Source organism: Limnothrix sp. PR1529 (assembly GCF_002742025.1).
GTDB lineage: Bacteria > Cyanobacteriota > Cyanobacteriia > CACIAM-69d > CACIAM-69d > CACIAM-69d.
This window is the reverse complement of sequence record NZ_LIRO01000053.1, coordinates 1-57,671: the sequence shown is the minus strand read 5'-3', so window position 1 is coordinate 57,671 and position 57,671 is coordinate 1. Positions and strand designations below refer to the sequence as shown.

The window sequence follows — 57,671 nt, the reverse complement described above, 5'->3', positions numbered from 1 at the left end:
ATGGGCTTCATCGAGGTTAGGGGCTGGCTGGCGCAGGCGAGATCCACCGCTGCCAAGCGCTAATTTGGGTTTGGGCAGCCTCGTAGGTGGTGGCTGCCCGGGGAATGCGGCGAGCCAAGGCCACCGCACCGGGTAAGTCGCCGTTGGCCGCCTGCTGTTGGGCCAAAGCTAAAAGCTGCTGGCTCCAGCGGGCAATGTTACCGTCAGCCTGACTCCGCCAAGGGCTGTTGCGTTTGACCCGATCGGCCAGCAGGATGGCGCTCACGAGGCCGTCCGGACTGTTGGCGGTGGCGAGCTGTTGGGCCTCCGTGAGTTGTTGTTGATCTTGGCGCTGGGTTTGCCAACGGGCGATCGCCTGTTGGGCCTGGCGATAGAGCGATCGGCCACTGGCAATTTGGTTCGCCATGTCGATCGCCCCCGCGAGGTCGCCCCCCCGAGCCAGCTCCTCCGCCTGTTGCAAAATCGGCTCGTCCTGTCGCTGTTCCAACTCCGCTCGCCAGGCGGCCACCCGGCGACGGGCATCGGCGGCCAAAGGGCTTTCCGGTTCAATGCGCTGGGCCTGGGCGATCGCCTCGGCCCAACGCCCCTGACCGGCCAGAGTTTCCGCTTGATCCAACAGGGGGCGATCGCGCAGTTCTTGAATTTGACGGCTCCAGTTGGTAATTTCCCGCCGCGCCAGGGCCGCCAAACCGCTGGTGTCCGGAATTTCCTGGGCCTGGGAAATGGCGTTGGTCAAGTCTACTAACGTGCCCGATTGGGCTAACTCTTTTGCTCGCTCCAACCGCGCTGCATCTTCGCTGTCCCGTCGCCATTGGGCAATTTTGGCTTGGGCTCGTTCATAGAGGGGTCGCCCTTCCGGAATTTTGCTGGCCTCCTCGATCGCCACTTCCAGATCCTTAGGTGTGCCCCCTTTGGCCGCCGTTTCCGCCGTTGCCAGGTTGCGTAAATCTTCCGCTTGGGCCCGCAACGATTCCCGATCGGGCAGCAAGTCTGCCCACCGCAGCGCCGCCTCTCCATTACCGCGATCGATACTTGCCTGGGCTAAGGTCAGCACCTGTTCCGTTAAATCCGCGATTGTCTGTTGCGCCAGGGGATAAAGTCGCCGCCGCGCTTCAATGCCCCGCAGCAGTTCAAAGGCCTGCTCAAAGCGATCGGGATTGCCGCCTTTTGCCAGCGCCAGGGCCCGGCGAATTCGTCCATCATCCTGGCGCGTTTCCGCAATCAGCACCCGCAGCTCATCGTGTTTGACCGTTGCCCAATAGCGCAGGGGGCCACGCACCAGCCGGTTAGCATTCCCGATCGCCGCATCCCACTTGCGTTGGTCGATCGCCCCAATCACCGCGTTATAAATGCCTTCTGCCTCCCGCCAGTCCCGCTCCCAGTCGGCCATCTGTGCTTTCACTTGGCCGTGATTGGGAACCGTTGTTGGGATCTGACGAGCAATTTTCAGCGCCTCTTCCAAGTTGCCCGCTTGCACGGCCCCATCCGCCAACCGCAAAATTTCCTCCACCCAAGCGACTAAGTAGCGATTCGCTTGGGGGCGCAATTCGTGATCTGCCGGGAGCACCTCCACCAGGGCGATCGCCTCCAGCAAATCCCGCACCGTCCGCTTGTTGGCCGCCACTTCCGCGCAGTAAAGGCGCATGGAAGCCGAAGCCAGCGGCCAAAAGATGGCGGGGCAGTTGGGCAAGGCCGGAACCCGCAACAACAGGGCGATCGCCAGGGCCGTCACAACCAGCAACGCGCCACCAATAGCAGCCGACAGCACCAACCAAGAACGATGAGCAGGTTTGGGCGAAATCACAGTGACGCACTCAGCAAGGTTTGGATCGAACGAGTCGATCGCGTCCCGAATTTTAACCTTAGTGGAGAGACGACGGGGATCGCAATCATGCAATCAACTTCGTTATCACTATTGGGAATCAGAGATTGAGAGTTTGGATCAAGCTAGCTTGATCAGTCAGCTATATGCATGATTGAGACCCTAAACCTAGAAAGTTGAAACTCAGCATCTAAGTGTGGTGGTTTATTTTAAAGGATTCAAATGAATTATGTGCAATTGTAGCTTTCATTCGAATTAAAGCAATGTTCCAGTGCTTGAACAAGAGTTGGTGGTGAGAGAGTTAGATTATGATAAAAGCTAATTTGACTAAGAGAAGGATGAGAATTATTGAGAACAGTGTTACCTGGCAAGTAATAATATTGAAAACCTAATTGGTGACTCATGCGCCAGTAGCATTGATTGACATAACTTGGAGCAAAAAATTCTAATATCTTCACGGATTTTTGACACCAAATCATGTTCGTGAAAGCCGCTCCATGAGGGCCGACGATAACTTCTGCTTGCGAAAAAAGGTCAACTTGTTCAGTAAATGATAAGCCCTCAGAAACATACTCAAAGTTGAATTTCTCTAAGATTGGATGCAACTCGTTTTCATTTAAAACTCGTCGAGCACGAGAACGGGATAAGTATAAACGTTTCGATGGATATGAATTCAAATTGTTTCTAGGTAACAGCCAATCACGTAGTTTGTGAAGACTCCGGCTATGGCACTCAATGATGCCCAGAAAATTAAATGTCAAAATTGTGTCGGCTGCTAAATGATTAATGAATTGGCTGGAAATACAATTCTTCTCACTGATTCCCAGCGCTTCTAAGCTTTGAATCTGAAAAGGCAAAGACTCTCCATGAAAGTACCAGTAATCGATTGTTTGACCTATGGATTTTGAGAATTCTAGAAGATCAATCACTTGAGGTAGGAACTCAGTAACCCAGTGAAAGTAATTATTGGTATTTTGCTTGGCAATGACAGCTACTGTTCCTGCAATGTATTGGGGATGCGAGAGTTGATTGGAAGTAGTAATCAGGCGCTCTGCTCCAATTGACAGACCATCAATTACTGCTCCATCTCGATTCCAGAATACTCGATTGCAAGAATCTACCCAAACACGCCCCTGCTCAATGGCCCAGCAGTGGCGAGGAAATTGGCCAAGCGGGCCGAGCGGGGCAAAGGTGGTAACATTATGATCTGCAAGAATCGGCCGCGGCTCGGGTATCTCTGAGGAATCAGAAATTGGCCATTCTACTAACTGTTCTATTCCGTTTTCTGTATTGTCAATTAATGGTAAACGTTCAATCGAGCATAGTAGATCAGGAATAAATTCATCTAATAACGCATCTGGGATACTTCGATAGAGACAACTGCGAGCCTCTTCATGTCGATCAAGGGCTGTAAATGCCTCAAAAAGGAGATTGTGAGGTGCATGAGAGTCTGGGGCAATACGTAACACCCGCAAACACCAGCGGGCTGCGAGGGTTGCATTGCCCTGGTGGATTAATTGGCGAACTTCGGGAATGAGCCGTTTCAAGGCCGCTTGCTCGAAGGCGGCGGCTTCGGTGGGTCGATCGCGCCGTCGCAGCCAACGACTCAGATCATCGAGGGTTTGCAGGGAAATGAGGGTGGGGTTCAGCGCGATCGCATTGAGGAACTGCTCGATCGCCCCATTGTGTTCCCCCAGCTCCCATTGGAGTTTGCCGAGTTCCCAATGGGCATTTGCCGTTTGGGAGGGCTGGGGCAATCCTTGGGCGATCGCCCGGTTCCAGGCTTGGACGGCCGCTGGCCAGCGATCGGCTCCCCGCAGCGACTGGGCTAAGGAACCGTAGGCCAGGGCGGAATCAGGAGCCAACTGGATTGCCTGTCGATCGAGCGCGATCGCCTCGGGCCAATTGCCCTGCTCACGACAAGCGGCCGCTCGATCGAGCAGCCGCTGCAGGTCTGGGGTGAGGTCTGATGCCGCCACAGGAACTAGCCGTTGATTAACCCTTAAAAAAACCAGCCGTAGGAATGCAGGCCCTTGCCCAGCAGGTTCACGCCCAAATAGCAAACCCAAACCACCACAAAGCCCAAGGCGGCCAGGATCGCCGGTTTGCGGCCTTGCCAGCCTTTGGTTAAGCGGGCGTGGAGATAGGCAGCGAACACCAACCAGGTGATGAAAGCCCAGGTTTCTTTAGGATCCCAGCTCCAGTAGGATCCCCAAGCTTCGTTGGCCCACACGCCACCGGCAATGATGCCAATGGTGAGCAGGGGAAAGCCCAGCCCGATCGTCCGGTAGCTGATGTTATCCAGGGTGTCCGCCAGGGTCAACCGTTGGGGCGACAGGTTCAGGGCGGTGGTGCTGTCAGTGGCGGGGCGATCGAGCAGGGCAACCCCGCTGGCTTCCCCCCCGATCGACAGGGCGGCCGGCGCTTCAACGGCCGCCGTGCTGACCGCCAGCCGCGCCACCTTATCCCGAAAACTGCCCGTGCCCACGGAGCTACCGCGCAGGGTCACATTCTGCCCCTTCGTCACAATCAAAAAGGCGATCGCCAGCAACGACCCCACCATCAGGGCCGAATAGCTGAGCATCATCACGCTCACATGCATCATCAGCCAGTTGGACTTCAGGGCCGGAACCAACGGCTCGGCGGCCTGCATACTGTCCGGGAGGGACAGGGCCGCAAAGGCCGTAATCCCCATAGCCACGGGAGCCGTGACAATTCCAACCCAGCGGCTGCGGCTGTTGCGTTCGGTCAACAAATGGACAGCCGTGATTCCCCAAGCGAGGAAAAACAGCGATTCATATAAATTGCTGAGGGGGAAATAGCCCGCCTCAATCCATCGTGCGCCCAATAATGCCGCCATGCAGAGGTTGGCGATCGCCATGCCAGCCGTGCCCAAGGATCCCAACAGGATCCATTGGGGAAACGCCGCCCCCACCCAATACAGCAGCATCGTCACCAGCAGGATGCCAAACGATGCGTTATCTAACCAGGTTTGCAGTACAACCAAATCCATAGCTTACGGCGGGTTTAAAAGCCCCTAGTAATCCCAATCATCCACCCTATCAACTCCCGATCGATTCCGTGCAAGTTTCGGCAGCGACGGCGGTTGACCGTGGCGGGATGTTGGGTTGGGGAAACGATTCGATCGCGGTGTTTTCTTCTCTATCGATTTTAGAGAACTAGGGAGCCAGAAAGTCTGGTCTTGGGGGGCAATCACCGTTTGCGCCGCCGAACTGGATCTTGGGGCCCGGCCGATCGGGGCCGGTAAACTAACAAACAAGCCCCTGATTGCTGTTCCCAATCGCCCAACCAGTCAGGCCATTCCGACCCATGAACCCCTTTTTTCCCGATCGCCCCGAGCCGTCTAACATGTCCGAACCGGAACCACCCCAGCCCCCCCAAGCGCAACAGACCGCCCAAAAGCGGGCGATCGCGTTTTTAACCCTGGATATTCAGCGGGTGAAAGCAGCGGCGACAGAATTGCTCGAAAAGCTAGAAGCGGTGCGAACGGGGGAACTAGACGGTTGGGAGCGGTTGGGTAATGCCTATTGTTTGAATCTGTCGGGCGATCGCGCCACGATTGAAGACACGGTGGATGACGAATCGCCAAGTTGCACCCTGTCGATCGAGGAATTTGCCCAACTCGTTCAGGATTGGATTATTGATCTGGAGGCGGACGAAACGGATGAGAATTTCTGATGGCCGCCAGGGACTAATTCAGTAAAACTTCGTAACTAGAATGTCCTTTCCGCCTTCTCTGCCCTGGCTCTCGCTTCGGCAATTCTGGTTCTGTTTTCTGGGCTATTTACTCTTGAGCACTGTCCTGTTCATGGGTAGCTCGTTTACCATGCTGGCTTGGATTGTTTATCTATTTTTTCTCTTGCCATTCTATGGATTTTTAATTCTGTGGCTGGCAACCCTAACCAGTCGATATCGTGGATATCGGTTGCAAGTCAAGCCGTTATTTTTAGTCTTGGTTCTGGTTAGCCAAATTTTGGCAATTATCGTGAGTCCGGGGAATTGCTATGGTTTCAAGCAAGGCAATCAATGCTATAGCCTGGCTCAGGTTTGGTGGGGAAATTTAGGCGAAATCAGTTCTCAAAATCAACCGCCCCATTGGAGTGCGATCGAGCAATCCTTTTTGCCCCTTCTGGTAATTTACGGTTTTCTGTTAGTGCTATCAATTAGTACGCTCAGGCGATCTAGTCGATAAACAAGGGGCTTAAGATCTTGGTTTTAAACCCCTTGTTCTGAAAATTGGGTGGAAATTTTTGCGTGATGCTAACGTGCGGTTTTAAAGCCGAAGTTGAGCAGCTAAACCCTACAGCAAACCAGCGTTAGCCAAACCCAAAATCATCCCTGCTCCCAACAGGTGACCAAAGCTCGCGGTTGCCAACAATTCCGGAATCCCAAACCCGGTGAAAATGGCAGGCAAAGGCAAGGGCAAAGTGGGGCCAACGCCGCGTTTTTGAATTGCGTAGTAACCAATCACGATCGCAAACACATTGCAAGTAATCATGATGATCCCCACATTGGGTGACCATTCCGTGGTGGTGGCGGTGGCCAAAAGATTTTGAATCGTGAATAGATTAAACAAGGGTCGTTCCTCCAAGGATTCAGAATGCTAAAGCCATCAATTGCTAAAGCCATCAATTGTTGAGGATAATTAACAGAAATTGCCCAAGAGCAAAGCGTTAAAAATCCAATGGAAATTGATATTGTAAACAAGTTGTGAAGGAATCGGGCTGCTGGGAACTGCTGGTTGGATCGAAAATGGGGCCAATAATTGGTGCAAATTCATGACCCAAATTTATGACTCAAATTTATGACCCATTGATCGGTCATTTTGATCGGTCATTGACGGCTCATGGATAGCTTATGACTAACTCAAATTGCCATGACTGAACCATTGCAGCCTGCTGACTCCCCGCAGCGGAAACCGGCCAAATTATAGAAACCCGATCTCAGGGGTAGACAGCCCTGTTATTAAGACTTAACAGAAGTTTCGGTAGACTTTAACAGTACTCAACATTGCCAACCTTAGGGTTTTTGGACAACAAAGCCCGATTACAACGCTCAGGCTTGGAATTTTTCGGAATTTTTGCTGATGCTCGTCAAAATTTGCGGACTGAAGGATCCTGACCAAGCGGTGGCGATCGCCCGTTTAGGCGCTTGGGCGATCGGGTTGATTGCTGTGCCCGCTTCGCCGCGCTATGTCAGTCCGGCGCAAATGCGCTTGGTAAGCGATCGGCTGGCGGCGGCGGGCTGTGCAGTGGAGCGGGTGGGCATCTTCGCGAACACGGATTTGGACACGATTGCCGAAACCGTGACCACAGGCAACCTGACGATCGTGCAACTGCATGGGGATGAGTCCCCTGAGTTTTGCGCAGCGGTGCGATCGCGCTTGCCCCATCAAACCCTTTGGAAAGCGCTGCGGGTGCGATCGGCGGAAACCCTTGATTTAGCAGAAGCCTACACAACGGCGGTGGATGCTCTGTTGTTGGATGCTTACCGGCCTGAGGCCTTGGGCGGCACGGGCCACACCCTCGATTGGCAGCGGTTACAAGCTTGGCGATCGCCCCGGCCTTGGTTTTTGGCGGGTGGCATTACCCCCGATAACGTACTCCAAGCGATCGACACCCTGGCCATGGCTGCCCCGATCGGGATTGATCTGTCGAGCGGGGTGGAGCGGGGGCCCGCTGATAAAGACCTGGAGCAGGTGGCTCGGTTGTTTCGGGTGTTGCGCCAACGGTTGCCCTTGGCCGCGCCGGTCACTGATCGCCCCTTGGAGTCTTAAGGGCTGGGCTAATCGCTACCGTCGTCACTGGCTGGGCCAACGGGATGATAGCCGGTGAACTCGGCCACGATCGCCCGCAAGGCTTGATGATCCAGCGGCTTGCTGAGATAGCCCTGCATCCCGGCGGCTAAACAGCGCTGACGATCGTGCTCCATGGCCAGGGCCGTGGCCGCCACCACGGGTAAATCCTGCCAACGTTCATCACTACGGATTTGCTGCAAGACCGCCAGCCCGTCCATGTCCGGCAGTTGAATATCCAGCAACACCAAATCCACCGGGTGACTGTCTAGCCAATCGATCGCCCGCCAACCGTCTGGGGCGATCGCCACGCCACAACCCCAACTGCTCAACAGGTCTTGCAGCAACTTGGCATTGGTTGAATCGTCTTCAACAACCAAAATTTGCGGTGGCCGGGCCTGTTCCGCCGCCATCACGCGCGCCGCCGATGCGCCGGGTTGAATGGCCGGCGCGGGCGATCGACCAGGAGGCACAAAGGTTAAGGGCAACCGAATCGTGAAGGTGCTGCCTTGGCCCAGCTTGGATTCAAAGTCCACGGAGCCGCCGTGTAATTCCGCTAACTGTCGGGTGAGGGACAGGCCCAACCCCGTACCCTGGTGCCGACGGGAGAGGGAATTATCCAGTTGATGAAAGGGCTGGAACATGACGGCGCGGGCTTCTTCGGGAATTCCGATCCCGTGATCCCACACGCAAAAATGCACGTAGCCGCCTCGCTCGATCGCCTCAAGGCCAATTTCGCCTCCCTCATGGGAAAACTTGACCGCATTACTAAGCAGGTTCAACAGCATTTGGCGCACACGCACCTCGTCGGCCATCAGAGGTTGCAAGCGTTTGGGAATTCGCTTGCGGATCCGAATATCCCGATCGGCCGCCTGTTGACTGACCAGGGCCAACGCCGAATCGCAGAGGGTGGGCACATCGATCGCCTCGATCGCCAGCTCAATTTGGCCCGCCTCAATTTTGGACAGATCCAACACGTCATTAATCAAACTGAGCAGGTGATCACCACTCTTGCGAATTTGCTCGATATAAACCATCTGTTTTTCGTTCAGGGGCCCATAGAGCTGCTGCTTCAGCAGGGAAGAAAAGCCCAAAATAGCCGTCAGCGGTGTGCGCAACTCATGGGACATGTTGGCCAAAAAGGCGGATTTCAATTGGCTGGCCCGCTCCAACTCCAAGTTTTTGGCCGCCAACTCCGCTTGGGTTTGCTTTTGATCACTGATGTCGCGGGTAACGATCGAAAAGGCCACGGGACGGCCCTGCTCGTCGGGCACGGGCCCCACCGAGACCAACGCAGGGAACCGATCGCCCCCTTGGCGCTGGCAAATGACTTCCCCGCTCCAACCGCCGTCGATCGCCTGCTGCACCAGCCAATGCACTTGTTTTGTGCCCGCTTCTGGATAAAAAGCTGCTGCATTTTGGGGGCGGTTGGGCCCCGTGATCCAACCAAAAACCCGATCAGTCGCCGGGTTCGCATAGATTAAGCCCCCCTGCAAGTCCGCGATCGCGGTGCTGTCGTGGGTTGATTCCAGGGCCCGCACAAACATCTGCACCTGCTGTTCTGCCTGCTTGCGATCGGTGATGTCCCGCGCAATGCCCAAGCCACCAATCAACTCTCCCCCCGCATAGAGCAAACGCCCATTCACCTGCATGTGAATTTCTCGACCGGCGCGATCGAGCAGCGCAAACTCAAAATCCATCAGCTCGCCCGTGTGCAACAGGTTGGCAAAGGCCTGGCCCGTGGGTTCCTGAAAAGCCGGAGCCACAAAGTCCATGTAGGGGCGGCCGCGCCATTCGCCCGGTTCAATCCCCAACAGCCGCTCTCCGTAGGGATTAATAAACACCAGTCGCCCCAGCAGATCCACCGCATACACCATGTCATTGGCGGTTTCCACATAGGCCCGAAACAGCCCCTCGGAGTTAAAGGGATCCACTTCTGTGGGTTCCCGCGTCCGATCCAAGTTGATGCCGTAGGGCTTGGGCGGCGGCCCGGCGGTTGGGCGATCGCGCCATTGGGCCAGTTGTTGTTCCAGCTCATGCACGCGCTGCTGGAGGCGGGCGTTTTCGGCTTCGAGGGTCATGGAGAGACGGGGAAGAAACAAACAACGGGGCAATCATCGATCAGAGTCGCTACGATCTAAGCTAATACAGGCTTCGATCGACCCCTAATCGGCTACTGAATCGCTTCACGATCGCCCGCCGTTGATCCGCCCAATTTCCAAACCCCCACGCCCGATCGCCCGCTTGGCCAGTGGCGACGGCGCATGGGAGTTTGTTCGGCCCTTTGTCCTGAGACTTGACCATGGCTCCCGCCCCGATCGCCCTGAACACCGCCGCCCAAACCGATTCGCAGATTTTGCAGTCCCGCCCCGATCGCCAGCCCCTACCCCCGCTGTTGGGCGGCTCCCTCGCCGAGCTGACCCAATGGGTCAAAGACCAAGGCCAGCCCGCCTACCGCGCCAAGCAACTGCACCAATGGATCTATGAGCGAGGGGCGCGATCGCTGATGGATATCACCGTCTTCCCCAAAAACTGGCGAGAAGCGGCCGCCGACATCCCGATCGGGCGATCGGAGCTGCACCACCGCTCCGAAAGCCATGACGGAACCGTGAAATTCCTGCTGAAAATGACCGACGGGCAAATCGTGGAAACCGTGGGCATTCCCACGCGCGATCGGCTGACGGTTTGCGTCTCGTCCCAAGTGGGCTGCGCCATGGCTTGCGATTTTTGCGCCACGGGCAAGGGCGGCTTTGTGCGGAACCTGTCGCGATCGGAAATTCTGGATCAGGTGCTGACCGTCCAAGAAGACTTCGATCGCCGGGTCAGCAATGTGGTGTTCATGGGCATGGGTGAACCGCTGCATAACCCCGCCGCTGTGCTGAGTGCAACGCGATCGCTCAACCAAGACATTGGCATCGGCAAGCGCTACATCACCATTTCCACCGTGGGCATTCCCGGCCGGATTCGGCAGCTCGCCAACGAACGGTTGCAAGCCACCCTGGCCGTCAGCCTCCACGCACCCAACCAAGAAATTCGTGAATCGATCGTCCCCAGCGCCGCCCAATACCCGATCGAAGAGTTGATCGAAGACTGCCGCGACTACGCCGCCGAAACCGGCCGCCGCGTCACTTTTGAATACATCCTGTTAGCGGGGGTCAATGACAGCCGCGACTGTGCCGCCGAGTTAGCGGAGTTGTTGCGCGGGTTCCAAGCCCACGTCAACCTAATTCCCTACAACCCGATCGCGGAGGTGGACTACCAGCGCCCCGACCCGATGCGCGTGCGGGACTTCATGCAAACCCTGGACGATCGCCGCGTCGCCGTCAGTGTTCGCCGCACCCGGGGCCTGGAATCGGACGCAGCCTGTGGCCAACTCCGTGCCAACCTGGGCAAAACCACCGGCAAAATCGGCCGCTTTGGGGGCGATCGTCGCCGCTAGGTTCCCACGAAATGTGAATTGCTGACTACCATGAAACTAGTCATTGTGAATTCACATCATGTCAAACCAAAACTGGGGAAAGGAAACGATCACCCGTGGTCTAGAACTTCTGCGCCAGGGATTGTTTCCTTTCATTCAAGAGGCCATGCAGGCAGGGTATGGTGATGATTGGGCCAAAAATTCTCTACAGTCTTTGCCTAAGCAGCGAACAGCCCAACCAATTCTAAAAAACTATTCTCCTATCAAAATCATCAGTGAAGATGTAGCTAATTTACTAACAATTCTAGATAAAAATTACACCAAGGTCTTTAAAGACCGATTAAGCAAAAGCGACAAAGTTCTAGTGAATGAACTTCAGGAAATTCGTAACCAGTGGGCCCATGAATCGGAATTTCCCACCGCAGATGTTTATCGATCGCTCGATAGCATTCGTCGGTTACTACAGGCTATCGGCTCGCCTCTATTGGAAGAGGTAGTAACCCAGCAAAATGAAGCATTGCTAGCCTTGAGTCATCAAAACCAAGCGCAGCAATGGGGACGCAACTCTAACACGCAAGCAGACCGACAGTTTCAAGAGCAGTGCGATCGCCTCATTTCTCAAATTCCGTTCCAGAATCTCAGCCTCCTGAAACAGGCTTTAACCCATAGGTCTTATAAGAATGAACACCCAAGCAGTGGTGATGACAATGAACGGCTGGAGTTTTTAGGCGATTCCGTTTTGGGGTTGGTGGTGGCTGAGTATATCCACAATAAACACCCATACCTCACTGAAGGGGAACTAACTCAGATCAAGTCTCGAATTGTAGAGAATACACAACTTGAGTTCTTTGCCAGTCAGCTTAATTTGAGTGATTGTCTGAGGCTAGGAAATGGGCTTAAGCGTGATCAGAAGATCAGTCAAAAGAACTCAGTTCTTGCTAATGCCTTTGAAGCATTGATTGGAGCCTACTATCTTGATTCTGGTTTGGCAGCAGTTCAGGCATTCTTCTGGCCAAAGCTTGATCAAGTGATCGATAAACTGGGTTACGAAGGCGCAACAGCCCGACATCCTAAAAATGCTCTTCAGGAATTTCTACAACAGCCAGGAAATTCAGCAATATTTGGTTCGGTTGATGAGTTAGTCTATTGTCGATCTCCACAAGGCCCACCCTGGACAGTGCTCGTCCAGATTGCTCATTTCCCCTACGGTCAAGGCATTGGTGACACGATCAAAGCGGCAGAAACCCAAGCGGCAATCGCAACTTTAGCTATGCTGAAAGCGGAAGGGTTTGAGGTCGATCGCCCGTGATTGCCATCGTTCCAAATACTGAGCCGATCGCCCATTGGCAACCGACAAGCTGGGAAACTTACCTGGCCACGATCGCCCTGGCCGAGCAAGAATCCAGTCGATCGCCCAAAGGCTATTACTACCAAGGCAGGATGTTATTGGAGATGGCGGCGATCGGGAATCCCCACGCTCGGGATCACTACATTCTGTTGGCGGCGATCGCCCTCTACAGCAGTTTGCTGGGTCTGGATTTGGATGGCCACGACAATTGCACCTATCGCCGATCGGGCGAATTGGAAGTGCAGCCCGATGCCTCGTTTCATGTGGGCGATCGGGCTAATTTGATTCCTTGGGATGAAACAATTGTCGATTTAGATCGCTATCCCGCTCCAGATTTGGCGATCGAAGTGGCCTACAGCTCCTTGGGGGATGATTTGGGCGAAAAACGGCTGATTTATGAAGAAATCGGCGTTCAAGAATATTGGGTGGTGGACGTGCAAAACGTGCGGCTGTTGGCCTTCAGCATGATCGGAAAGGGAAGTGAACGCATTACTCGATCGCGCGTGTTGCCCGGTTTGGATTTGACGCTGTTGCAAGAGGCTTTTCATCGCAGCCGCACCACCAATCACGGGCAAGTCACCCGCTGGTTACTGCAAGAATTTCAACAGGCGATCGCGGCAAATTCCACCAACCCCACCAGCCTCGATCCCCAGTAGGGGCAATGTACCAGACCGGGCAAGGTGCTAAGGTATTTCGGCAGCTTGGTGGGAAATGGCGGTGAAATTCCGCGACTGTGCCGCAGCCGTGATTGGTGGGGCTGTGCCAACAAATATGCTTAGCCAGCCCTGAGCAAACCATGAGTCGGAATGCCTCCAATCTGCTGGGGCGATCGCGCTGCTTCCCTGTCCTGTTCGAGTGGCATTCGATCGGCTGTGAGCCATTAAAAACGCGGAAACTGATCGCCCCGTCAGTTCAAATCACCCATTCCCTTAGACCCTCGGCGATGCACCGGGGCGCGAACTGAAATCCATGCTGAATGTGTCTGTTAAGTCCGCTGAGTCCGTTGAAGCGATCGCCCCGTCTACCCCTGACAAGTTTCCGCTGCTGTTGATTGGTCACGGCACGCGCGACGACGATGGCCGCCGCACCTTCATGGAGTTTGTGGAAGCCTTTGCGGCCTATGACACCTCGCGGCCCGTCGTTCCTTGTTTTTTGGAGTTGACGGAACCGTCGATTCAAGAAGGGGTCGATCGAATGGTGGCCATGGGCTACCAAGAAATGACCGCTCTGCCGGTGTTGCTGTTTGCGGCGCGGCACAACAAGTTTGATGTGACCAATGAACTCGATCGCGCCCGGGCCCGCCATCCGGGGCTGAAGTTCCACTATGGTCGCCATTTTGGCGTGGCCGATCGCCTGGTGGAATTGTGGCGATCACGCTTGGAGGAACTCGATCAGCAAAGTGAAATCCCCCGTGATGAATCAGTGTTGCTGTTCGTGGGTCGTGGCGCTTCGGATCCCGATGCCAATGGCGATGCTTATAAGTTGGCGCGGGTGCTCTGGGAAGGCAGCGGCTTCAAGGGATTGGAGCTGTGTTTTAGTGGCATCACGCATCCGCGTTTGGATGCGGGTTGGGAACGGGCTTGGACTTGGAACCCCAAACGGGTGGTGGTGTTGCCGCACTTCCTGTTCACGGGGGCACTGATGAAGCGGATTCATGGCTATTCTGACCAAGCGCGACTCGATCGCCCCGATGTGCAAATCCAATCCCTGCCGGAAATTGGCTTAGATCCCGTCTTGTTTGAGCTGGTGAAGGAGCGGGAACAGGAGGCGATCGCCGGTCAGGTGGCCATGAACTGCGAGCTATGCAAGTTCCGCCGGGCCGTCAGCCGCAATCTGTTGGGCTTGGGTCAGGATGATGGCGAGGCGATCGCCCCGGACGCGATGGCGAGCGGCCATCATCACCACGATCACGGCCACGGCCATAGTCACGATCACGGGCATCATGCTCACAGCCATGGGCATAGTCATGATCACGGCCACAGCCATGGGCATAGTCACGGTCATAGTCATGATCACGGCCATGGGCACAGTCACGATGCACCCGACCCCTACGCCACCCAGAACGACTACCACGAAAAGGCTTGGCGTGTGCCCTAGGGTTGGGTTCACGGATTTTGGATACGGCAAAGGGGCGATCGAACTAGTCGATCGCCCCTTTTAAACACCTTAAATACAGCGTTTCTAGGCAAAAGGTTTAGAAAAACCCAAAGGCTTAAAAACCAAATGCCAAACGGAGATCTAGGCTTCTTTGTTGATGAATGGCAGTAGGGCCAGGATGCGGGCGCGCTTGATGGCCACAGCCAAATCGCGTTGTTGCTTGGCCGTCAGACCAGTTACACGACGGGGCAGGATTTTGCCGCGCTCGGTGATGAAGCGACGCAGCAGATCAACGTCTTTGTAGTCGATCGGCTCTTCGGGTTTGAGGGGAGAAACGCGACGACGATAGTAAGCCATGGTGATTCGCTAAGGATTCAGGGGTGATTCAGGAAAAGCGGGCGGCTCGGCTTGGAAACAGCCGATCGCACCGAGTTCGTATAACGAGACTGCACAATCCGCAACCGGGGCGATCGAGCGCTCCGGGCAAGGACTGGGTTATGGGCGAAAAATTACTTAATTTCGCGGTGCACCGTGTGCTTGTTGCAGTGGGGGCAGAACTTTTTCAGTTCCAAGCGCGCGGTGGTGTTGCGGCGGTTCTTTTGGGTGGTGTAGCGCGACACGCCGGGCGAGCGCTTGTCGGTGTTGGTGCGGCACTCGGTGCACTCCAGGGTGATCACGAGCCGTACGTCTTTACCTTTAGCCACGGTGGGAAACTCCTAATGGTTCGATCGGTGCAAAGGGTTTGCGATTGGACGATCGTGCGCCGCCGCATTGGCACTGGGCAAAACAGGCGGGGGGCGATCGCCGATCGAGCAGAACTGCTGATTTTGTCCGCAAACGGATTCGGGCAGTTTTGCAGCACTCTATCTTCGCATAAAACGCTCAGTTCGATCGCGCAGGAGACGATACCACCGTTGCACCTTCAAATCTAGGGAAAACCCCCGAGAAGTTTGCACCACAATCGACCCAATCAGGCGATCGTGAAAGGACTGTTGTTGGCGGCTTTCATCCGTAGCCGTCACAATGCCATCGACAATTGCCGGAGCCAAGCAAAGCAGCGCCACCGGGTTTACCTGTGACAACAGGGACAATCCCTGCAAGGCCAACCAAGCTTCAATGCCCACAATGCCCTCCCGTTGGGTCAGCTCCACCATCGTTGGCAGGCGGCGGGTGCGGGGGTTCACCAGTTTGATATCCATGGCCAATCGCCCAATGCTTTGGCCGCGATTATTGGCTACCATCACCACCCGCACCAGGAGCCACAGGATCACAAAAACCGGCAGTTCAAACCCGGCCCCCAACAGGCTGCTGAACAGTCCCGCAATGACCGCATCGATCGCCGTGGCCACACCACGCCGCCACAGGGGCACACGGGGAAGGTAAGGAGCAGGTTCAAGGCGATCGCGCATGGCAGGTGAGCCTAAACGATGAGGAGGAGGGGGAGATCTAATCAGAATCAGCACATCAGAATCAGCACAGTGGTCTGCTGCGATTCTCCCCAAATAATGCCATTAATGCCATGGCTCGAAATGCCATAGCTGGGATTGTCATGGCTGGGATTGTCATGGCTCAAAATCTTGGGGTTAGGGGTTGCCCGATCGCGTCGCGATCGCCAATTGCAGGTTGGGGATTTGGCGCAACCGATCCATCACTTCCACCACTCGCCCGTGGCTCACGGCTCGATCGGCCTCAATAGCTACGGTGCGCATGGGTTGATCTGGGTTGCGGGGCCCCAACTTTGCCTGCACCAGGGTGGGTAATTGCTCGATCGGGATCGGCTGTCGATCGACTGCCAAATTTCCCGCCGCATCCACCGTCACTACTGGCATTGACTGGGTTTGGGCTTGGCCTGTGGCGGCGCTGGGCAAGTTCACCGGCAAACCCCGCGATCGGGTCAAGAAAGCCGTAGCCACCACAAAAAACGCCAGAATCGCAAAAATCACGTCCACCATGGGCGTGACGTTAATTTGGAGGGGCGGATCATCATCCGAATCTAGAAAATTCATCATCTGTGCCCCAATTTCAATAACTGCAACGAAATTTAGTCCCGATCTGTTCGCCCACGCTGGGAGTACCCATGCTGGGAGTGCCCACGCTCGCAACAGTTAAATCAGTTGAAATTAATGATTGCACTGCGTTGATTTTAGCGACTCCCCCTCCTTAGATTCGGTTGTGGGCGCATCGATCTCCGACCAAGAACGATCGCTTGTCAAATTCTTCCCTTGTCAAATCATTTCTTGTAAGTCATAATCATTATGAGTTTAGGCAAGATTCCACCTCACCCATAAGGAAGTCACCACCATGCTCGATCGTGTCCCCGATGTTGTGTTCAAAACCCGCGTCCGCGATGAGTCCGTGCCGGGCCCTAACCCCTTCCGTTGGCAAGATCTCAGCACCCAAGACCTCTTCGGTGGCAAGCGCGTTGTGTTGTTTTCGCTGCCGGGTGCTTTCACGCCCACCTGTTCCACCAGCCATCTGCCGCGCTACGAAGAACTCTATGAAGAAATTAAGAGCCTAGGCGTGGATGCGGTGGTTTGTTTGTCGGTGAATGATGCCTTTGTGATGTTTCAATGGGGCAAACAACAAAACGCCCAGAATGTCTTCTTGCTGCCCGATGGCAATGGGGAATTTACTCGCAAGATGGGCATGTTGGTAGACAAGTCCAATCTGGGTTTTGGGATGCGTTCCTGGCGCTATTCCATGGTGGTCAATGACGGCGCGATCGAAAAAATGTTCATTGAACCTGGCTATGGAGACAATGCTCCCAGCGATCCTTTTGAAGTTTCTGATGCTGATACGATGCTGGCTTACTTGAAGTCGGTGCAGTCATAAAAACTGCTCGATCGACTCAATTGATCAATTCAACTGATTGGATTGGTTTGATCGACTCGACTGATTGGATTAGCTGGATCGATTTGATCGGCTTGATCGATCGAGCGGCTTAGCTCAATTCACCCATGTCATCGAGGAGGGGCAAGTTAAAAGACGGGCCCCTCTTTTTGCTGTCGTTCTTGCTGTCGTTCTTGCTGCTGTTTTTGCTGTCGTTTTTTCTGTTAGCTCGGGATGGTTATGGCAATTAGATAGGCATCTTTGGGTTAATTCCAAGACTCATCCCAAGGGTGGGTAGCCATCTTGGCGACCCATTAACGACGCACGCGAGCAGTGAACCCTGCTGCCTTAAATTGCTTGAGCTGGAGTGGTTCCGGTTGACTGACGGGCACAGAAATCCGAAACTCAAATTCGCTCACGCCGGGCGGAATTTGCTCGATCGCGCCCAAACGGGTGCGATTTTCCATAATGGAATTATCCGTCGCGTCATAGATGCGCCCAAAGATATCCGCATCAAACACCGTTTTTCCCGTGGTGTTGTTTGCCTTGCCATAGACGATGAAGCATTTGGCCGGCAGCGTTGCGCCCCCAGAGGTGACGGCCCCAGCGGCCACTTCAGCCGGACATTCCCGATAGTTCAAATCCGACAGCTTGATATTGGTGAGGGCTTGGGCCGCACCAGTGGGAACCATCAGCCACATCAACAAGCCCAACAGGCCGATCGCCCCGCATTGTCCCAGCCGTTTGCTCAGTTGCTGCCCGATCGCCCGCAATAAACCTGAAATTTGCATGATTTTGATCGTTCGGAGGAGATTACCAAAACCCTGACGCGAAGACCGATGGATCCCCGCGACCGGTGAGCAAAGTTGCCTCTTCTCATTAAAAGCGAGATGGATAGAAGCGAGATCGGAACAGGATAAAGAAAAGCGGGATAGGTTTAGCCCTACCCCGCCTTGGATGAGTCAATCCAATCGTTGATCTGAATAATCAAGATCATCAACAAATAGATATTGAGATCGAGAAAATATGAAAATTGGTTGGCGGTCTAAACCGTGCCACCAGCCGCCTGCACCCGAGCACGGGCGCGTTTGAGGGCTTGGGTTGCCTTAATTTTCTCTTGAGGACTGTTAGCGGCAGCTACCCGAGCTTCTGCGTCGGTATATTCTGCTTGGGCGGCGGAACGGTCGATCGAGTCACCCCGTTCGGCTCCATTCACCAGCACCGTCACTTCGTTATCTTCGATTTCAGCAAAGCCACCCATCAGGGCGATCGGCAACCAATCCTTACTGACCCGAACACGCATCACTCCCGTGCCCAACGCCGTCAGCAGCGGCGCGTGGCCGGGTAGGATGCCTAACTGTCCTGTGGTACTCGGCAGGATCACTTCCTCTGCCTGGTTATCCCAAACGGTCTTGTCTGGGGAAATAACACGAACTGTTAAGCTCATAACCTCTTGGCTCGATCGAGCGGAATTGCAACACCGTGAACAAACAACACCAGCGGCAGCGGAGACCGGTTAGCCCAGCCCCCGCATTCCGCAACGCGATTTAAAAACTAGCTATTCAGCAGCTTTTCGCCCTTGGCGATCGCTTCATCGATGTCGCCAACCATATAGAAGGCTTGCTCAGGATACTTATCCAGCTCACCCGACAGGATCAGCTTGAAGCCCTTGATCGTGTCTTCCAGGGTCACGTACTTACCAGGCGAGCCGGTAAACACTTCCGCCACAAAGAACGGCTGCGACAGGAAACGCTCCAGCTTCCGGGCGCGGGCCACCGTCAAGCGGTCTTCTTCAGACAATTCATCCAGACCCAAAATGGCGATGATGTCTTGCAGTTCCTTGTAGCGTTGCAGGGTGGCTTGCACCGCCCGAGCCGTGTCGTAGTGATCGCGACCCACGATCGCCGGTTGCAGCATCGTCGAGGTCGAACCCAACGGATCCACAGCCGGGTAGATTCCCTTAGCGGCCAAGCCCCGGGACAACACGGTGGTACCGTCCAAGTGGGCAAAGGTGGTTGCCGGAGCGGGGTCGGTCAAGTCATCTGCGGGCACGTAGACAGCTTGAATCGAGGTGATCGAGCCTTCGGTGGTCGAGGTAATCCGCTCTTGCAGGTCACCCACATCCGTACCCAGGGTGGGCTGGTAACCCACGGCGGAGGGCATCCGACCCAGCAGCGCCGATACTTCCGAACCGGCTTGCACAAAGCGGAAGATGTTGTCCACAAACAACAGCACGTCTTGCTTGTTGGTGTCGCGGAAGTATTCAGCCATGGTCAGACCCGACAGGCCAACACGCATCCGTGCTCCCGGCGGCTCGTTCATTTGGCCGTAAACCAGCGCAATCTTGGACTCCTTCAGGTTCTCCTCGTTGATTACGCCCGACTCCTTCATTTCGTTGTAGAGGTCGTTCCCTTCGCGGGTTCGTTCGCCCACACCGGCAAACACCGACACCCCACCGTGCTGGGTGGCAATGTTGTTGATCAATTCCATCATGATCACGGTCTTGCCCACGCCAGCGCCGCCGAACAGACCGATTTTGCCGCCGCGACGGTAGGGGGTCAGCAGGTCAACGACCTTGATCCCGGTTTCGAACACGGAGGGCTTGGTTTCCAGTTCGGTCAGCTTGGGGGCTGCCCGGTGGATGGGAGAAAATTCAGTGGCTTCGACGGGCCCTTGGTTATCAACGGGTTCGCCCAAAACGTTGAAAATGCGGCCGAGCGTGGCTTTACCCACGGGAACGCTGATCGGTGCACCGGTGTCTTGGACTTCCATGCCGCGCACGAGACCATCGGTGCTGCTCATTGCCACAGCACGGACTTGTTGGTCGCCGAGCAACTGTTGCACTTCGCAGGTCACAGAAACTTCTTGACCGGCGCGGTTCGTTCCCTGGACTTTGAGGGCGTTGTAAATGCGGGGCAATTTACCGCCGGGGAACTTCACGTCGATCACGGGGCCGATGACTTGCGTGATGTAGCCGACGTTGGTTTTTTCAGTGGTGGTGACCATGCTCGAGCCTGTGAGTTTATCGCTTCAATGATCTGGGTTGGCTTGCTCGCAAATCCAGTGATCGCGCTGTCGTGGTGGGAGGCACCGGGCGATCGCTGATTGGGGTGCGAGCGGTTTTTCAAACTCGGTGTTAACGGGGCGAACCGCACTGAAGGTACGCCAGCGCGCCTTCATCGGTATTTTTGCCAAGTATCAGATTATCACCGATGCGCCACAGGTCACTGTGAATCCCTGGGGGGCGATCGAATCCCAAGGTTGGGGATCGAGGAACTGGGAAATTATCGGGCGATCGGGACGCTCTGGTTTTGCGAATTGGCGACTCCTGGGGGGCGCAACAGGGCGATGCCGCTGGGGGATGAATCTGGGGCGATCGGGCGGGTGCTGACGGGTTTGGAGGGGGTCAGTGCTGAGCAGGGAAACTGTTTTCGCCTCAAAATTCCTCGCCTATACTCGAAACAGAGGAATGATCAGGGGGTTCAGCGGCAAAGGGAGCTGAACTGCATCAGCCGAAATGTGGGATGTGGATTGATCGGCTGGGAGGTTCCTGAAAGCTCCCACGGGCAATCAATGGGCGATTAACCTGGTGATCGACTCAATGACCAGTGATTGGCTTCGATTGGCTCCGTGATCAACGCCCAGCGATCAGCACTAAATCAACATCATCCAGATCAACATCATCCAGATCAACACCATTTGAGCTTGGGTACTTTACCTAGTAAGGGCCGACTCCCCGAATGGCTCACGAGCTAAAGATTTGCAAACGCGCAAGGACAGTCGGTCAGAAATGACCCATAACTGAACACCCACACTCAACGAGGACAGTACGGTGGCTGCAACAAAAACTCAAACTCCCGAGACCGAGAACGGTGTTGCTCCGAAAAACGGACTCAGCACGAACCAAACCGAAGCACGGCCCTGGGGATCTTTTACGGTGCTAGAAGAGGGACGCGGCTACAAAATCAAGCGCATTGAGGTGGGGCCCGGCCATCGCTTGAGCTTGCAGATGCATCACCATCGCAGTGAGCACTGGATCGTTGTCTCAGGCACGGCGCGTGTGGTTTGTGGCGATAACGAGATCATGCTCACGCCCAATCAATCCACCTACGTTCCCCAATGCACTGCCCACCGGCTGGAGAACCCCGGCACTATTCCCCTGGTGTTGATTGAAGTGCAGAATGGGGAATATTTGGGCGAAGACGATATTGTTCGTTTTCAGGATGACTACGCCCGCACCCCTGCTGCTAAGTAGGGTAATTGCTTCGATTTAATTTTGATTTGTCTTGCTTGATTGGTCTTGATTTGGCTTGCCCTGATTTTGCATTGAGTCTGTTTGCCTGGGTTTGCCTAAGATCGTGAACGCTGTTGCTATGGCAAGGGTTTCAGGGGTGGCTCTTGGCGTTTGGCGAGCCAAATCACACTTCGTTGACCGCATTTTTTAAACCATTTCTCAAAAATTCTGTTGATTATCCATGTTGGTTCTGTCTGCTGCGGCCCAAGCTGAGGTTCAACGTCTTGCTCAACAATGGGGACTGGAGCAAGGCTGGTTTCGGCTGGAGGTGCGATCGGGAGGATGTCGCTCCTTAACCTATGTCTTGCAGTTCCACCCACCGAGCCAGGCGATCGGCCCTGATGAACAGGCCCTTGAAGGAGATGGTTGGCGGGCGATCGTGCGTGATCATGATTTGCCCTACCTACGGGGCTTGACGATCGACTATTCCGAAGATCTGGTGGGTGGTAATTTCCGGTTTCAAAATCCCAATGCTCGCAACAATTGCAGTTGTGGGCACTCCTTTGACCATGGCGAATCGTAGCCGATCGATGTGTTTGGTTAAGGGTTGAGGGCGATCGTCTCGAAACCATGACCACCGCAACGGCCGAGAAACGGCAAACCCTGGCGAAACGCCTGCCTAGGGAAGCCATTCCCAGAAAGCTGTCAACCTAGCTACGCTTCATTGACAAAGGTAACAGCCCATCCGTATAGTTATAGACCGTGACATTTTATGACCCCATCGAATATCTAGAATCTGCCGGTGCAGTAAGCCCATGCCCACGATTCAGCAACTCATCCGATCTGAGCGCGCCAAAGCTAAGAGCAAAACCAAATCGCCAGCGCTCAAAAGCTGTCCTCAGCGCCGCGGCGTTTGCACGCGCGTGTACACCACCACACCCAAAAAGCCCAACTCTGCCCTGCGTAAGGTGGCACGTGTTCGCCTAACCTCCGGCTTTGAAGTGACAGCCTACATTCCGGGCATTGGGCACAATCTGCAAGAACACTCAGTGGTCATGATTCGCGGTGGTCGGGTAAAAGACCTGCCCGGCGTGCGCTACCACATCATTCGCGGAACCCTTGACACTGCCGGCGTTAAAGATCGTAAGCAAGGGCGATCCAAGTACGGTGCGAAGCGCCCGAAGCCCCAAAAATAATGGTGGTTCCGTAGTCCCGGGCCGGCACTGTTAACCGCAACTCCAACATGGTCAGTTCAACCACTGAAATTGCTCATAACGAAGTTGCCGGTGACTGCTCGGGTGCTTGGTACGCAAAGGAATTAGAAAATCGCGGTTAGCCATTTCAGGCTCCCAGCAAGCACCCATGCAGCCCCCTGACTGAGTGCTGACTGGGTGGCAGATATTCATGGACTTTGCGACACCAAAGTTTTAGTTTGCTTGTTCACGCTCTGATTGTGACCTAACGGCTACTGTTATATGTCTCGTCGCACAACTGTCAACAAACGCCCTGTTCCCCCTGACCCTGTTTACAACAGCCGCCTGGTCAGCATGACCGTTCGCCGGATCATGAAATCCGGTAAGAAGTCGGTTGCTTCCCGGATTGTTTACGATGCCTTCAAGCTGATCCAAGAGCGCACTGGCTCGGAGCCGCTTGATGTTTTCGAGCGGGCCGTGAAGAACGCAACGCCCCTGGTGGAAGTGAAAGCCCGCCGGGTGGGTGGTGCGACTTACCAAGTGCCCATGGAAGTGCGGAGCGATCGGGGCATTGCCCTGGCCCTGCGCTGGTTGATCCAATTTGCTCGCCAACGCGGCGGCCGCAGCATGGTGAGCCGCTTTGCGAATGAAGTGATGGATGCGGCCAACGAAACGGGTAGCGCAATCCGCAAGCGCGAAGAAACGCACCGGATGGCGGAAGCGAACAAGGCCTTTGCTCACTATCGCTACTAGGTTTCGAGAGTTTCGAGCGTTTGTCACGATGATTCATCGGCTGACAAATGGCTCAGTGCTTCAGTCCTCATGAGTTGGAAACTGAGACAAGCGCTTTGGTGGCAGTGGGGTTCGATCGCACTCTAAATAGCGATCAGCCCAATCTGTTCCCCCGGCGTTCTGTCTTTGTTTCGATTACTTAACAAGGATGTAACATGGTATCTGCGATAGGAGTCCCAGGAGGTTAAAGTGGCCAGATCGATTCCGCTCGAACGAGTGCGAAATATTGGAATTGCCGCCCACATTGATGCGGGCAAAACAACGACGACCGAGCGGATTCTGTATTACTCGGGCGTGGTTCACAAGATCGGTGAAGTTCACGAAGGAACTGCCGTCACGGACTGGATGGAGCAAGAGCGTGAGCGTGGGATCACGATCACCGCTGCGGCCATCAGTACGAGCTGGAACGATCACAAGATCAACATCATTGATACGCCTGGTCACGTGGACTTCACGATCGAGGTGGAGCGCTCCATGCGGGTGCTCGATGGTGTGATCGCGGTGTTCTGTTCGGTGGGTGGCGTGCAGCCCCAGTCAGAAACGGTGTGGCGGCAAGCTGACCGTTACAAAGTGCCCCGGATCGTGTTCGTGAACAAGATGGACCGGACGGGTGCGAACTTCTACAAGGTCTATGGTCAGGTGCGCGATCGCCTGAAGGCCAATGCAGTGCCGATTCAAATCCCGATCGGGGCTGAATCCGAGTTGCGCGGCATTGTTGACCTGGTGAAGATGCGTGCCTACCTCTACACCAACGATCTGGGCACCGACATCCAAGAAACCGATATTCCTGAAGATCTGGTTGACCTGGCTGATGAATATCGCCTGAAGTTGGTGGAAGCGGTTGCAGAAACCGACGATGTCTTGACCGAAAAGTATCTTGAAGGCGAAGAGCTGACCCAAGAGGAAATCAAGGGTGCGCTGCGCAAGGGCACGATTGACGGCACGATCGTCCCCATGCTCTGCGGTTCTGCCTTCAAGAACAAAGGGGTTCAACTGCTGCTTGATGCCGTGGTGGACTACCTGCCCGCCCCGATCGACGTGCCCCCGATTAAGGGTCTGCTGCCCGACGGTTCGGAAGTGACCCGTCCGGCCGACGACAACGCGCCCCCGGCAGCCCTGGCCTTCAAGATCATGGCTGACCCCTACGGTCGCTTGACCTTCATCCGGGTCTACTCCGGCGTGATCACCAAGGGTAGCTACGTCTACAACGCCACCAAGGGCAAGAAAGAGCGGATTTCGCGCTTGATCGTGCTTAAAGCTGACGAACGAATCGAAGTAGACGAAATGCGTGCTGGCGACCTCGGCGCAGCCCTGGGTCTGAAGGACACCATCACCGGCGACACGATTTGTAGCGAAAGCGATCCGGTCATTCTGGAATCCCTGTTCATTCCTGAGCCGGTGATCTCGGTGGCCGTTGAGCCGAAGACCAAGCAGGACATGGAAAAACTGTCCAAGGCCCTGCAATCCCTCTCGGAAGAAGATCCGACCTTCCGCGTCAGCATTGACTCGGAAACCAATCAAACCGTGATCGCTGGGATGGGTGAGCTGCACCTCGAAATCCTAGTAGACCGGATGATGCGGGAATTCCGTGTGGAAGCCAACGTGGGTGCGCCTCAGGTGGCGTATCGCGAAACCATCGGCAAGGCTGCCAAAGCAGAAGGCAAGTTTGTCCGCCAGAGCGGTGGTAAGGGTCAATACGGCCACGTGGTGGTTGAAATTGAGCCGGGCGAACCGGGGACGGGCTTTGAGTTCGTCTCGAAGATCGTCGGTGGTGTGGTGCCGAAGGAATACATCGGCCCTGCGGAACAGGGGATGCGCGAAGCTTGCGAATCCGGTATCCTAGCAGGCTACCCACTGATCGACGTGAAGGTCACCATGGTCGATGGGTCTTACCACGATGTGGACTCGTCGGAAATGGCATTCAAAATTGCTGGCTCCATGGCTGTCCGCGAGGCGGTCATGAAAGCAGCACCCGTCCTCCTCGAACCTTTGATGAAGGTTGAGGTTGAAGCTCCTGAAGAGTTTCTCGGTGACGTGATGGGGAACCTTAACTCCCGTCGCGGTCAAATCGAAGGGATGGGTTCCGAGAGCGGAACGGCCAAGGTTGCTGCTAAAGTACCTCTGGCAGAAATGTTTGGTTATGCCACCGACATTCGCTCGATGACGCAAGGCCGCGGTATCTTCTCGATGGAGTTCAGCCAATACAGCGAAGTTCCTCGCAACGTCGCTGAGGCGATCATCGCGAAGAGTAAGGGGAACGCATAGCAAGGAAAAGGAACGCACAAGACTCATGGCACGCGAAAAGTTTGAACGGACTAAACCTCACGTCAACATCGGGACGATCGGTCACGTTGACCACGGCAAAACGACCCTGACCGCTGCAATCACCATGTCGCTGGCGGCTCAAGGGAAGGCCAAGGCTCGTAACTACGCCGACATCGACTCCGCACCGGAAGAAAAAGCCCGTGGGATCACGATCAACACGGCTCACGTGGAATACGAGACCGAAGATCGTCACTATGCCCACGTGGACTGCCCTGGTCACGCGGACTACGTGAAGAACATGATCACCGGTGCTGCTCAAATGGACGGCGGCATCCTGGTGGTGTCGGCGGCTGACGGCCCCATGCCCCAAACCCGTGAGCACATCCTGCTGGCTCGCCAGGTGGGCGTGCCCAACCTGGTGGTTTTCCTGAACAAGGAAGACTTGGTGGATGATGCTGAACTGCTGGAGCTGGTTGAGCTGGAAGTCCGTGAACTGCTGAGCAGCTATGACTTCCCCGGCGACGACATCCCGATCGTGATTGGTTCGGCTGTGAAGGCTGTGGAAGCCCTGACCGCTAACCCCAAGATCGCTCGCGGCGAAAACGAGTGGGTTGACAAGATCCTGAAGCTGATGGATGAAGTGGATGCCTACGTGCCCACTCCTGAGCGCGATGTGGATCGTGACTTCCTGATGGCGGTGGAAGACGTGTTCTCGATTACGGGTCGTGGTACGGTTGCCACCGGCCGGATCGAGCGCGGTATCGTCAAGGTGGGCGACACGGTGGAAATCGTGGGTCTGAAGGACACCCGCAGCACCACTGTGACCGGCGTGGAAATGTTCAAGAAGTCCCTGGATCAAGGGATGGCTGGGGACAACGCTGGTTTGCTGTTGCGCGGTATCCAAAAGGAAGATATCGAGCGCGGCATGGTGCTGGCGAAGCCGAAGTCGATCAGCCCCCATACGCAATTCGAGGCTGAAGTGTACGTGTTGACCAAGGAAGAAGGCGGCCGCCACACCCCGTTCTTCGCTGGCTATCGTCCTCAGTTCTATGTGCGGACTACGGATGTGACCGGTCAAATCACGGCTTACACCGCTGACGACGGCTCGACCGTGGAAATGGTGATGCCCGGTGACCGGATCAAGATGACGGTTGAGTTGATCTGCCCGGTGGCAATCGAACAGGGGATGCGCTTCGCTATTCGCGAAGGCGGCCGGACGATTGGTGCTGGCGTGGTTGCCAAGATCGTTAAGTAGTTGTTGGTTCATCTGAGCTAGACACTGTAGGAACGCTGAATTCAGCGTTCCTACGGCTGTCTTCAGTCAAACCCTGAACCTTGAAAATTTGAGTCTTTACACCCCCTGAGTCTTTGAGTATGGCGACGATTCAGCAACAGAAAATCCGGATCCGCTTGCAAGCTTTCGATCGGAAGCTGTTGGATGCTTCCTGCGAAAAGATTGTGGATACGGCGAACCGCACGAGCGCAACGGCGGTGGGCCCGATTCCGCTGCCGACGAAGCGCAAGATCTATTGCGTGCTGCGTTCTCCCCACGTAGATAAGGATTCGCGTGAGCATTTTGAAACGCGCACTCACCGCCGTGTGGTTGATATTTATCAACCGTCGTCGAAAACGATCGATGCTTTGATGAAGCTCGATTTGCCGGCTGGTGTGGATATTGAAGTGAAGCTCTAGAGATTTTCAGTAGGGCGATTGATCGCCAATTATCCCTAGCAATTTCAATCAGCAATTACCAGCAACTGCCAGTAATTAAAAAAGTTGCCAGTGTTGCCAGTAATTAAATGCTGCGTTGGTTGAATTGCCCAGTGGGGAATTGAGTTTGTTACTCAAGCTAATGCTTCAGCGCCCGAGAGTTCATGTAACTCTTGGGCGTTTTGGATTGATTTTGGATTGACTTTGGATTGAGCTTGAAGCGACTAGGGCTGAGTGGCTTGACTGGCTTGAGCGACGGCCAGGGCGATCGCCTGGGGAAAAATCAAATGCTCTTGGGTTTGGATTCTGGCGTGGAGCGTTTCGGCGCTGTCGGTGGGGTAAACAGGAACAGCAGCCTGCATCAGGATGGGGCCGCTGTCCACCTCTAGCTCCACGAAATGCACCGTGCAGCCGGTAATTCTGACTTGGGCGGCGAGGGCCTGTTCAACGGCTCGAATGCCGGGAAAGCTGGGCAACAGGCTGGGGTGAATGTTGATGGCCCGCTGGGGAAAGGCGTTGACGAGGGTTTCGGTGGCCCGCCGCATCCAACCGGCCATGGCAACCCATTCCACTCCAGCGGCTTGGAGCGCTTGGACAACGGCTGCGTCAAACTGGTTGCGATCGGGGTATTGGCGATGGTCGAGGAGAACGGCGGTCACGCCCCAGCGGGCTGCCCGGGCGGCGACTTTGGCCCCGGGATTGTTGTAAACCAGCACTTTCACCTCTGCCCGTAAGCGGCCATCGGCGATCGCCTCCATGATGGTTTCAAAATTGCTGCCACTTCCTGAGGCCAATACGCCCAGGGCGATCGGGGGCAGGTTTTGATAGAGCGCTAATAGGTCACCGGACAGTTGAGGGGAGACCAAGTTAGGCTCGGAAGCGTGATCGATCGGAGCCTCGGTCATAGTTCCAGCCATTGCGAAAAATCAGCACGATTGTAGGCTCCGCTTGCCCGAAAGGGAAGTGCTAGAATACGCGACTGCGAAACAAACTGGTGCTTTACGCGGCGCAGCGCAGGAGGTGTGCTGTTTATACTCGTCCTTTGGCTCGATTAATTGAGCAATTGCAACGGCTACCGGGCATTGGCCCCAAATCTGCCCAGCGGTTGGCGCTGTATCTGTTGAATCGCCCGGAAGCGGAAATTCAAACCCTGGCCCAAACGCTGCTGGATGCCAAGCAACAGGTGGGCCATTGCCAAGTTTGCTATCACCTCTCGGCGGAGCCGGTTTGCGAGGTTTGCAGCAACCCGAACCGCGATCAACAGACGATCTGTGTGGTGGCGGATTCGCGGGATCTGATTGCGATCGAGCGCACTCGTGAATATCGTGGGCGCTACCACGTTTTAGGCGGGGTCATTTCCCCCATGGATGGCATTGGCCCCGAAAGCCTGACGATTCAGCCCCTGGTGCAGCGGGTGCATCGCGAAAAGACCCATGAGGTAATTTTGGCGATCGGGCCCAGCATTGAAGGGGAAACTACCACCCTGTATCTATCCCAACTGCTCAAGCCCTTTACTAAGGTGACCAGAATTGCGTTTGGGTTGCCCGTGGGGGGGGAGTTGGAATATGCCGATGAGGTGACCTTGGCCAAGGCTTTGGAAGGGCGGCGCGAGGTGGAATAGTTTCTGATCATTACTGGTAATTACTGGGGTGATTACCTGGGCGATCGCTCGGGCTGGGGAGAGGGAGTCAGGTTTGCTGGATGCTTCTACTAGCGTGGCTGCCTTAATTCGCTGGGTTAAATTACATGGCTGTTACCGTCACCAAATCGTTAGGCAGCAAGGGGCTTAAGCCCCTTGTTACCACGACTGGCTCCGCAACTTTGACCCAATGTATTAAGCCTGCCATGCTACTACTGCTAATTTGTTTCGATGCTTTTCTGAAGTTTCTCGCTCCCGATCGCGATCGGGAGGCTGAATTGAAACGTGCTGCCCTTGCCTAGCTCGCTGGTCACCTCCATTTCACCCCCCTGAAGCTCCACCAACCGCCGAGAAATGGATAGACCAATTCCCGCGCCAGTGGATTGGCGACCCTCATGGCGGCAACGACTGCGATCGGCCCGCCAAAATCGCTCAAACACATGGGGCAAATCTTCCTCAGAAATGCCTTCCCCCGTATCCGTGACCCCGACCCAAAGGGCGCGTTCATCCTTGGGGTTGGCCCAAAGGCGAATTGAGCCACAGGTGGTGTGGCGTAAGGCATTGCCCATCAGATTCAGCAACACCTGTTCCACCCGATCGGGGTCGGCAGCCACGAGCGGCAGCACAACCGGACAATCCAAAATTAACTTTGGTTCGTCATCAAATACCTGATCGGCAATGCGGTTAATGATCGATTCCAAAAGGGGCCGCAGATCGATCGACTGCACATGAATTGGTAAATAGCCCGTTTCTGCCCGTGATAGTTCTTGAGTGTCGCTCACCAGCCGCTCCAGTCGCTTGGTTTCGCGAATCAGGCGATCGAACAAATCCGGCGTGGGATCAATGCGCCCTTCACTCAGTTCTTCAAGATAGCCCCTTACCACCGTCAGCGGTGTGCGCAGTTCATGGGTCAGGTCGCTGATCAAATCCCGGCGGCGCTGCTCCGTGCCTTCTAAGCTCGTGGCCAAGCGGTTGAAACTACTGCCCAACTGATTCAGTTCTGGAATATCACTGGCTTGAATTCGGGCATCCAGTTCCCCCGAGGCAAACCGCACAGTCACCTCTTCCATGTGCTTCAGGGGCCGCGCAATCCGCAAAGCCGCCCAATAGCTAAAGGCTCCTGCCGCCGTGGCCCCAACCAGCGCTGACCAAAGGGTACTTTGCTGCAACACAAACCCAAAACTGTTCACCAGTTGGGTGCGGGCATAGCGCAACCGAAACCCCCGCACCTCCAGCTCATCCAGCTTCCAAACAAAGGTTTTGGGGGACGAGAACCAACCCACCAACGCAAAGCTACCGATGCTGAGGAAAACCACCAGCAGGTGGGATAGCAACAGGCGCGATCGCAAGTGGGGGCGAAGTTTGGTCAGGTCGGTGAGCAGGGAGTTCAAGGGCGATCGGGGGGGTGAGGGTGGATTGATGTGGCTACCGGTCCGGGAACTGGGGCAGCTCATTTCATTGTGCCAAGGTCGATCGGCTTCGTGGCCCCGGTGACGTAAATTCCAAGGTCGATCGAGAGGTCGATCAAGAGGTCGATCGATCAAACGCTGGGCAATCGTGGGCATCGCTGGCTACGATCGAGCAATCATCCAACTTTTCACCACATCATCGAAACCGGCGATTCAACATGCCATTGCGCAGGCGATGGGCAAGGTGACCATGAAACGACGCGGGCGGCACTGGCCGCTTCAAACCTGGCAACGCTGGTTACTCACTGCCCTGGCAGAAATCTTGCTGGGCTTGTTGCTCTTTGCGATCGCGCCGTTCTTTCTCAATTCCCATTGGCCCCTCTTGGGGTTTGCGATTGTGTTGGGCGTGCCGATCGCCTGGGTTGGATCGCTGGGTTATGGCCTGTGGCGGTGGCTGGATGCTCGACGGGCCCGAACCCTGTTGGCGCAATACGATCCGGTCTATCGGCGGCTACGAACGGTGCAATTATTGGCGATTTCTTCACGATCGGTGGAGGAGGCGATCGAAACATTGCAATTGCTCAATCAGGATGAAACCTATCGTGTCTTGAACCGATCACCCTTGGATTTGTTGCAGCCTTTTCCTGATTGGGAAACTGATCGTCAACGGCTGATTTCCCATGTTGCCGATCAGTCCCAAGTCGTTAAACCTACTCACCGATCGCCCTAATCACTGATCGCCCTAAAAAGATGGCTTAATGCAAGCTTTGTTTGAAATTAATTTTTGATTGATTTTTACCAACAACTTGATTGATTACCTACTGAATTCATGATTAATTCTTGATTAATAAATCCTTTACTTAAAATAATTGGCACGCCATATCGCAAATGCCATGAAGCAACGGTTCGGTGGGCACTGCCCACCCTACGGGCTAGCAAGTGCTTCAAGACACTTTTCAGCCATTCTTTTAACTGATTTTTAATTGAGAGTGAGAGCGTCAACCATGAAAAAATTTCCAAAACGAGTCATCATCCAAACTTCGCTGCTTGCCCTGCTTACCTCAGCCCTTAACGCCTGTGGCATCATTCCCGGAACCAGCATCACCACCGTTGAGCCAGGGTATGCCGGCCTCAAAATTCAACTCTATGGTGGCAGCAAGGGAATTGATAAAGCTGAATTGGTTTCGGGGCGTGTTTGGTTTAATGGTTACACAGAAGAAATCGTTGTTTTTCCAACCTTTGTCAATACCTATCCTTTCACCAAAGAAACAACGGAAGGCTCACCCGTTGATGAGTCGATCGTGTTTTCTGTGGCCGGTAGTCCCGTTTCGGCTGATGTGGGTCTATCGTTTGGTTTTTCTACGGAAGTAATTCCCAACACCACCAAAACCAGACTGCATGAGTTTTATGAAACCTATCGCAAAACTCCCGATCAATTTCGGGCGAATGAGCTGAGAAATGGGTTGAGAAATTGTTTTTCGGAAGCGGCAGAAACCTTAGCCCTGACTCCTGTGCAAGTGCCCACCAGCCAGCAGCGATTGGTGGCAACGGTGCGGGCCTGTGTGCAACGACGCTTTCAGTTCATCACCGTTCAAGATGTGTCCCTCTTGGGGCCGTTGCGGCTGCCCCCAGACATTCAAAAAAGCATTAACGAACAGTTTGCGGCCCAACAGGCGGCCCAAACGGCTGAGGCCAATCGCCGCAAAGTGGAAGCAGAGGCGGCCTCCAATGTGGCGAGGGCCAAGGGAGAGGCGTTGGTGACGATCGAGCAGGCCCGGGCGGAGGCGGAGTCCAATCGCCTGCGGGCGGGTTCCATCACCCCGCAATTATTGGAGTTGGAGCGGTTGCGGGTGGAACGAACTCGCATTGAAAAGTGGAACGGTCAGCAAGCCCCAACCATCCAAACGCCCAATGTTCAAATCGGCGGTTCGGCGGCGGGTTCCAAGGCTCCTTAGATCTGATGTTCAAGATCTGGCGCTCAAGATCTGGCGCTAACTATGGGCAGGTTGGCCAAATGGCGACGGCGCAGGACAGCAAACCTCGATCGGGGCTTGGGTTTGGGGATGGCGGAAGGCGAGGGTTTGGGCATGGAGCCAATAGCCACAGTCGCCGGGCAGGGCGATCGCCTCGGGATCCCTTGGGGCCTCCGGCGCGATCGGGGTCAGTTGCGGTTGCCCACCGGCCCCATAGAGTGGGTCGCCCACGAGGGGAAATCCGGCGGCGGCTAAATGAATCCGAATTTGGTGAGGACGGCCCGTGAGAATGGTGACCTCGACCAACATTTGGTCACGATCCCGCCGCAACACTTGGCAATCGCTGCGGGCAAAGGCTCCATCCGGGGTGACCCCGTAAAGATGCCCCAATTGGGGGTGGGGAATTTTGCCGATCGGCTGCTCAATCCGAAACCGATCCATGGGAGCGTTGCCCACTGCCAAAGCCCAGTAGACCTTATGCATTTGTCGATCGCGCATTTGTTGGGTCAGGTGCGATCGGGCCTGGGGCGATCGGGCCAACAACACCAAACCGGAAGTGCCGCGCCCCAGTCGGTGAATGGGCACAGGGCTGGATTGTGGATAGCGTTTTTGTAATTGCCGCAACAGGGTATGTTCCAAAAAACCCCCCGCCGGCATCACGGGCAAGCCAGCGGGTTTCGCCACCACCAACAGATCGGCATCTTCATAGAGCACTGCAAAATCCAGGGGCACGGTTGGTTCCACCCAAGGAGGGCGATGGTAGGTTAACCGTTGTCCCGATCGCAGAATTTGCTGAGGACTGGCCGGGCCATCTTCGACCAAAATTTGACCCGCCAAAATTCGATCGCGCCAAGTCTGTTCCGTGGAGTGCCGATAGTGTTGGCTATAGTAGGCCAAAAGGGTGAGGCCCGCCGCCGCGCGATCGACCCGATCTTGATAGACCCAACCCTGATTGAGCTTGCCGATTTCTCCCGCCATTCAGATACACAAACTCGGATATTCTTGGATATTCAAAGACGGTCGTTACTTTGGGGTGGCGACTGCGGAAAATGTGGCAGCTCCTCATTCAGGCAAACCCACGAAGCTGCGCTCGATGTCCAGATGTCCAACGCTGGATAAAAGTTACTTTGATCATCAAGCGTCGTGAAGCGTATGGATGTGAAATCGGGCCTTGCTTCGCCGGTTGCGAATAAAGGGCTACCGCAATTTGGACAAAAGCTGCGAGTTGTTTGAGCACCACTAGAGGCGCGAACGGAGTACGTGCTTGGAGAACCCGTAACCCTAATGGACTTTGTGGAGACAACCACGCCAGATGCGAATGGCGCTCCGCTAGATTGCTGACAATCGCGACAATGGCAATTGAGCATCGCCATTGGTTGGCTAGAGCACTCGTAGCGTATGACACCGCACGCACAGCCACCTGAAAATGGAACGTTCATAAAAGCCTTTTCTTACTTATGTCTCATAGCGCTTTGAGGCTCAACTATGCATTAAACAACCATCAAAGGCGCGATCCTCCAATCAGAATAATTCCACCAAAGGCGCAGAACGTCCCGATCGCCACTCGCAAAATTCGCTGGCGACCGGTCACCTCTCGAAATAACCACAGACCCCAAGCCGCATTCACCACAATCGCAAACTGAGTTAGGGGCATTCCCACCGCCATTCCGAGGCGATCGACCGCGAAAAAACTGCCCACATTCGCCACATTCCAAAGCATTCCCGAGCAAACCAACGCCAACAGGCTCGATCGGGGCAACTGCCGCAACACCCGACCGCCCCGTTGCCCAGCCAACAGACTCGCTGTTCCCAAAATTCCAAGGGACATAGACGGCACAAAGGCGATCGGGCTTTGGGCCGCAAAGGCAAAGGGGACTGATTGCGATCCAAACAGCAACCCCACCACGCCACAAAGCCACCAGCCCTGATTCTGGATTTTGGGTCGGCGGCTGGGCTGCTGGCTCGATCGGTTAACCGGTGAATTGGTCGATCGAGGGCCCGGGGGTTGCGTTCCGTCCGGGCGATCGGGCCAATTCATCAGGGCAATTCCCGCCACCAATAGCGCCACTCCCCCAACGGCCACCGGCAACAACACCGGCTCCCGAAAAAACAACGCTCCCCAAAGAAACGAAACCCCAATCCCGATCGTGGCCCACAGGGCCAACCCCCGCGCCAATCCCAAGGCCCGCACCACAAAAATGGAGCCGTAATTGCCCAAGGCCCAAATCACCCCCGCCAGCAGGCCCCAACCATTGGGAATCCAAGCTCCAGAGGCGATCGCCAACGGAATGGCTAACAGCACAATCCCGATCGCCATGCTCAGTTGCGCCGCCAAGGGATCCACCGTCGGTAGCCGCTTCACGGGCACTAGATACGACCCCCAAAACAGCGCCGCCACCGTTGCCCCCAACCAGCCCACGCCAGGGTGCGCCATCCCCACCGGGGCGATCGAACTAGCCGCCAGCGTTGCCGCCATCCATCCTGTAACGTCCAAAAGCCAAACTCTCCCGGTCAGCATTCCTAACCCGGAGATGATGGCACAGGCTAGGCACAGGCCAAGCGCGGTTTTTCCAAAAAACAGCCTTTGCCCGCCAGGTCGCCAACCAGTAGCCGAAAATTAGCCGAAAATTAGCCAAAAAAAGGTGGGCGAGTTGACTTTGCTCAACTCACCCATGACCTACCGAACCAAATCCATATCCATTGCTCGATCGAACCGGCGAATGGAACTTCAGCCCAATTGAAAGGTTCACCCGCCAGTTTGATGGCTAGCGATTGCTAACGACTAGCAATCGCTAGCCACCACCTACTTCAATCATCCGCCCATTCAATCATCTGCCTGCTGGTGAGTGGCAACCCATGGCAGCATCACTTGATCGGTCTAGCTATCTTGCTGACGACGGCGGGACACCAAGCCCAGAGCCGCAGCAGCAGCCAACGACAGCATCACCGAAGGCTCAGGCGTTGCCACCTTCGAGCCGGAAACACCACGAACCACAAACACCGTGTCGTTATAGTCCAGGTCACCGCCGGTCACGATGTCTTCAAAGCCCATCAGAGTCCAACCATCGCCCAAGTCGTAGGCAATCATGTGTTGCAGCTTGTCGCCATTGCGGTTGGCATCAGCGCCCAAGAAGTTCCAAGTCCCGGTGCCATAGACCTGATCCGAAGTGATGCCAGCGTAGTTTTCGCCACGGCTGTAGCCATCAGAGTTCAGGAAGAAGTCAATCACGCTGCCTTTGCTGAAGGATCCGAGGCTCACGCCTTGACCCCGCTTCAGGGGGCCATCAGCCTCAGCCAAAATCGATTCCTTGGAAGACACATCATTAAAGACCGTGCTCAAAGGGCCATTGTTGGCGGAAAAGAGCAACTGGTTGCGATAAGCAGCACCTTCGTTGATGAAGTAAACTTCCAGCGAATCAGCAGCACCCGACCACTTCAGGCTGTTGGGGTTAATTTGCGAGAGTTCCAGCGCCGTGAATGCTTTGCGCTCCTGTTGGACGTAAGTATCAAATTTGGCCAACTGTTCGGGAGTTAGTTGCAACGCGCGAGCAGCGGAGGCAGACATGGTGCCGACGAGGGTAGCCGCTGCGAGGACAAAGCCTTTCCAAATAAAACCTTTCACGATTTAAATCCTCCTAGTCCTAATCCGAATGTTCTTGGTGAGCAGTGGTAGTTTTGCTGGAATCGCTTTTCCTGACAGCACCCTTGATGTCGATCGCGCCCACTTACCAAACCGGTGAATGATTTAGTCCGCTTGTTTTGCCTGGAAAAGCACGCGCTCTTTTGGGTTCTTGATTTACTTGTACTGTGTTTACGAAGGCCTGTCTAGCGTTTTTCTGGCTCTTGGCGGAATCTTTAATTGCAAGCTAGTTTTATGAAGCCTATTTAAAGTTTAAAGATTAAATAAAGATCAAATTTAAAAAGGCTAAAAGTCTTTATAGGCAAAGCTTCTGGCGATTGAGAATTTGAGAAAGTTTAAATTATGGTGACCGTCATCACGGGAAGTTTTTGTCAGAAATCACGAAGCCTTTAGGCGAAAAATTGATAACTCTGTTCAGGTGATTCTGCAAAAGTTGCTCCAAAAATCACTCCAAATTACTCAAGATTTTTGATTGCGATTTCTGATGCCATTGTCCTCTTGGGACTGATGAGTTGTCGTGGCTTTTGTGGCCAAAGGGCTGTTGAACTATTTCGGCTTGCGAGGGGCACGAAGAGGTTAGTAATCCTAAATGAAACGTTTTAGCCCGTTTTTCGGCTAATTCGGCTGTCTAGTGCCGGTTGATGCTGGTCTATGTTGGTTTTTTGCGCTGGGGAGTTGCGCGGCTGGGGCGATCGAGGGTTGCGAGTTGCCCGATTCGATCAGGGCGATGGATTGAGGAACTGTTGATTAACCCCAGCGGCTGGCAACCCAGGAGGGGCCATTGGTTTGAGATAATGGGAGCCGCGATGCTTTGTGGTTGCGGGAGGGCTTGAAGGATGGTGTTGGCAAGCTGGCTACTGGCGGGGATTGTGGGAGCACAGGGCTTGCCACCCGGAACGCCTGCACCAAGTCCGAGTCCGAATCTACGGCCCCAAGAGGTGCGATCGCTCCCGGGACATTTGGATGCGGTGCCTGTGCTGAATAGCAACAGCCCGGAAATTGTCCAGCAAGCGGGAATTTTGCTCTCGACCTTTCCCTCTGCTGGGATGCGCAGTCCCGAGGCACACCTCAACCAGGTGTTTCAAGGGCGGTTTGATATTTTTGCCCACCACATTGCCAAAGCGGCGGCAACGGGGCCGGATGGGGCGATCGACCTGCGATCGCTCTATGTGGGAATTGTGTTGGGCAACGCGGATCCCAATCGATCGGCAACGGTGCGAGTTCTTCAGGGGGCCAGTTATCTCAGCCAGCCCGATGCGCCGTTTATTGCGCTGCCGCCGATGGTTGATAACCCGATCGGCCAGGTTTACTCGGGCCCCGGCAGTCGAGCGGTGGATTGGGTGTTGCGCGGCCGCCGCCAAGCGGATTTGCCCGATCGGGTCACCATTCCCCCGGGCGAGACAGTGGTGCTGACCAGTTTGCCCATTCCGGTTCGATCGCTCAACCCACCCCTGAACGGTCGCTCAACCCTGCTGCGTCTGGACAGCGATCGCCCGGTTTATGCCGCCACCCTCGCCCGTTTTGCCCAGGCAACCTCCGACGGTGGAGAACAGCCCCCCACGGAAGCGGACTGGCGATCCACGCTCACCACCGGAACACTGTCAGGGCCGCGCGAACCGGTTCCCACAGCCCCCGGCGCACCGGGCCCCCTGCGCTATGGCCGGGTGGCCGGCGTGGCGATCGGGTCCCGTTGGCGCGCGATCGTTACCGATGGGCCCAACAACCCACGCCTCAGCATTCCCGCTCCCGGTGCGGCCTTTTCCTATGGTGTGAGCACCCTGGTTGCCGGTCGGTTGGGGACTGAGCAAGTGCAAACCGCCCCGATCGTGGCTCGCTACCCGGATACGGCCTGGGCTGCCCACGGCAACTACGGGATTGAATATGACCTCACCTTGCCCCTGCATAACCCCACAGCCCAACCGCAGACGGTGGCCATTGCCCTAGAAACGCCAGTGAAATTTGATTCGCCCGCGCCAGGGTTGCAGTTTTTCGATCCGTTGCCCAACTCGGTCTTCTTTCGGGGAACCGTCCGCATTCGATATCCCGACGATCGGGGATTGCCACAAACGCGATATGTACATTTGGTGCAGCGCCGAGGAGAACCGGGTCAGCCCCTCGCGACGGTGCAGTTGCCGCCCCAGGGCGATCGGCTCGTGCAAGTCAGCCTGATCTATCCTCCCGATGCCACCCCGCCCCAGGTTTTGACCTTGCAAACGCTCACGAATCCATAGCCTGAGTCAGGGATGATTCAGGGTATTTGGGGGCCATGATTTTTGTGGCTTCACTGGTTTTTCATTTTTGCGGTTTAGGATGCAATCAACCAAACCCCAAGCAGGATGACTCAGCCTGACATCATTTCTAGAGTCCCATCTAGCCCCAGCATCTAACTTTCCGCGCTCAGTGTTGTCATTTTCTTGGTGCGATCGAATCGATTGGCCTGAGTCAATGAAAAGGTTTTCTGTCTCCCTCGATTTTGAGCCACGCCAGCTACGGAAATCGAAAGATCAAAGCCAAGTCATCGATCAATTCGTCCTTCACCAATTGATTCTTTCTCTCAGCATTGATTATTCGACAATTATTCGATCTCAATTGCTAAATACTACAAACTACGATGACTAAATTATGATTGAGCAGTATGAAAGTTGGTAAATTGGTCTGATTGTGATGTTTTTGTGACTTCGAAATGATTTGACCGTCAAGTAATTATCAAAGATCATCGGAAATCAAAAATTAAATTACTGAAGCATCAAGCTTAAACCATCGAACAATGCTTATTTGTTTTCTTGGTTGAAAATTGAAGAAATAATTGTACGAAGACCTTTTTTAATGAAAAAATCTAAAATCTTCCTTTGAACCGAGTTTTCTTAAGAAATTTATCGCTATATTTTAAAATCAGGGTGCAGATCGATTCAAACACATTCAAACAGAAAAATATGTTTCCTTTAGATAGATAAGACTCAAGAAATTGCTCAACGATGGTCACCCTACCCAAAATTTGAGCGATCGCAGATTACACAGCAAAGATGAAAAACCAGTGAAACTGGCTGTAGTCTTTGATACTCGATCGCTCAGGATCTGCCTTGAAGTCGTTCCTTTAGGTGTCGAACCGTCTCATCAATTTCACGGACTGTCCCAAGAGTCCTTTACAAGTCCGCAACGAAGACAGTTTACTCAGTTCAGCGCTCTGGTGAAACCCGGGTCGTTGGTCAGGGTACGTTCAAGCTGTTGTGATATTGTCATGGCTTTTCATGGCCTTGAGATTGACCTTAAGCGGAAGACGTAAAGACGAAGAGTGAATGAATTGGTTGGCATTGAGTCATGATCAGAACTCAAAATGCATGGATCAATTTCATTCAAAAAATTTAAATTTTTCGAGAATTTTTCAATCAAGATTGTGAATTTTCAATCAAGATTGTGAATTTCCGAATACTCGTTCTGCCACAGTCTGGATGACCTTTCCTTGCTTGGTTTTCACGGTGAATTCGTGACCAATATCATGCGTTGGAACTGCCCATGACCCTTCTCTCGGCACAACTAGTCCATCATTAAATTTAGACGAGAGCGATCAAGTTCTCTCAAATTTATCAATCGTCCGGGGCATCTATTTATTTCCCCGTTAAAGGGATGCAAGACACATTGTTTTCTACCTTTCTGTGAGAGCTTCATGAGCACGCATCAATCAACACAATCGTCTGGGTTGACTACTCTGAGTATTTTTGCTGAGGGTTCATCATCGATGCAACGCCAAAGCAATGATCAAAATTGTGATTTGCAAGATCAACATTTTGATAGCTCATTGCAGTCCACCGATCGATCGATTGTTTTGTCTACGTCTTCTCAGTCACGCCAGCCCAACAACCTTGAATCCACCTTGGTTGTGATTGATGCAAGGGTAGAAGCGATCGACCAATTGATTCAGGGAGTGCAGCCCGGCACAAGGGTGCTGAAGTTGGAGCCAACGGCGGCAGCTTGGGCCCAAGTGACCCAAGCCTTGGCTGAAAAACCGGTTCAACAACTCCATGTGATTGCCCACGGTCAACCGGGCTGGTTGCAGTTGGGCGATCGGGGGTTGTCTGTGGCGGATCTGTCTCGGGATGTGCAGGACTGGCTGCGTCGCTGGGCCCTGTTGCTGAGCGATCGAGCTGAAATCTTGCTCTATGGTTGCCGCACGGGGGCCGGCATCCTGGGGCAGCAACTGATTGAAACCCTGGCTCACCTGACCCAAGCGACCGTGGGCGCGGCCACCAGTCCGGTGGGATCAGCCGATCGGGGTGGCTCTTGGCGCTTGGATCGATCGACCGGGCCCCTGCAATCCCCAGTGCCCTTCACGCAGCAGGCGATCGCCCAATATCCAGGTCTGTTGGTGGATCCCTGTATTCCCAACCAATTCCTTGGAATCGCCGACTTCGATAACTTTCCGGATTTGGGTCCAGGGGCTAACCCCAGGTATCCACAAAACGACCTGGTGAGGGTTGATCTAGCAACAGGTTTGGTTCAGCTTGAAAGAGCCAATGTCATCGGCGGCAGGGGTAGCGATGCTATTGCTAGAAAACCCGGCACAACTGAGATCTACATCCTTCCAAATTCTGTTTCTCAAGGATCGCCTGTCGGGGGGCCTATTCAAATCCTTGATCTGAACCCAACTAAGACCCCTAGCCCAGCATCCATTCCAAATGCGAGAACTTCTGGACGGTTGACCTTCGATGCTGCTGGAAACCTGATTGCTGGCAGCAATGACACTATTGAGTTCATTAACTCAGCCACTGGAGCCACAACCAAAACCTTATCGGTAACAGGCCCGGATCCTGCCGATCCCAGTAAGCTAGGTCCTTTACCCACAACTGTTAGTGGTGACTTTGCTGTTACTCCCGATGGCTCACTTCTAATAGTTTTGCGGAGCCCCAACACATCTGGCCACATTTACAAGATTCCTGCTTCTGAGTTGAGCAAAACGTCCGACAGTCCTTCTGTGCCGGTGCCAGTTTCGGCGCAACTCCTGACTAGAAACAGTTTTCCCTTCTCAGGTTTAGCTCTGGGTTACGATGGCAACTTCTATGCCACCACTACCACTGCAGATAGTGGCGGTGGGCTATATCGAATTGATCCTAATTTGGGAGGAGCAAACCCGGTAGCCCGCACCCGGATTCCGGCGGGAACCGTGGTTAACGGTGTGGCCCTCACCGCTGACCGGGCGATCAGCGTGGGCGACCTGGGAACGTTGCCGATCCAACCGATCAAGCCCAACATTAACCTCACCAAAACCGATGGGCTAGAAGCAGTACTTCCCGGCAGCACCATCACCTACAGCATTACGATCTCCAACACCGGTGGCTGCAACATTACGGCCCCGTTCTTGCTGAATCTATCCGATACGCTCCCGGCAGAACTGCTCAATCCCGTGTGGGATCCTAAGGTACTGGCTCCTCCCGGTATTGGCTTGGAACTCCCGGCTGAGGGGCCAATGCAAACCCAAACCTTTCGGGTGTCGGGTCGCCTTTCGGATACGGCCACTGGGGTGATCACCAACACGGCCCGAGTCTCCCTTCCGGCTGGGCTTTTTGACCCGGATTTTGGGCCCCTTGCTCCCCAGGTGCTTACGGCGACCGATACGACTCGAGTGCTGGGTGGTGTGAATACACCGCCGACCCCACGCAATTTGGTGTTGCCCTATAACCCCAATGGTTCCATTCCTTTGGCGGCGGCGGATCCCGATAGTGATCCGATTCGGGAATTTGTGATTACGGAAATTCCCCCGGGGAGTTCGCTGTTTTTGCTCGATCCACTGACGGGGGCGAAGGTTTCCCTGTCGGCGGGGCAATCGATTCCGCCGGGCAATGTCGGTAACCTGCGGTTTGAGTCACCCGATGGCAAAGGGTTCTTCAAGTACTCCGCAAGGGATGACAAGGGGAACCTGAGTCCAGATTCGGCAACGGTATTGTTCGATCGCCCGGAAATTATTGCCGAACCGCCGGTTCCCTTGAACGGGATCTTTAACGTGGTTCCCGGCTCGGCCACGGATTTGACCGAACCTCCCGAAAACGGCGTTGTCAAGTTTCGGTTGGGGGGACTGCCACCCACGGCGATCGACCCAAACAACGATTCCATCAAAAATTACAACATCACCCGCCTACCGACCTTGGGTGACTTGTACGTGGGCGATCCGTTCAATGGAGGACGCAAACTCACCAGCACGGGCCTCCTGACTCCGGAAGAATTCGGCAATCTGTTCTTTATCCCCCGGGCCGATTTCACGGGTAAGGACTTTCTGACCTTCGACGTGATTGATATCAAAGGCAATCGCAGCCTGATCAGTGGCACGATTTCCTTCATTGCGCCGCCGGGAATTTCGGTGGCCAGCACGCCGCCCACTCCGCCCACTCCGGTTAATACCGCTTTGGGAAATTTGCCCTTCTTCATCACCAGTTTTGCTGATGTGGCGGGTGTGGCCCCGAATTGCGGTTGCGTGGCCTCGCCGTTGGCGGCTTCCTGGCAAATTCCCAACCCTCTGATTGTGCCTGAGCTACCCGCGCTGGTGATTCCGCCGCCGCCCGAAACCGGCGGTAACCGGCTGCTGGGCACGCCGGGTAATGATGACTTGGTGGGCACCGCGTCCAACGATTTTGTGTCGGGGTTTGCAGGCAACGATCGCCTGCGGGGTGGCCCCGGCTCCGATGAACTGATTGGCGACCTGGGCAACGATTCCATTTTTGGTGGCTTGGGCAATCTCGCTGCGGTGGGTTCCGGGGTGGATGCCGATCGCCTCGGCGGGGGCGAGGGCAACGACCTGCTCAACGGCAATGAGGGTGATGATGTGGTCTTTGGCGGCAATGGCCAAGACATCATCAATGGCGGCAAGGATAACGATATTCTGCTGGGCGATCGGGGCAGTGACATCCTGCGCGGCGACCAAGGAGCCGACACCATCATCGGCGGCCAGGGTCGCCCGGATAACCGGCCGGATCCGAGCGATCGGGACTTGATCTTTGGCAATACCGAAAACGACGTGATCAGCGCCAATGAAGGTGAAGATACGGTGTTTGGCGGCCAAGGGGATGACTACATCCGTGGGGGCAAGGAAGCCGACTTGCTGCACGGCGATCGGGGTAACGACATCCTGATCGGTGACTTGGGCAACGACACCCTGATCGGTGGAACCGGTGTGCGCCTCATTGCCGATCCCAACGGCCAAGACCTGTTGTTTGGCTTGGGCGGCGATGACCTGCTCTATGGCAACGAAGGCCAAGACACCCTTTCCGGGGGCGACGGCAAGGACACGGCCTTTGGCGGCCGGGACAATGATTTGATCCTGGGCGATTTAGGCAATGACGTGCTCTACGGTGACCTGGGCAACGACACCCTATTGGGCAGCGGTGGCAGCAATGTCCCGATCGGGGGCGGCACGGACGATGACTTGCTCTATGGCGGTCGTGGCCAAGACAACCTGAATGGCGGTCAGGGTCAAGACACCATTTACGCCGGTCAAGAGGATGACTTGGTGTATGGCGGTAAGGACAACGATTTGCTCTATGGCGATAAGGGCAATGATGTGTTGTCCGGTGACCTGGGCAACGACACCCTGATTGGTGGCAACAACAACACGCGGGATCCCGATCACACCGGCAACGATCTGCTGTTGGGCGGCGGCAATGAAGACTTGCTGTTGGGTAACGATGGCAATGACAGCCTGGCGGGCGAAGATGGCAACGATACGGCCCGGGGTGGTCAGGGGAATGACTACCTCTGGGGAGGGGCTGGATTGGATCTGTTGATGGGCGATCGGGGCAACGACACCCTCTGCGGTGAAGCAGGCAACGATACCCTCTACGGCAACAATCCCGATCGGCCCCAGTCCGTTAGCACGGGTTCCGATAACGATGTGTTGTCCGGTAACGCCGGGAATGACTTGCTATTTGGCAACGATGGCGATGACCAACTGGATGGTTGCGAAGATGACGACACCCTTTTTGGGGGCAAGGGGAACGACACCCTCACGGGCAGTGCGGGCAATGACGTGCTTTCCGGCGATCAAGGGGATGATGTGCTCTTTGGGAGCGAGGGAATCGATACCTTTGTGATCGGTCTCAATCGCGGTTTGGATATCATTTCCGATTACCTGGGCAACAATGACCGAATTGCTCTGGCTGGTGGATTGCGATTTACCGATTTGTCCTTTGTTGAAGAGGGCAACTCGATTCTGATTCGGGCCGGCGAGACCCCGATCGCCCGTCTCCAGGGCATCCCCGCCTTGCAATTTGTGAATAGCCAGGACTTCATCTCGGTCTAGATCGAAGCCTAGATCAAATCGGTCTAGGGCAAGCGATCGGTGGGCAGTCGTTGGCCGCAACCACTACCCACCGACAGCGGTGGAACTGGCCGGGTGGTTGGGGGATGGCGGGGCGATCGGGTTAGGCTCATGGCGGTTGACCCCTCCTGAGCCGATCGTGTCCCTCCGACTCCCTTTATGGCTGACCTTGCTCCGCAACACCGCGACCACCTGCTAACCATTGAATTGGCTGTCCGCACCTCTGACCCCCGACTTTTGGAGGGGTTGGAGGTGTGGTTGCGTTTGGGGTTGGTGTCGGAAGATTGGGTGCGCGAAGTGGCCAGCACTTGGCTCACCTGTCCATTGCCCGCCATTGCTCGATCGCCCGTTGCTCCCGTTCCCAGCCCCTCCCCCCAACCCGTCACCCAGTCCTCCGGTCGGCTGCGGGCCATTACGGCGGAGCTGAGCGTGGTTTGGTTGCTGCTGTTGGGGGCGTTTTTGGTGGTGGTGTCCTCTGCCTGGTTGGCGGCCAGCTTTTGGAGCCAAGTGGGAGGCGTGGGGCAATATGGCATCTTGCTGCTGTACACGATCTTGTTTTGGGGGGCTGCCCTCTGGACCGATCGCCAGGCCCGGTTGCGCCTGACGGGCCAAACCCTACGCGCCCTGGTGACCCTGCTGTTGCCGGTGAATGCCTGGGCCGCCGATGGTTTGGGGTTGCCCCTGTGGGGCTGGTTTGGAGCGAGCGCACTGTGGTTGATGATTGCCTGGACGATGGTGAGTCGGCGATCGGTTGCCCTCTTGATCCTGTTGGCCTGTGGATTGCATTGGAACTGGCCATCGGGCCAAGCTTGGGCTGGGGTGACGATTTGCGCGGGGTTCATTGCCCTGGCGGCCGTCTGGCCCGGCCGGTGGCAACTGCGATCACGCCATCATCGGGCCCTGATGGCCGGTTCACTGCTGATTTTGCTGTTGCGGGCCCTAGCCACCCAGATTGCCAGCCTGGCCGATGTGGCGTTGGTGATGGTGGTGTCTGGGTTGCTGGTGATTTTGGATGCTCGCGAGGCGACCCGGGCCAAGGTGGGGCTGAATGGGTTTGGCTGGTTGCTGGTGGGCTTGGGTTGGTTGCTGGGGCAGACGGATGCCACGGCTCCTTGGCAGCAATTAACCTTGGCTCTGATTGCGGGAGGGCTGTTGTGGGAACGGTTGCAGCGATCGGGGCGGAGAGCGGATCTGTTGGGCTTAACCCTGGTGATGGCGGGAGCTTGCCGGGGAACCGCGGCCCTGTTGCCCGATGATTGGCGATCGAGCCTGTTGGTTGCGGTGCAATCCCTGCTGGAGTTGCGGCAACCGGAACAGGTTTTGGGTCTGCTGTGGTTGCCTTACCCGATCGTGCCGGGGGGGCTGGCGATCGCCCAGCAGCGACGCGATCGCCCCGATTTGGCGAAATTTGGTTTGGGCCTGGCACTGGGAATCCTGTTGTTGCTCAATGCCTATGCCCTCGCCCTTTGGCCCCATAACCTGCGGCTTTTGCCCCTCAGCTTGCTCACCACCGCCAGCTTCGGCCTGGTTGCCAGTCGATCGCCCTTGGGATCCCTGCTGCCTCAAGTCCTGGCCAACTGCACCCTCACGACCGCCCTGGCCGCTGTTTATGCCCTGGCCCGGTTTGCCTTGCCCACCACCAGCGCCCCGATCGGTTGGGGGCAAGTCGGCATTGGAGCTGCCCTGGTTTTGTGGAGTTTGGTGGCGATCGGGGGTGATCGTTCCCCTTGGCAACCTTGGGTGAAAACCAGTTGGTGGCTGGGTCTTGGCCTGGCGGGTTTGAGCCTGGTGCAACTGACCCATGGGGTTTGGGAAACCGTCCCTGCACAGGTGGCGACCTCGGGCTTGCTCAGTTGGTTGGTGATCCCGTTGGCTCTGTTGGGATTAGCGGCGATCGGGCCCGAAAGGTTCCGCAAAGCTGCCAAGGGCCTAGGGGCCGGAGGATTGGTCTTGGCCCAATCTCTGGCCATTTCCTCACCCCAGTCCCTCACTCTGTCCCTGGGTGTGGCCGGGTTGGCCTTGGGGGCCAGCTCCCTGCTGCCTGGGTTTCGACAAGGGTGGGTGGCCCTGATGGCCGTGACCTTTGGTTGGTTGTCCCTATCCGCCTTGACCGGGGCCGGCGTGGGGTCTTGGAGCGGGCTGGCCTTTGGCCCTTGGGTGACGTTGCAAAGTGGCCTGTTGGTTGTGGCTTGGGGGCTGTGGTGGTTGGGGGTGGGGCGATCGAGTCCGCTGCTGCGTCTCTATGGCCAAGCCCTCGATCGCTGGGCCACGGCGGTGAGTTGGTTGCTGTTACCCTTCACGGCCCTGCGGCTGTTGGTGTTGGCCCTGGACGGGGATCAGCCCCAGGCGCTTTGGGAAGGGTGGGTGATTGGGCTGCTGTTGGGGGCGATCGGGTTTCGGTTGCTCACCAGTCGGCGGGCCGGTCGGCCCGCCGCCATTCCGGGGTTACTCTGGGCGGGAGCCGCGGCCTTGGAATTGGCGGCGGCGGAAACCCTTCGCCAACTGAACGGCTCCCTCAGCCACTATGCGGTGGCGACGCTTGGGCTGGGGTTCATCTGCCTGTTTGCGACAGAGCGGTTGGGGCGACAGTTCCCCAGCCGTCGGTGGTTGCCCTTGGGCTATGGCCTGTTAACCCTGTTGTGGCGATCGAGCTATTGGGACGGTTGGACGGGCTTGCTGATGGTGGGGGTGGCGCTCATTGGTTTGCGGGTGGCCGCCCGATCGCCCCATCAACGCTGGCTGAGTTACAGTTCCCTGGCGATCGCCTCCTGGGGTTGGGGTGAATTAGCCTTCTTTTGGACGGGCCATTGGTTGCCCGCCGGAACCACAACCGATGCCCTGGTGTTGTTTGCCGTCGTGGCGGGATTCCTGGCTTGGTTTTATGACCTTGGGCGCGATCGATGGGGGCGATCGCTCTTTGCTCTCAATGGCCGCACGCTGGCCTGGACAGCCCATGGCCACTGGCTGGTGGGCACTGGGTTTTCGGGCTTGCTGTGGCTGACGGCGGGCCCCACCCACGGCCCCTTGGCCTGGGCAGCCTTGGGATTGTTGGTGGCCTATCCCTGGGTTCAGGGGTGGCGCACCTCGGGCCTGTGGGTGGATCTGGCGGCTTTGCAAACGATCGCCTGGATCAGTTGGGGCCGCGCTTGGTTGCCTGGCTGGGCCGCCTTTGACCCCCATTGGGCTGTTCTGGCGGCCTTCAGCGCGATCGGGCTGGCGGTTTTGGGCCAAACCCGCTCCCAAAAAATCGCCTGGGAACGGGTTGCCCTTTGGTTGCCCGCCAGCATGAGCCTCTTACTGGCCGGGTCGATCGCCCCGCCCGCGCTGATGGTGGTGGCCGCCAGTTATGGTGCGTTGGCGGCCCTGTTGCGTCGTCGCCGGTTGTATTACCTGGGGCTGCTGTTTGCCACCTGGTCAATTTGGCGGAGTCTGTGGCTGGCCGGTTCCATGGAAGCCCTGCTCTATGTGGGGCCCTTGGGCAGCAGCTTAATTTTGGCGGCGGAAATTGACCCCGCTTGGCAAGGGGCCAAGGGCCGGCCCCTGCGCCACGGCCTGCGATTGGCCGGCACGGGAATCATTGCTTGGGCGGCCTTCGCACAGCACAGCACCGATTGGGTGAGTCTGGTGTTGGCCCTCGGGGCGATCGGGGCCGGCATTTTTTGGCAAGTGCGCGCCTACCTGCTGATGGGATCCCTGTTGCTGGGAGCCGCCACCCTGGCCAATTTTGTGGAGCTGAATGCCCGGTGGTCGTTCCTGAAATGGTTGGTGGGGCTGGCGTTGGGCACGGGAATGATCTGGCTGGCGGCCACCTTTGAAACCCAGCGCGATCGAGCCATGGCCCTGTTACAGCGCTGGTCAGACGACCTCGATCGCTGGGATTAGGAATGGTGCTGAGACCTAGGCCGATCCAAAGGCCTGATACCTAAACAAAAGCCGCCCTGCTCGGGTGGCCAGTGACCAATGGGGCAATGGGGCCTTTAGCAATCAGCCCTAGCGCGAGGTGAGCAGGCGCGGGCCTTCCACCGCCACGCGATACTGTTCCACCTTGTCGTTGTATTCAATGGGCAGCACCGCCACCACATTCTCGTGGGGACGCGGGATGATCACCCACGATTCCACCACGCCGCCGAAGACGTTTTCGGCCGCCGCGATGCCCGCTTCAACGGATTGTTTAACTTCAGCCACTTCGCCGCGCACATTAACGGTGAAGCGAGCGCTGCCCACGCGGATATAGCCAACGAGGGTGACGCGCCCGGCCTTAACCATTGCATCGGCTGCGGCCAAGACGGCGGGGAAGCCTTTGGTTTCGATCGAGCCTACCGCTTGGGCCATGGGGCGCTCTCCTGTGAAAAGCCTAGCTAAATGAAAACAATGGGTTGCAAGAGTTGCAAGCTATGGAACCGCTTCAACCGGCAGCGGTCACAACCAATTGCCCAGCGCAAATTCAATTGCCCAGCGCGAATTGCCGAACACAAACAGCGCCCGGAGTTGTGACGCGGGGTTGAGCGTCCACGCAACATTGTACGGGCGATTGGCGATCGCGGCGCTGGGTGTTTGGACTTCTTTGGGAATCTGGGGGCGATCGCCCGATTGAATCTTGCAATCGCAGTGATTTTTGATCCTAATCAGCGCCCCCTTGGCCGGGGCCCAAAAGGGGATCGGGCCATGGGGCGAAAGTTCAAGGCCATGCTAGGGTGCGAGAAGCGATCGCAGCGCAGCAAGGGATTGGAGGAGAATGGCGACGTTTGCAGACATCACCAACCACTGGGCCCAAGCCTTCATCGCGGCCCTGGCCGATCGAGGGTTGATTAGTGGATTTCCCGATGGATCCTTCCAACCGGATCGCCCCTTAACTCGGGCCCAATTCGCAGCCTTGCTGGTGCGATCGGTTGATCGCCCCCCCGTGCGATCGCCCCGCAGCTTTCGGGATGTGGCCGCTAACCATTGGGCCCGGGCTGCAATTCAGCAGGCTTGGGAACGGGGTTTGCTCAGTGGCTACCCGGACGGTTCCTTTCGCCCCGATGCCACGATCGTGCGGGCCGATGTGTTGGTGGCCTTGGTGAATGGGTTGGGCTTAACCGGCGGCGAAACCTTGGATCTGAGCCGTTTTTTTGATGATGCCGGAGCGATCGCAACCTACGCCCGACAGCCGGTGCAGCGAGCCTTGCACCGTCGCTTGGTGGCGAATTTTCCCAACTTGCGGCAACTGCGCCCCAGCCAAGCCAGCAGCCGGGCGGAAGTGGCCACCATGCTCTATCAAGCCCTGGTGGCCGATCGCAATTTCCCCGCGATCGACTCGCCCTACTTGGTGGAACCCGGGGAGCCGCCGCCCCAGTTGGTGAATCTGTCCCATCGACGGGAATTGCGAGCCGCTTGGATTGCCAGTGTGTGGAATGTGAATTGGCCGTCCAAGGCGGGCCTGTCCAGCGCCCAACAGCAGGCGGAATTGGTGACCCTGCTCGATCGAGCGGCGGCGGCCCGTTTAAACGCCATCTTCCTGCAAATTCGCCCGGAAGGAGACGCGCTTTACGACTCCAGCATTGAGCCTTGGAGCCGTTGGTTAACAGGAACCCAGGGCCGCGCACCCAATCCTTACTATGACCCGCTGGCCTTCGCGATCGAGCAATGCCGCCAACGCAACCTGGAACTCCACGCTTGGTTCAATCCCTACCGGGCCCGCACCTCCCTCAACGCCCCGATCGGCACCGGGAACCACGTGGAAGCCGTTTACCCCAACGCCGTTTACACCTACGGCACGCAGCGCTGGATGGATCCGGGCCTGCCCGAGGTGCAAAACCGAGCCGTAGACGTGGTGTTGGATGTGGTGCGGCGCTACGACATCGACGGCATTCACCTGGATGACTATTTCTATCCCTATCCCGTGGAGGGGCAAGAGTTTCCCGATCGCCAAACCTACTGGTCTTGGGGGGGTGGCAAAACCTTGGCCGATTGGCGGCGCGACAACGTAAACAAGCTGGTGAAGCGGTTGTCGGAACAGATTCGATCGGTCAAACCTTGGGTCAAATTCGGCATCAGCCCCTTTGGCATCTATCGTCCCGGAGAACCGGCGGGCATTGTGGGACTGGATCAGTACGATCGCCTGTTTGCCGATCCCAAATGGTGGCTCAAGGCCGGCTGGTTAGATTACGTTGCGCCTCAACTCTATTGGCGGATTGATCAAACGGCCCAAAGTTACCGCACCCTGCTGAACTGGTGGGTGCAAATTGCCAACGGGGCCCATGTTTACCCCGGCAATAACTTGGACAAATTGGGCAGCAGCAGCGCTTGGTCAGTGGCCGAATTTGAGCAGCAAATTACCCTCACGCGGGAGCTGGCGGCCCAGCGGGCCTTGGGAAATGCGTTCTATAACATTGAGCCGATCGCGGAAAACCGCCAGGGATTTGCTGACCAACTGCGCCAGGAACTCTATGCCCAACCAGCCTTGCCGCCGATTTTGAGGGCCACCGGCAACCCGCCGAGTCCGCCCACGGGGGTGAGGGTCAATGGTGGAGAACTCACTTGGGCTGCGGGTGGCGAAGGGTTGCGTGGTTGGGCCCTTTATCGACAACAGGGCAACAGTTGGACGCTCGATCGCCTGTTGGCGGCCGGAGCGAGATCGCTCGCCTTGGGGGCCGGAACCTATGCCCTCTGCGCCGTGGATCGATCGGCCCGTGAAAGCCAAGGGGTGGTGGTGACCCTGCGATGAGGCGGGTTGTCGGTTAACGTTGGCCCAGAAACCTGGGCTAACCGGGGGCACTGCCACGGGGCGATCGGGTGATGTTGTGGAGAATTGAGCATGTTTCAGGTCGATTCAGTCTTTAACCGCGATCGGTTCTTATTGCGACAAAAGTTGATGACCCTCTCGGAAAAATATGACGTTTGCGATGATCACGGAGACCCAATCCTGTTCATTGAACGGCCAACCCATTGGGCGCGTAGCTTGCTGGCGGTTTTGGCCGGTTTAGTTGCCACCATCGTCATGATCGTGCTGCTGGCTCTTCTGATGTCAGTGATGCCAGAAAACTTGCAATTGCCAGTGTTTTTGGTGGGAACAATCGTTATTTGCATCGCAGTTCTGGCGGTGATTGTACTGATTTCACCCAAGCGCCATATCACCATCTATCGAGATGCCAGTAAACAGGAACCACTGATTAAAATCATTCAAGAGAAAAAATTTGAATGGTTCACCGCCACTTTTACTGTGCGCGATTTGAAAGGGGACTTAGCTCGATTTCGCAAGAACTATCTCTACGATATATTGCGCAAACGGTGGCACTGCTATCGCCCCGATGGCTCACTGCTTTGTGTCGCCAAAGAGGATTCGATTGTGCTGTCATTATTACGGCGCTTTTTAGAACCGCTGATGTGGGTTTTGCGAACGAATTTCATCATTTTGGAGGGGAATAGCGATCGCCAAATTGGGGAATTTAACCGCAAATTTACCCTGCTCGATCGCTACGTTTTGGATATGAGTGCGGATCTCAATCGCTATCTCGATCGCCGGATTGCCTTGGCTCTGGGCGTAATGCTCGATACGGGCGAGGGCCGCTAGGACATCAGCCTATGACCCCCCATTCCAAAGGTTCCGATCGCCGATCAACTGCGGCCCAATTAGGCGAATTGGGTGAAGAATTTGTGGCCGCTTGGTTGATGCAAGAGGGCTGGATGATCGAGGCGCGGCGATGGCGCTGTCGGGCCGGTGAGTTGGACTTGGTGGCGCGATCGGGTCAGGAATTGGCCTTTGTGGAGGTGAAAACCCGCAGTCCTGGAAATTGGGATCGCAACGGCGCGTTGGCCATCACCACCGCCAAGCAACTGAAACTCTTACGAACGGCGGAGTTGTTTTTCATTCAACATCCCCAGTGGGCCCATTTAGCTCGGCGGTTTGATGTGGCGTTGGTGGGGCGATCGCCTCGGGGAACGGTAGCTGGGGTGGAGGGATCAGTGATTCGGCCAGTCACAGGATTAACGGAGCGATCGAACCCTCAATTGAACCTTAAGTTACCCCATGAGTTGATGCGTCAATCAACCAGCGGGTTACCCCATGAATTACCCCATAAATTACCCAACGAATTCATTACCCTCGGGGAACCCACGCAGTTTCAGGGCCAAGCCTTGGTGTTATGGGACTATTGGCCTGGGGCGATCGAGTTTGATGGCTAGATGCTAAATGGTTGAATGCTGAATGGTCTAATTCTGAAGTTGGTGAACAGTTGTTTAATCCTGTGGTTAACCTGGCAGTTTCCTAATCCTCAGGAGGTGTAACCTTGCCTTCCTGAATTAGGGTTTCCAACAGTCCTTCACAGGCATCAAGCAACAGATCAATAACCTGCTGAAATCCTTCGGGGCCGCCATAGTAAGGATCAGGCACTTCCTTGAGGTCATGGTGGCGACAAAAATCGCACATCATCTTCACCTTGTCGCGATATTTACGATCGGGATCGCGCGCCAAAATGCCCCAATAGTTATCCCGATCCATCGCCAAAATGAGGTCAAAATCCGCAAAATCAACGGAGGAAAATTGTCGCGCCCGCCCTTGCAGTTTGATGCCTGGCTGATTCGCCGCCGCCGCGCTCATGCGCCGATCGGGTGGCTCGCCCACGTGATAGGCTCCTGTGCCCGCCGAATCACACTCAATTTGCCCCTGCAAGCCGCGCTGTGCAATGAGATGATTCATCAAATTTTCGGCAGCGGGCGATCGGCAAATATTGCCCAAACAGACAAATAGCAGTTTGACAGGCATAGGGCACAGATTTCGCAGAGTCTAGCAAAGTGCCAAAGAAGGCAACTGAATTCGATGTGTCTCACTCACCGCAGACTGAGGGCCAACGCTCCTGGTCTGCCAAGATGCCGGAATAACTGGATCAGGAGCTGAGGGCCGATCGTCAAATCGTCGGCAACCCTGACTCCACCGTGACAAAATCGTGGGGAGCAAGGGGCTTAAGCCCCTTGTTACGACGGTTGGAGTCTGGACAATCAACGGCTCCCGTTGGCTCCCAGGCAATGACGACAGACCCGCAGAGTTGATCTGTCGATTCACGGGGATTACATGCCCGGTAGCTGAAGATTAGCGGTCAGGGCTTCCATTCGTTGCCGCATGGTTTCTGTGGAAGCGGTGTAGGCGTTTTTCATGGCCGCAAAAACCAGATCCGACAAAACTTCAGCCCCTTCGCCCAAGGCTTCTGCGGAAATTTCTACGCGGAGGGGTTCTTGGTTGCCGCTCATCACCACCTTCACTAAGCCGTTGCCCGCTTGACCTTCAATTTCGGTTTTTTCCAGCTCTTCTTGCAGCTTTTTAGCATCTTCTTGCACTTGCTGGGCTTTTTGGATCGCTTGGGCAATTTCCTTCATTTTGCCCAAGCCGAAGCCAAATCCTTTGTTTTGCGACATAGGTGTTAGTCGCGCGGTCTGCGCGCAGTCAAAATCACGATAGGTTCAGAAACATTGGGTTGGACGGGCGATCGCACTCGATCGTTCTCCGGCCCTGGCCCCTGCTCATGCTATCACTGGCAGCGATCAACACAGCCGCGCCCCTAAGCGGTTGGTAGCCCAAGAATCCACTCCCATTGCGGAGCGATTCATCTCGATCGCATTCTGGTTTCATCCTGGCTTTGTTCTGGGTTCATTCTGGTTTCACTCCAGTTCGCCCTTGCTGTCACCCCGATCGCATCCTGATTCAGGGGTGAGGATGAGGCCGATCGCCCGGAGTTGCTGGCAAATCCAGCAGCACAAACCGCCGAACCTTCGGCCGGCGCATTGCCCGCCCGCCCCGCTGCCACATCAGCCCCCAAATGGCAGGGGAAAACAGCAGCGGCATCGACAGCGCCAAAGATTTCAGCCAACGCCCCTGATGCCACAATTGGCGAGCTTGCACGAACCGCAGTCGATCGATCCATTGGCGCAACCTTGGGGTCATGGGTGGTTTGGGCGGTTGTGGTTGCGGTTGCGGTTGTGGTGGGCTGGAGATTGGGGCAGCGGGCAGCGCGAGCAAAGGATTGCTGGGTGGCAAATAGCTCAGGCGACTTAAGCGATTCAGGCGACTCAGGCGATCGAGGCGATTCCTGATCCGATCGCTGAGGGGGCGAGGGTGATTGGGATGACGGGGCGCACTGAAGTGACGGGGACTGTTTCGGCGCTGGGCATGATCTAAATGGTTCAGAAAATTTAAGTCCCGATCGAGCCAACGCCACAGTCGGGCCGCACGGCGCAGCAGCCAAGCCCGTCGCCGGGGCGATCGTTGGGCCCAGCGCACCAAAGGATCAAGCCACAGGGCGATCGCCCAACGCATCACCACCGTTTTCACCACAAACAGAGCCGCTAAGGGGAACCCCTGCTGCCACAGTTGCCGCGCCAACTGCAACCGAAAACGCATTTGTTGCCAGCGCAGTTTGAACCACCCACCCCGCAGCAGCGATTGGGGCGATTGGGCCCGAATCCAGGCCTGAAGGCGGCGTTTCAGATAGCGTTGGGTGTCTCGGTATGTCCAGGTGAGGGCGTGGAAAATACGATTCAGCCGAGTGTGCAACATCAGGCCCCATCCCCGAGCCGATAGCAAACTGGGAGCAGCGATCGAGAAAGCCTTGAACCATTGGTAATGCTTAAGGGCAACCAATCCCCAATGCAGGCGCAGATAGGACTGAACCGCCTGGCTTTCGGGCAATTGTTGCTGAAACCGTTCGTTTACCAGTCCGTGAATTTTTTGTTTAATGGACCAATTGGTGTCAAACCGGCGATCGAACGAAAATTGCCGGTTATAGGCTCCGTCCCAAACGGTGCGATAGGCCAAGCACTGATTTAAAAAAATGGCATCGCCATATTCAGCAATGCGAATCCAAGCATCAATATCATCAAAATTGGTATCAAACTGAGAGTCCCAGCCCCGGGCTTGCAGAAAGGCCGATCGACGAAAGGCCACTTGTACCGGCGTACCAAACGGCACCATCTCCACCAACATGCCGTAGTGAATATCCTCTTGGGGAATGAAATAGGCTAAACCTGGCCCCGTGCGAGGGGTGTGCCCCATTTCATTGCCCTGTAAGTCCACCTGCAAGGCCTGGCAGGAGCACAGGGCCGCGGGTGGACGTAAACCTTTGCCACAGCGTTGATCGTGAATGCGAATTGCCCGCACAAACTCAGCAATGCAATTGGGATCAAGATAATCATCATCATCCAGCAACTTCACCCAGTCGCCCTTGGCCAGCTCCACACCTCGGTTCACGCTGGCTGAATGGCCCTGATTGCTGCTGTTGCGCCAATAGACCAGTTGGGCGCGTCGCTCGATCGGGAGGCTGAGTTGCAACTGAGCCACCCATTCGGGGGTATCGTCCCGGGAACAGTCGTCCACCACCACGACTTCACAGGGATAGCTTTGCCCCAAGGCAGAGGCGATCGCCCGATCGAGCAGCCGACGGCGGTTATAGGTAGCGATGACGATACTGAATTGCATAACACGGCTGTGGGCAGACCCAGGCTGCAAGGATGAGCCACGGCGCAGATCCCAAGGAAATCGCCTCAAGTGTTGCAAACTGGGGATGATCACCCGACCCGGCCAGGGCCAGACCCTGGGGTGGTCAATCAACCAGCGCACATACTGCTTACTTCGATCGATGCTGATGTACCCTGCTCGGGACTAATTGGACGGCATTTTCAGCATTTCAGACCCCAAGGGTGATCGCGGGAGGGAAGCCATCCGCAGCCATTGCCCCCCAAGCTAACGATGCCCCCCTAAGCTAACGATGCCCCCCTAAGCTAACGATGCCCCCCAAGCTAACGATGCCCCCCAAGCTAACGATGCCCCCAACAAGCGGGATCTGCGCTAATGCATCGCCACAACCCTGTCCCTAGTCATTATTCCCGCCCATTCTCCCAGCTAATCCATCAGCTATTCCATCGGCTATGCTCTAGGTCTATGAGCAAAGCTGAGGGAACTAATCAAGGTTTCAAGCCAATCTCCCTCGTCCCTGATGGGAGTCTTGGATCGATTTTGAAGGGTTTTTCGACTGATTTTCTGTCGATTTTGTTTTTTGATCTGTTCTTGATCTGCAATTCGCCTTGAACGACTTAAGGATTGACTGCTTTGGGAGTTTGTAATCGCTTCATCATCATTTCCAAAATTGAAGGCCGGAAAGGTCAGCGTCCGATCGAGGCTTCAAACCTCGTCTCCATGACCCAAGCGAAGACGAGGGAGCGGATTCTGAAACCAGCCTGCAAATGCACCACTGACTGGTGTGGTGATCATGATGAAGTTAACAAAACTTGGATCATTCAAAAATTAGGGTGAAAAATTAAGGTAAATCATGTGCTGGAATAGGTTGATTCTCACAAGAAAATCAACCAAGGTGATTATTTGATCACAGACAGCCTAGGCAGACTCGATTTAAGATAACGATTTAATAGAAAATGCGTCAGGATTGCGATCAGCCAGCTACAAAAGACTTAGCTACGTCGCTCGCCACGCTCCCTAGGGGCGGTTGCTCAGAACGATTGCAATAGCTACTCATCTAAACCTTATGCGATCCAACTCAACTTGTTTGCCTTGGCCATGGGGTCGGGGTGTTGTGCTTCCGATGGTTCTGAGTGCCTGTGTTGGCACGATCGGGATTAGTCCAGCGGCGCGATCGGAAGAAGTGCGCCTATCCACCAATTCCGCCACCGCGTCCTGTGAAGAATTAGCCAAGGCCGCCATCTTCACGGGCCCAGGCAACTGCTTGGCGGCCAATGGCGATCGCTACGAGGGAGACTTTGTGGCGGGTCAGCGCACGGGGCGCGGCCGCTATGCCTATGCGGCGGGTGGGGTTTATGAAGGACAGGTGGTGAACGGCAAGCTGCAAGGGCGGGGGCTTTATGTGTCGCCTGCGGGCGATCGCTATGAAGGAGACTTTATGGCGGGACAGTTCAACGGCCGCGGCAATTACCGCACCGCCAATGGCAATCGCTACGAAGGGGAATTTCGCAACAATGCTTTCCACGGTCGCGGCATCTATAGCTATGCCAATGGGCAACAGTTGGCGGGGCTGTGGGAAGGGGGCCAACTCAAGGAGGCCCAGCCGATCGAAGCCGTGCGCACGGCCTTGAACCAAGCGACTGAGCCGCGATCACCTGAGCCGGTGACCCCGGCCCCGCGCACCGTACCGGCCCAAACCCCTACCCCCACGCCCCAGAGCCGATCGACCCCCACTTCTGAGG

General features: G+C 55.7%; 47 protein-coding genes, 1 pseudogene and 1 riboswitch. Of the genes and pseudogenes, 26 read left to right on the top strand and 22 right to left on the bottom strand.

What is annotated here, in order from left to right:
- Positions 1–16 precede the first annotated feature (16 nt).
- From AMR42_RS08400 to ccsB, 3 genes are all read right to left on the bottom strand, one after another.
- Entirely contained in the window at positions 17–1,804 is a 1,788-nt protein-coding gene (locus AMR42_RS08400; protein WP_099533002.1) for a chromosome segregation ATPase, read from the bottom strand.
- A gap of 245 nt (positions 1,805–2,049) precedes the next feature.
- The gene (locus tag AMR42_RS08395) at positions 2,050–3,801 is read right to left on the bottom strand and encodes a glycosyltransferase family 61 protein (protein ID WP_143472992.1); all 1,752 of its coding nucleotides are present in this window, start codon (positions 3,799–3,801) and stop codon (positions 2,050–2,052) included.
- Between the two features lie 23 nt (positions 3,802–3,824).
- Positions 3,825–4,835 (bottom strand): c-type cytochrome biogenesis protein CcsB, encoded by a 1,011-nt coding sequence (ccsB, locus tag AMR42_RS08390; protein ID WP_099533000.1) that lies wholly within the window; start codon positions 4,833–4,835, stop codon positions 3,825–3,827.
- 317 nt (positions 4,836–5,152) lie between these two features.
- On the opposite strand from ccsB, the gene AMR42_RS08380 reads away from it, so the two are divergent.
- Together AMR42_RS08380 and AMR42_RS08375 are read left to right on the top strand one after the other, a co-directional pair.
- Positions 5,153–5,521: a hypothetical protein gene (locus AMR42_RS08380; protein ID WP_143472991.1), complete on the top strand. Its 369-nt coding sequence runs from the start codon at positions 5,153–5,155 to the stop codon at positions 5,519–5,521.
- Between the two features lie 130 nt (positions 5,522–5,651).
- On the top strand, positions 5,652–6,035 hold the full coding sequence (locus AMR42_RS08375; protein ID WP_143472990.1) for a hypothetical protein: 384 nt from the start codon (positions 5,652–5,654) through the stop codon (positions 6,033–6,035).
- Between the two features lie 108 nt (positions 6,036–6,143).
- Here the strand turns inward: AMR42_RS08375 and psaK are convergent, their stop codons facing one another.
- On the bottom strand, positions 6,144–6,419 hold the full coding sequence (gene psaK / locus AMR42_RS08370) for a photosystem I reaction center subunit PsaK (RefSeq protein WP_099533036.1): 276 nt from the start codon (positions 6,417–6,419) through the stop codon (positions 6,144–6,146).
- 510 nt (positions 6,420–6,929) lie between these two features.
- Here psaK and AMR42_RS08365 point away from each other — a divergent pair.
- On the top strand, positions 6,930–7,619 hold the full coding sequence (locus AMR42_RS08365) for a phosphoribosylanthranilate isomerase (RefSeq protein WP_099533035.1): 690 nt from the start codon (positions 6,930–6,932) through the stop codon (positions 7,617–7,619).
- A gap of 8 nt (positions 7,620–7,627) precedes the next feature.
- On the opposite strand, the gene AMR42_RS08360 is transcribed toward AMR42_RS08365, so the two are convergent.
- Positions 7,628–9,718: a PAS domain S-box protein gene (locus tag AMR42_RS08360; RefSeq protein WP_099532996.1), complete on the bottom strand. Its 2,091-nt coding sequence runs from the start codon at positions 9,716–9,718 to the stop codon at positions 7,628–7,630.
- Between the two features lie 221 nt (positions 9,719–9,939).
- Between AMR42_RS08360 and rlmN the strand changes: the two genes are divergently transcribed.
- The 4 genes from rlmN to AMR42_RS08340 all read left to right on the top strand — a co-directional run bounded on the left by rlmN (position 9,940) and on the right by AMR42_RS08340 (position 14,500).
- Positions 9,940–11,076, top strand: a complete 1,137-nt coding sequence (rlmN, locus tag AMR42_RS08355; RefSeq protein WP_099532995.1) for a 23S rRNA (adenine(2503)-C(2))-methyltransferase RlmN — start codon at positions 9,940–9,942, stop codon at positions 11,074–11,076.
- 58 nt (positions 11,077–11,134) lie between these two features.
- Positions 11,135–12,364: a ribonuclease III gene (rnc, locus tag AMR42_RS08350; RefSeq protein WP_099532994.1), complete on the top strand. Its 1,230-nt coding sequence runs from the start codon at positions 11,135–11,137 to the stop codon at positions 12,362–12,364.
- Positions 12,361–13,059, top strand: a complete 699-nt coding sequence (locus tag AMR42_RS08345; RefSeq protein ID WP_234406846.1) for a Uma2 family endonuclease — start codon at positions 12,361–12,363, stop codon at positions 13,057–13,059. Before rnc ends, AMR42_RS08345 begins: the two co-directional genes overlap by 4 nt.
- A 4-nt stretch (positions 13,060–13,063) precedes the next feature.
- Positions 13,064–13,236, top strand: a riboswitch (cobalamin riboswitch).
- A 136-nt stretch (positions 13,237–13,372) separates the two neighbouring features.
- Positions 13,373–14,500 carry a sirohydrochlorin chelatase gene (locus AMR42_RS08340; protein ID WP_099532993.1) on the top strand — a complete coding sequence of 376 codons (1,128 nt, stop codon included), beginning with the start codon at positions 13,373–13,375 and terminating at the stop codon, positions 14,498–14,500.
- 141 nt (positions 14,501–14,641) lie between these two features.
- On the opposite strand, the gene rpsR is transcribed toward AMR42_RS08340, so the two are convergent.
- The 4 genes from rpsR to AMR42_RS08320 form a co-directional block, all read right to left on the bottom strand.
- Positions 14,642–14,857 (bottom strand): 30S ribosomal protein S18, encoded by a 216-nt coding sequence (gene rpsR / locus AMR42_RS08335; protein ID WP_099532992.1) that lies wholly within the window; start codon positions 14,855–14,857, stop codon positions 14,642–14,644.
- A gap of 152 nt (positions 14,858–15,009) precedes the next feature.
- Positions 15,010–15,204 (bottom strand): 50S ribosomal protein L33, encoded by a 195-nt coding sequence (gene rpmG / locus AMR42_RS08330; RefSeq protein ID WP_099532991.1) that lies wholly within the window; start codon positions 15,202–15,204, stop codon positions 15,010–15,012.
- 159 nt (positions 15,205–15,363) lie between these two features.
- Complete coding sequence (locus AMR42_RS08325) at positions 15,364–15,909, bottom strand: RDD family protein (RefSeq protein ID WP_099532990.1); 546 nt, start codon at positions 15,907–15,909, stop codon at positions 15,364–15,366.
- 174 nt (positions 15,910–16,083) lie between these two features.
- Positions 16,084–16,506 (bottom strand): biopolymer transporter ExbD, encoded by a 423-nt coding sequence (locus AMR42_RS08320; protein WP_099532989.1) that lies wholly within the window; start codon positions 16,504–16,506, stop codon positions 16,084–16,086.
- Positions 16,507–16,801: 295 nt separating this feature from the next.
- Here AMR42_RS08320 and AMR42_RS08315 point away from each other — a divergent pair, with 295 nt between their 5' ends.
- Positions 16,802–17,332, top strand: coding sequence for a peroxiredoxin (locus AMR42_RS08315; protein ID WP_099532988.1), 531 nt, complete (start codon positions 16,802–16,804; stop codon positions 17,330–17,332).
- 125 nt (positions 17,333–17,457) lie between these two features.
- Positions 17,458–17,580 (top strand): hypothetical protein, encoded by a 123-nt coding sequence (locus tag AMR42_RS21375; protein WP_255407537.1) that lies wholly within the window; start codon positions 17,458–17,460, stop codon positions 17,578–17,580.
- Positions 17,581–17,643: 63 nt separating this feature from the next.
- Here AMR42_RS21375 and AMR42_RS08310 read toward each other — a convergent pair whose 3' ends face one another.
- The 3 genes from AMR42_RS08310 to atpD form a co-directional block, all read right to left on the bottom strand.
- Positions 17,644–18,030 carry a hypothetical protein gene (locus tag AMR42_RS08310; protein WP_099533033.1) on the bottom strand — a complete coding sequence of 129 codons (387 nt, stop codon included), beginning with the start codon at positions 18,028–18,030 and terminating at the stop codon, positions 17,644–17,646.
- A gap of 344 nt (positions 18,031–18,374) precedes the next feature.
- On the bottom strand, positions 18,375–18,776 hold the full coding sequence (gene atpC, locus AMR42_RS08305; protein ID WP_099532987.1) for an ATP synthase F1 subunit epsilon: 402 nt from the start codon (positions 18,774–18,776) through the stop codon (positions 18,375–18,377).
- Between the two features lie 107 nt (positions 18,777–18,883).
- Positions 18,884–20,335 carry a F0F1 ATP synthase subunit beta gene (gene atpD / locus AMR42_RS08300; RefSeq protein WP_099532986.1) on the bottom strand — a complete coding sequence of 484 codons (1,452 nt, stop codon included), beginning with the start codon at positions 20,333–20,335 and terminating at the stop codon, positions 18,884–18,886.
- Between the two features lie 826 nt (positions 20,336–21,161).
- Between atpD and AMR42_RS08290 the strand changes: the two genes are divergently transcribed.
- From AMR42_RS08290 to rpsJ, 7 genes are all read left to right on the top strand, one after another.
- Positions 21,162–21,584 carry a phosphomannose isomerase type II C-terminal cupin domain gene (locus tag AMR42_RS08290; protein WP_099532984.1) on the top strand — a complete coding sequence of 141 codons (423 nt, stop codon included), beginning with the start codon at positions 21,162–21,164 and terminating at the stop codon, positions 21,582–21,584.
- A 220-nt stretch (positions 21,585–21,804) separates the two neighbouring features.
- Entirely contained in the window at positions 21,805–22,146 is a 342-nt protein-coding gene (locus AMR42_RS08285) for an iron-sulfur cluster assembly accessory protein (RefSeq protein ID WP_099532983.1), read from the top strand.
- A gap of 232 nt (positions 22,147–22,378) precedes the next feature.
- Entirely contained in the window at positions 22,379–22,759 is a 381-nt protein-coding gene (gene rpsL / locus AMR42_RS08280; RefSeq protein WP_099532982.1) for a 30S ribosomal protein S12, read from the top strand.
- A 279-nt stretch (positions 22,760–23,038) separates the two neighbouring features.
- Positions 23,039–23,509 carry a 30S ribosomal protein S7 gene (gene rpsG, locus AMR42_RS08275; protein WP_099532981.1) on the top strand — a complete coding sequence of 157 codons (471 nt, stop codon included), beginning with the start codon at positions 23,039–23,041 and terminating at the stop codon, positions 23,507–23,509.
- A 228-nt stretch (positions 23,510–23,737) separates the two neighbouring features.
- The gene (gene fusA, locus AMR42_RS08270) at positions 23,738–25,813 is read left to right on the top strand and encodes an elongation factor G (protein ID WP_099532980.1); all 2,076 of its coding nucleotides are present in this window, start codon (positions 23,738–23,740) and stop codon (positions 25,811–25,813) included.
- A gap of 25 nt (positions 25,814–25,838) precedes the next feature.
- On the top strand, positions 25,839–27,068 hold the full coding sequence (tuf, locus tag AMR42_RS08265; protein WP_099532979.1) for an elongation factor Tu: 1,230 nt from the start codon (positions 25,839–25,841) through the stop codon (positions 27,066–27,068).
- A 119-nt stretch (positions 27,069–27,187) separates the two neighbouring features.
- Positions 27,188–27,505, top strand: a complete 318-nt coding sequence (gene rpsJ, locus AMR42_RS08260) for a 30S ribosomal protein S10 (protein ID WP_099532978.1) — start codon at positions 27,188–27,190, stop codon at positions 27,503–27,505.
- A gap of 242 nt (positions 27,506–27,747) precedes the next feature.
- Here the strand turns inward: rpsJ and purN are convergent, their stop codons facing one another.
- Positions 27,748–28,440 (bottom strand): phosphoribosylglycinamide formyltransferase, encoded by a 693-nt coding sequence (purN, locus tag AMR42_RS08255; protein WP_099532977.1) that lies wholly within the window; start codon positions 28,438–28,440, stop codon positions 27,748–27,750.
- A 77-nt stretch (positions 28,441–28,517) separates the two neighbouring features.
- On the opposite strand from purN, the gene recR reads away from it, so the two are divergent.
- Positions 28,518–29,144 carry a recombination mediator RecR gene (gene recR / locus AMR42_RS08250; RefSeq protein ID WP_099532976.1) on the top strand — a complete coding sequence of 209 codons (627 nt, stop codon included), beginning with the start codon at positions 28,518–28,520 and terminating at the stop codon, positions 29,142–29,144.
- Between the two features lie 236 nt (positions 29,145–29,380).
- Here recR and AMR42_RS08245 read toward each other — a convergent pair whose 3' ends face one another.
- Positions 29,381–30,727 (bottom strand): cell wall metabolism sensor histidine kinase WalK, encoded by a 1,347-nt coding sequence (locus AMR42_RS08245; protein WP_234406841.1) that lies wholly within the window; start codon positions 30,725–30,727, stop codon positions 29,381–29,383.
- Here AMR42_RS08245 and AMR42_RS08240 point away from each other — a divergent pair.
- Complete coding sequence (locus AMR42_RS08240) at positions 30,720–31,301, top strand: hypothetical protein (RefSeq protein ID WP_099532975.1); 582 nt, start codon at positions 30,720–30,722, stop codon at positions 31,299–31,301. The genes AMR42_RS08245 and AMR42_RS08240 overlap by 8 nt on opposite strands.
- A 274-nt stretch (positions 31,302–31,575) precedes the next feature.
- Positions 31,576–32,526, top strand: coding sequence for an SPFH domain-containing protein (locus tag AMR42_RS08235; RefSeq protein WP_099532974.1), 951 nt, complete (start codon positions 31,576–31,578; stop codon positions 32,524–32,526).
- A gap of 36 nt (positions 32,527–32,562) precedes the next feature.
- Here AMR42_RS08235 and AMR42_RS08230 read toward each other — a convergent pair whose 3' ends face one another.
- The 4 genes from AMR42_RS08230 to AMR42_RS08215 form a co-directional block, all read right to left on the bottom strand.
- Positions 32,563–33,522, bottom strand: a complete 960-nt coding sequence (locus AMR42_RS08230; RefSeq protein ID WP_099532973.1) for an RluA family pseudouridine synthase — start codon at positions 33,520–33,522, stop codon at positions 32,563–32,565.
- Positions 33,523–33,554: 32 nt separating this feature from the next.
- Positions 33,555–33,911 (bottom strand): GFA family protein, encoded by a 357-nt coding sequence (locus AMR42_RS21590; protein ID WP_368670731.1) that lies wholly within the window; start codon positions 33,909–33,911, stop codon positions 33,555–33,557.
- Between the two features lie 134 nt (positions 33,912–34,045).
- Positions 34,046–35,038, bottom strand: a complete 993-nt coding sequence (locus AMR42_RS08220) for a GRP family sugar transporter (RefSeq protein ID WP_158234406.1) — start codon at positions 35,036–35,038, stop codon at positions 34,046–34,048.
- Positions 35,039–35,422: 384 nt separating this feature from the next.
- On the bottom strand, positions 35,423–36,109 hold the full coding sequence (locus AMR42_RS08215; RefSeq protein ID WP_143472989.1) for a DUF4114 domain-containing protein: 687 nt from the start codon (positions 36,107–36,109) through the stop codon (positions 35,423–35,425).
- A gap of 911 nt (positions 36,110–37,020) precedes the next feature.
- Between AMR42_RS08215 and AMR42_RS08210 the strand changes: the two genes are divergently transcribed.
- The 3 genes from AMR42_RS08210 (at position 37,021) to AMR42_RS08200 (ending at position 48,368) form a co-directional block, all read left to right on the top strand.
- Positions 37,021–38,415, top strand: a complete 1,395-nt coding sequence (locus AMR42_RS08210; protein ID WP_099532969.1) for a DUF3370 domain-containing protein — start codon at positions 37,021–37,023, stop codon at positions 38,413–38,415.
- A 1,505-nt stretch (positions 38,416–39,920) separates the two neighbouring features.
- Complete coding sequence (locus tag AMR42_RS08205; RefSeq protein ID WP_158234405.1) at positions 39,921–44,468, top strand: DUF4347 domain-containing protein; 4,548 nt, start codon at positions 39,921–39,923, stop codon at positions 44,466–44,468.
- 177 nt (positions 44,469–44,645) lie between these two features.
- A complete protein-coding gene (locus AMR42_RS08200) occupies positions 44,646–48,368 on the top strand; it encodes a hypothetical protein (RefSeq protein WP_099532967.1) in 3,723 nt (1,240 codons plus the stop codon).
- 108 nt (positions 48,369–48,476) lie between these two features.
- On the opposite strand, the gene AMR42_RS08195 is transcribed toward AMR42_RS08200, so the two are convergent.
- Positions 48,477–48,818, bottom strand: coding sequence for a carbon dioxide-concentrating mechanism protein CcmK (locus tag AMR42_RS08195; protein WP_099532966.1), 342 nt, complete (start codon positions 48,816–48,818; stop codon positions 48,477–48,479).
- A 403-nt stretch (positions 48,819–49,221) separates the two neighbouring features.
- Between AMR42_RS08195 and AMR42_RS08190 the strand changes: the two genes are divergently transcribed.
- The 3 genes and pseudogenes from AMR42_RS08190 to AMR42_RS21585 all read left to right on the top strand — a co-directional run.
- Positions 49,222–51,192 carry a family 10 glycosylhydrolase gene (locus AMR42_RS08190; protein WP_099532965.1) on the top strand — a complete coding sequence of 657 codons (1,971 nt, stop codon included), beginning with the start codon at positions 49,222–49,224 and terminating at the stop codon, positions 51,190–51,192.
- A gap of 90 nt (positions 51,193–51,282) precedes the next feature.
- The gene (locus AMR42_RS08185) at positions 51,283–52,038 is read left to right on the top strand and encodes a hypothetical protein (protein WP_099532964.1); all 756 of its coding nucleotides are present in this window, start codon (positions 51,283–51,285) and stop codon (positions 52,036–52,038) included.
- A gap of 11 nt (positions 52,039–52,049) precedes the next feature.
- Positions 52,050–52,436 (top strand): annotated as a pseudogene (locus AMR42_RS21585) (YraN family protein); the annotation flags it as partial.
- A 295-nt stretch (positions 52,437–52,731) separates the two neighbouring features.
- Here the strand turns inward: AMR42_RS21585 and AMR42_RS08175 are convergent.
- From AMR42_RS08175 to AMR42_RS08165, 3 genes are all read right to left on the bottom strand, one after another.
- Positions 52,732–53,229, bottom strand: coding sequence for a low molecular weight protein-tyrosine-phosphatase (locus AMR42_RS08175; protein WP_099532962.1), 498 nt, complete (start codon positions 53,227–53,229; stop codon positions 52,732–52,734).
- Positions 53,230–53,531: 302 nt separating this feature from the next.
- Positions 53,532–53,876 carry a YbaB/EbfC family nucleoid-associated protein gene (locus tag AMR42_RS08170; protein ID WP_099532961.1) on the bottom strand — a complete coding sequence of 115 codons (345 nt, stop codon included), beginning with the start codon at positions 53,874–53,876 and terminating at the stop codon, positions 53,532–53,534.
- A 286-nt stretch (positions 53,877–54,162) separates the two neighbouring features.
- The gene (locus AMR42_RS08165; protein WP_099533031.1) at positions 54,163–55,932 is read right to left on the bottom strand and encodes a glycosyltransferase family 2 protein; all 1,770 of its coding nucleotides are present in this window, start codon (positions 55,930–55,932) and stop codon (positions 54,163–54,165) included.
- Between the two features lie 1,120 nt (positions 55,933–57,052).
- Here AMR42_RS08165 and AMR42_RS08160 point away from each other — a divergent pair.
- Positions 57,053–57,671: MORN repeat-containing protein (locus AMR42_RS08160; RefSeq protein WP_368670729.1), on the top strand; the 619-nt coding region annotated here is incomplete at its 3' end.

Coding starts and splice junctions, on each gene's coding strand:
- ccsB (WP_099533000.1), bottom strand. CDS start 4,835: ATGGATTTGGTTGTACTGCAAACCTGGTTAGATAACGCATCGTTTGGC.
- AMR42_RS08380 (WP_143472991.1), top strand. CDS start 5,153: ATGAACCCCTTTTTTCCCGATCGCCCCGAGCCGTCTAACATGTCCGAA.
- AMR42_RS08375 (WP_143472990.1), top strand. CDS start 5,652: ATGGGTAGCTCGTTTACCATGCTGGCTTGGATTGTTTATCTATTTTTT.
- AMR42_RS08365 (WP_099533035.1), top strand. CDS start 6,930: ATGCTCGTCAAAATTTGCGGACTGAAGGATCCTGACCAAGCGGTGGCG.
- AMR42_RS08360 (WP_099532996.1), bottom strand. CDS start 9,718: ATGACCCTCGAAGCCGAAAACGCCCGCCTCCAGCAGCGCGTGCATGAG.
- rlmN (WP_099532995.1), top strand. CDS start 9,940: ATGGCTCCCGCCCCGATCGCCCTGAACACCGCCGCCCAAACCGATTCG.
- rnc (WP_099532994.1), top strand. CDS start 11,135: ATGTCAAACCAAAACTGGGGAAAGGAAACGATCACCCGTGGTCTAGAA.
- AMR42_RS08340 (WP_099532993.1), top strand. CDS start 13,373: ATGCTGAATGTGTCTGTTAAGTCCGCTGAGTCCGTTGAAGCGATCGCC.
- rpsR (WP_099532992.1), bottom strand. CDS start 14,857: ATGGCTTACTATCGTCGTCGCGTTTCTCCCCTCAAACCCGAAGAGCCG.
- AMR42_RS08325 (WP_099532990.1), bottom strand. CDS start 15,909: ATGCGCGATCGCCTTGAACCTGCTCCTTACCTTCCCCGTGTGCCCCTG.
- AMR42_RS08320 (WP_099532989.1), bottom strand. CDS start 16,506: ATGAATTTTCTAGATTCGGATGATGATCCGCCCCTCCAAATTAACGTC.
- AMR42_RS08315 (WP_099532988.1), top strand. CDS start 16,802: ATGCTCGATCGTGTCCCCGATGTTGTGTTCAAAACCCGCGTCCGCGAT.
- AMR42_RS21375 (WP_255407537.1), top strand. CDS start 17,458: ATGTCATCGAGGAGGGGCAAGTTAAAAGACGGGCCCCTCTTTTTGCTG.
- AMR42_RS08310 (WP_099533033.1), bottom strand. CDS start 18,030: ATGTGGCTGATGGTTCCCACTGGTGCGGCCCAAGCCCTCACCAATATC.
- atpC (WP_099532987.1), bottom strand. CDS start 18,776: ATGAGCTTAACAGTTCGTGTTATTTCCCCAGACAAGACCGTTTGGGAT.
- atpD (WP_099532986.1), bottom strand. CDS start 20,335: ATGGTCACCACCACTGAAAAAACCAACGTCGGCTACATCACGCAAGTC.
- AMR42_RS08285 (WP_099532983.1), top strand. CDS start 21,805: ATGTTGGTTCTGTCTGCTGCGGCCCAAGCTGAGGTTCAACGTCTTGCT.
- rpsL (WP_099532982.1), top strand. CDS start 22,379: ATGCCCACGATTCAGCAACTCATCCGATCTGAGCGCGCCAAAGCTAAG.
- rpsG (WP_099532981.1), top strand. CDS start 23,039: ATGTCTCGTCGCACAACTGTCAACAAACGCCCTGTTCCCCCTGACCCT.
- tuf (WP_099532979.1), top strand. CDS start 25,839: ATGGCACGCGAAAAGTTTGAACGGACTAAACCTCACGTCAACATCGGG.
- rpsJ (WP_099532978.1), top strand. CDS start 27,188: ATGGCGACGATTCAGCAACAGAAAATCCGGATCCGCTTGCAAGCTTTC.
- purN (WP_099532977.1), bottom strand. CDS start 28,440: ATGGCTGGAACTATGACCGAGGCTCCGATCGATCACGCTTCCGAGCCT.
- AMR42_RS08245 (WP_234406841.1), bottom strand. CDS start 30,727: ATGCCCACGATTGCCCAGCGTTTGATCGATCGACCTCTTGATCGACCT.
- AMR42_RS08235 (WP_099532974.1), top strand. CDS start 31,576: ATGAAAAAATTTCCAAAACGAGTCATCATCCAAACTTCGCTGCTTGCC.
- AMR42_RS08230 (WP_099532973.1), bottom strand. CDS start 33,522: ATGGCGGGAGAAATCGGCAAGCTCAATCAGGGTTGGGTCTATCAAGAT.
- AMR42_RS21590 (WP_368670731.1), bottom strand. CDS start 33,911: ATGCTCAATTGCCATTGTCGCGATTGTCAGCAATCTAGCGGAGCGCCA.
- AMR42_RS08215 (WP_143472989.1), bottom strand. CDS start 36,109: ATGTCTGCCTCCGCTGCTCGCGCGTTGCAACTAACTCCCGAACAGTTG.
- AMR42_RS08210 (WP_099532969.1), top strand. CDS start 37,021: ATGGTGTTGGCAAGCTGGCTACTGGCGGGGATTGTGGGAGCACAGGGC.
- AMR42_RS08205 (WP_158234405.1), top strand. CDS start 39,921: ATGCAACGCCAAAGCAATGATCAAAATTGTGATTTGCAAGATCAACAT.
- AMR42_RS08200 (WP_099532967.1), top strand. CDS start 44,646: ATGGCTGACCTTGCTCCGCAACACCGCGACCACCTGCTAACCATTGAA.
- AMR42_RS08195 (WP_099532966.1), bottom strand. CDS start 48,818: ATGGCCCAAGCGGTAGGCTCGATCGAAACCAAAGGCTTCCCCGCCGTC.
- AMR42_RS08190 (WP_099532965.1), top strand. CDS start 49,222: ATGGCGACGTTTGCAGACATCACCAACCACTGGGCCCAAGCCTTCATC.
- AMR42_RS08185 (WP_099532964.1), top strand. CDS start 51,283: ATGTTTCAGGTCGATTCAGTCTTTAACCGCGATCGGTTCTTATTGCGA.
- AMR42_RS08175 (WP_099532962.1), bottom strand. CDS start 53,229: ATGCCTGTCAAACTGCTATTTGTCTGTTTGGGCAATATTTGCCGATCG.
- AMR42_RS08170 (WP_099532961.1), bottom strand. CDS start 53,876: ATGTCGCAAAACAAAGGATTTGGCTTCGGCTTGGGCAAAATGAAGGAA.
- AMR42_RS08165 (WP_099533031.1), bottom strand. CDS start 55,932: ATGCAATTCAGTATCGTCATCGCTACCTATAACCGCCGTCGGCTGCTC.